General features: G+C 64.5%; 55 protein-coding genes and 1 tRNA gene (2 of these 56 only partly in view). 25 read left to right on the top strand and 31 right to left on the bottom strand.

Annotated features, from left to right (window positions below; all coding sequences use genetic code 11):
* From D3876_RS19085 to D3876_RS19050, 8 genes are all read right to left on the bottom strand, one after another.
* A protein-coding gene (locus D3876_RS19085) for a hypothetical protein (protein WP_238475450.1) crosses the window boundary here: on the bottom strand, positions 1-497 show its beginning. Its footprint begins 670 nt before the window's first position; the window shows 497 of its 1,167 coding nt (coding positions 1-497); its start codon is at positions 495-497; the stop codon falls past the left edge of the window.
* 178 nt (positions 498-675) lie between these two features.
* Positions 676-1,428, bottom strand: coding sequence for a creatininase family protein (locus tag D3876_RS19080; protein ID WP_119765202.1), 753 nt, complete (start codon positions 1,426-1,428; stop codon positions 676-678).
* Positions 1,425-2,984, bottom strand: coding sequence for a benzoate-CoA ligase family protein (locus D3876_RS19075; protein ID WP_119765200.1), 1,560 nt, complete (start codon positions 2,982-2,984; stop codon positions 1,425-1,427). The genes D3876_RS19080 and D3876_RS19075 overlap by 4 nt, the downstream gene beginning before the upstream one ends.
* Positions 2,977-5,358, bottom strand: coding sequence for an oxidoreductase (locus tag D3876_RS19070; RefSeq protein WP_119765198.1), 2,382 nt, complete (start codon positions 5,356-5,358; stop codon positions 2,977-2,979). Before D3876_RS19070 ends, D3876_RS19075 begins: the two co-directional genes overlap by 8 nt.
* The gene (locus tag D3876_RS19065; RefSeq protein WP_119765196.1) at positions 5,355-5,774 is read right to left on the bottom strand and encodes a RidA family protein; all 420 of its coding nucleotides are present in this window, start codon (positions 5,772-5,774) and stop codon (positions 5,355-5,357) included. The genes D3876_RS19070 and D3876_RS19065 overlap by 4 nt, the downstream gene beginning before the upstream one ends.
* A 2-nt stretch (positions 5,775-5,776) precedes the next feature.
* Positions 5,777-6,586, bottom strand: coding sequence for an enoyl-CoA hydratase family protein (locus tag D3876_RS19060; protein WP_119765194.1), 810 nt, complete (start codon positions 6,584-6,586; stop codon positions 5,777-5,779).
* Between the two features lie 13 nt (positions 6,587-6,599).
* Positions 6,600-7,166 (bottom strand): MarR family winged helix-turn-helix transcriptional regulator, encoded by a 567-nt coding sequence (locus D3876_RS19055; protein WP_119765192.1) that lies wholly within the window; start codon positions 7,164-7,166, stop codon positions 6,600-6,602.
* Complete coding sequence (locus tag D3876_RS19050) at positions 7,163-7,897, bottom strand: SDR family NAD(P)-dependent oxidoreductase (RefSeq protein WP_119765190.1); 735 nt, start codon at positions 7,895-7,897, stop codon at positions 7,163-7,165. Before D3876_RS19050 ends, D3876_RS19055 begins: the two co-directional genes overlap by 4 nt.
* A gap of 266 nt (positions 7,898-8,163) precedes the next feature.
* Between D3876_RS19050 and D3876_RS19045 the strand changes: the two genes are divergently transcribed.
* Positions 8,164-8,994 carry an outer membrane beta-barrel protein gene (locus tag D3876_RS19045; protein ID WP_119765188.1) on the top strand — a complete coding sequence of 277 codons (831 nt, stop codon included), beginning with the start codon at positions 8,164-8,166 and terminating at the stop codon, positions 8,992-8,994.
* A gap of 21 nt (positions 8,995-9,015) precedes the next feature.
* On the opposite strand, the gene D3876_RS20550 is transcribed toward D3876_RS19045, so the two are convergent.
* Together D3876_RS20550 and D3876_RS19040 are read right to left on the bottom strand one after the other, a co-directional pair.
* A complete protein-coding gene (locus D3876_RS20550; protein WP_182912072.1) occupies positions 9,016-9,174 on the bottom strand; it encodes a hypothetical protein in 159 nt (52 codons plus the stop codon).
* A gap of 270 nt (positions 9,175-9,444) precedes the next feature.
* Positions 9,445-9,518, bottom strand: a tRNA-Gln gene (locus tag D3876_RS19040).
* A gap of 195 nt (positions 9,519-9,713) precedes the next feature.
* On the opposite strand from D3876_RS19040, the gene D3876_RS19035 reads away from it, so the two are divergent.
* From D3876_RS19035 to D3876_RS20545, 5 genes are all read left to right on the top strand, one after another.
* On the top strand, positions 9,714-10,712 hold the full coding sequence (locus D3876_RS19035) for a Ppx/GppA phosphatase family protein (RefSeq protein ID WP_238475449.1): 999 nt from the start codon (positions 9,714-9,716) through the stop codon (positions 10,710-10,712).
* Positions 10,709-11,380: an RlmE family RNA methyltransferase gene (locus D3876_RS19030; RefSeq protein WP_119765184.1), complete on the top strand. Its 672-nt coding sequence runs from the start codon at positions 10,709-10,711 to the stop codon at positions 11,378-11,380. The genes D3876_RS19035 and D3876_RS19030 overlap by 4 nt, the downstream gene beginning before the upstream one ends.
* A gap of 125 nt (positions 11,381-11,505) precedes the next feature.
* Positions 11,506-12,621: a DUF47 family protein gene (locus D3876_RS19025; RefSeq protein WP_119765182.1), complete on the top strand. Its 1,116-nt coding sequence runs from the start codon at positions 11,506-11,508 to the stop codon at positions 12,619-12,621.
* A gap of 13 nt (positions 12,622-12,634) precedes the next feature.
* A complete protein-coding gene (locus D3876_RS19020) occupies positions 12,635-13,639 on the top strand; it encodes an inorganic phosphate transporter (protein WP_119765180.1) in 1,005 nt (334 codons plus the stop codon).
* Between the two features lie 37 nt (positions 13,640-13,676).
* Positions 13,677-14,321, top strand: coding sequence for a hypothetical protein (locus D3876_RS20545; protein ID WP_182912071.1), 645 nt, complete (start codon positions 13,677-13,679; stop codon positions 14,319-14,321).
* 4 nt (positions 14,322-14,325) lie between these two features.
* On the opposite strand, the gene D3876_RS19010 is transcribed toward D3876_RS20545, so the two are convergent.
* The gene (locus D3876_RS19010) at positions 14,326-15,450 is read right to left on the bottom strand and encodes an acyl-CoA dehydrogenase family protein (RefSeq protein ID WP_119765726.1); all 1,125 of its coding nucleotides are present in this window, start codon (positions 15,448-15,450) and stop codon (positions 14,326-14,328) included.
* A gap of 255 nt (positions 15,451-15,705) precedes the next feature.
* Here D3876_RS19010 and D3876_RS19005 point away from each other — a divergent pair, with 255 nt between their 5' ends.
* Positions 15,706-16,047, top strand: a complete 342-nt coding sequence (locus D3876_RS19005; protein ID WP_119765176.1) for a hypothetical protein — start codon at positions 15,706-15,708, stop codon at positions 16,045-16,047.
* Between the two features lie 171 nt (positions 16,048-16,218).
* Here D3876_RS19005 and D3876_RS19000 read toward each other — a convergent pair whose 3' ends face one another.
* From D3876_RS19000 to D3876_RS18990, 3 genes are all read right to left on the bottom strand, one after another.
* Complete coding sequence (locus D3876_RS19000) at positions 16,219-16,938, bottom strand: hypothetical protein (protein ID WP_119765174.1); 720 nt, start codon at positions 16,936-16,938, stop codon at positions 16,219-16,221.
* A 4-nt stretch (positions 16,939-16,942) separates the two neighbouring features.
* Entirely contained in the window at positions 16,943-18,145 is a 1,203-nt protein-coding gene (locus D3876_RS18995) for a toxic anion resistance protein (RefSeq protein ID WP_119765172.1), read from the bottom strand.
* Positions 18,146-18,310: 165 nt separating this feature from the next.
* Positions 18,311-19,300 carry a bile acid:sodium symporter family protein gene (locus tag D3876_RS18990; protein ID WP_119765170.1) on the bottom strand — a complete coding sequence of 330 codons (990 nt, stop codon included), beginning with the start codon at positions 19,298-19,300 and terminating at the stop codon, positions 18,311-18,313.
* A 123-nt stretch (positions 19,301-19,423) separates the two neighbouring features.
* Between D3876_RS18990 and D3876_RS18985 the strand changes: the two genes are divergently transcribed.
* The 7 genes from D3876_RS18985 (at position 19,424) to D3876_RS18955 (ending at position 25,397) form a co-directional block, all read left to right on the top strand.
* Positions 19,424-20,353 carry a tetratricopeptide repeat protein gene (locus D3876_RS18985; protein ID WP_119765168.1) on the top strand — a complete coding sequence of 310 codons (930 nt, stop codon included), beginning with the start codon at positions 19,424-19,426 and terminating at the stop codon, positions 20,351-20,353.
* Positions 20,320-21,276 carry a hypothetical protein gene (locus D3876_RS18980; protein ID WP_119765166.1) on the top strand — a complete coding sequence of 319 codons (957 nt, stop codon included), beginning with the start codon at positions 20,320-20,322 and terminating at the stop codon, positions 21,274-21,276. The genes D3876_RS18985 and D3876_RS18980 overlap by 34 nt, the downstream gene beginning before the upstream one ends.
* Before the next feature lie 88 nt (positions 21,277-21,364).
* Positions 21,365-23,194: a translational GTPase TypA gene (gene typA / locus D3876_RS18975; RefSeq protein ID WP_119765164.1), complete on the top strand. Its 1,830-nt coding sequence runs from the start codon at positions 21,365-21,367 to the stop codon at positions 23,192-23,194.
* Between the two features lie 149 nt (positions 23,195-23,343).
* A complete protein-coding gene (locus tag D3876_RS18970; protein ID WP_338014351.1) occupies positions 23,344-23,748 on the top strand; it encodes a hypothetical protein in 405 nt (134 codons plus the stop codon).
* A gap of 61 nt (positions 23,749-23,809) precedes the next feature.
* Positions 23,810-24,226: a DUF350 domain-containing protein gene (locus D3876_RS18965; RefSeq protein WP_220475488.1), complete on the top strand. Its 417-nt coding sequence runs from the start codon at positions 23,810-23,812 to the stop codon at positions 24,224-24,226.
* Positions 24,227-24,229: 3 nt separating this feature from the next.
* Positions 24,230-25,063 carry a S1 family peptidase gene (locus tag D3876_RS18960; protein ID WP_119765162.1) on the top strand — a complete coding sequence of 278 codons (834 nt, stop codon included), beginning with the start codon at positions 24,230-24,232 and terminating at the stop codon, positions 25,061-25,063.
* A gap of 67 nt (positions 25,064-25,130) precedes the next feature.
* A complete protein-coding gene (locus D3876_RS18955) occupies positions 25,131-25,397 on the top strand; it encodes a DUF3297 family protein (protein WP_119765160.1) in 267 nt (88 codons plus the stop codon).
* Positions 25,398-25,524: 127 nt separating this feature from the next.
* Here D3876_RS18955 and D3876_RS18950 read toward each other — a convergent pair whose 3' ends face one another.
* The 3 genes from D3876_RS18950 to D3876_RS18940 all read right to left on the bottom strand — a co-directional run bounded on the left by D3876_RS18950 (position 25,525) and on the right by D3876_RS18940 (position 28,905).
* Entirely contained in the window at positions 25,525-26,073 is a 549-nt protein-coding gene (locus tag D3876_RS18950) for a CHAP domain-containing protein (protein WP_119765158.1), read from the bottom strand.
* A gap of 166 nt (positions 26,074-26,239) precedes the next feature.
* On the bottom strand, positions 26,240-28,147 hold the full coding sequence (locus D3876_RS18945; RefSeq protein ID WP_119765156.1) for a M1 family metallopeptidase: 1,908 nt from the start codon (positions 28,145-28,147) through the stop codon (positions 26,240-26,242).
* Between the two features lie 119 nt (positions 28,148-28,266).
* Positions 28,267-28,905, bottom strand: a complete 639-nt coding sequence (locus tag D3876_RS18940) for a TetR/AcrR family transcriptional regulator (protein ID WP_119765154.1) — start codon at positions 28,903-28,905, stop codon at positions 28,267-28,269.
* A 66-nt stretch (positions 28,906-28,971) separates the two neighbouring features.
* Here D3876_RS18940 and D3876_RS18935 point away from each other — a divergent pair, with 66 nt between their 5' ends.
* The 3 genes from D3876_RS18935 (at position 28,972) to D3876_RS18925 (ending at position 30,635) form a co-directional block, all read left to right on the top strand.
* Positions 28,972-29,508 carry a GFA family protein gene (locus tag D3876_RS18935; RefSeq protein WP_119765720.1) on the top strand — a complete coding sequence of 179 codons (537 nt, stop codon included), beginning with the start codon at positions 28,972-28,974 and terminating at the stop codon, positions 29,506-29,508.
* Positions 29,508-29,813, top strand: coding sequence for a DUF6958 family protein (locus D3876_RS18930; protein WP_119765152.1), 306 nt, complete (start codon positions 29,508-29,510; stop codon positions 29,811-29,813). The genes D3876_RS18935 and D3876_RS18930 overlap by 1 nt, the downstream gene beginning before the upstream one ends.
* A gap of 129 nt (positions 29,814-29,942) precedes the next feature.
* Positions 29,943-30,635, top strand: coding sequence for an HAD family hydrolase (locus D3876_RS18925; protein WP_119765150.1), 693 nt, complete (start codon positions 29,943-29,945; stop codon positions 30,633-30,635).
* Here the strand turns inward: D3876_RS18925 and D3876_RS18920 are convergent.
* Together D3876_RS18920 and D3876_RS18915 are read right to left on the bottom strand one after the other, a co-directional pair.
* Entirely contained in the window at positions 30,569-31,801 is a 1,233-nt protein-coding gene (locus tag D3876_RS18920) for a benzoate/H(+) symporter BenE family transporter (RefSeq protein ID WP_119765148.1), read from the bottom strand. The genes D3876_RS18925 and D3876_RS18920 overlap by 67 nt on opposite strands.
* A 61-nt stretch (positions 31,802-31,862) precedes the next feature.
* Positions 31,863-32,579, bottom strand: coding sequence for a glutathione S-transferase N-terminal domain-containing protein (locus D3876_RS18915; RefSeq protein WP_119765146.1), 717 nt, complete (start codon positions 32,577-32,579; stop codon positions 31,863-31,865).
* Positions 32,580-32,698: 119 nt separating this feature from the next.
* On the opposite strand from D3876_RS18915, the gene D3876_RS18910 reads away from it, so the two are divergent.
* The 3 genes from D3876_RS18910 to D3876_RS18905 are packed head-to-tail and all read left to right on the top strand — an operon-like array spanning position 32,699 to position 34,889.
* The gene (locus D3876_RS18910; RefSeq protein ID WP_338014350.1) at positions 32,699-33,919 is read left to right on the top strand and encodes a class I adenylate-forming enzyme family protein; all 1,221 of its coding nucleotides are present in this window, start codon (positions 32,699-32,701) and stop codon (positions 33,917-33,919) included.
* A gap of 23 nt (positions 33,920-33,942) precedes the next feature.
* A complete protein-coding gene (locus D3876_RS21160; RefSeq protein ID WP_338014349.1) occupies positions 33,943-34,245 on the top strand; it encodes an AMP-binding enzyme in 303 nt (100 codons plus the stop codon).
* Complete coding sequence (locus D3876_RS18905; protein WP_119765144.1) at positions 34,242-34,889, top strand: MOSC domain-containing protein; 648 nt, start codon at positions 34,242-34,244, stop codon at positions 34,887-34,889. The genes D3876_RS21160 and D3876_RS18905 overlap by 4 nt, the downstream gene beginning before the upstream one ends.
* On the opposite strand, the gene D3876_RS18900 is transcribed toward D3876_RS18905, so the two are convergent.
* From D3876_RS18900 to D3876_RS18855, 10 genes are all read right to left on the bottom strand, one after another.
* The gene (locus tag D3876_RS18900; protein WP_420801981.1) at positions 34,882-36,906 is read right to left on the bottom strand and encodes a 3-hydroxyacyl-CoA dehydrogenase NAD-binding domain-containing protein; all 2,025 of its coding nucleotides are present in this window, start codon (positions 36,904-36,906) and stop codon (positions 34,882-34,884) included. The two genes, D3876_RS18905 and D3876_RS18900, sit on opposite strands and share 8 nt — an antisense overlap.
* A 135-nt stretch (positions 36,907-37,041) precedes the next feature.
* Positions 37,042-38,253, bottom strand: coding sequence for a serine hydrolase domain-containing protein (locus D3876_RS18895; protein WP_238475471.1), 1,212 nt, complete (start codon positions 38,251-38,253; stop codon positions 37,042-37,044).
* A gap of 158 nt (positions 38,254-38,411) precedes the next feature.
* Positions 38,412-39,215 carry an SDR family NAD(P)-dependent oxidoreductase gene (locus D3876_RS18890; RefSeq protein ID WP_119765140.1) on the bottom strand — a complete coding sequence of 268 codons (804 nt, stop codon included), beginning with the start codon at positions 39,213-39,215 and terminating at the stop codon, positions 38,412-38,414.
* Positions 39,216-39,376: 161 nt separating this feature from the next.
* Positions 39,377-40,141 carry an SDR family NAD(P)-dependent oxidoreductase gene (locus D3876_RS18885; protein ID WP_119765138.1) on the bottom strand — a complete coding sequence of 255 codons (765 nt, stop codon included), beginning with the start codon at positions 40,139-40,141 and terminating at the stop codon, positions 39,377-39,379.
* 17 nt (positions 40,142-40,158) lie between these two features.
* On the bottom strand, positions 40,159-41,235 hold the full coding sequence (locus D3876_RS18880; protein ID WP_119765136.1) for a phosphotransferase family protein: 1,077 nt from the start codon (positions 41,233-41,235) through the stop codon (positions 40,159-40,161).
* Positions 41,236-41,341: 106 nt separating this feature from the next.
* Positions 41,342-42,424: a Zn-dependent alcohol dehydrogenase gene (locus D3876_RS18875; RefSeq protein WP_119765134.1), complete on the bottom strand. Its 1,083-nt coding sequence runs from the start codon at positions 42,422-42,424 to the stop codon at positions 41,342-41,344.
* Between the two features lie 91 nt (positions 42,425-42,515).
* Positions 42,516-43,799, bottom strand: a complete 1,284-nt coding sequence (locus tag D3876_RS18870; RefSeq protein ID WP_119765132.1) for an acyl-CoA dehydrogenase family protein — start codon at positions 43,797-43,799, stop codon at positions 42,516-42,518.
* A 35-nt stretch (positions 43,800-43,834) separates the two neighbouring features.
* Complete coding sequence (locus D3876_RS18865) at positions 43,835-45,322, bottom strand: MFS transporter (protein ID WP_119765130.1); 1,488 nt, start codon at positions 45,320-45,322, stop codon at positions 43,835-43,837.
* Positions 45,319-46,152, bottom strand: coding sequence for an SDR family NAD(P)-dependent oxidoreductase (locus D3876_RS18860; protein ID WP_119765128.1), 834 nt, complete (start codon positions 46,150-46,152; stop codon positions 45,319-45,321). Before D3876_RS18860 ends, D3876_RS18865 begins: the two co-directional genes overlap by 4 nt.
* A 67-nt stretch (positions 46,153-46,219) precedes the next feature.
* Positions 46,220-47,551: a spinster family MFS transporter gene (locus D3876_RS18855; RefSeq protein WP_119765126.1), complete on the bottom strand. Its 1,332-nt coding sequence runs from the start codon at positions 47,549-47,551 to the stop codon at positions 46,220-46,222.
* Between the two features lie 120 nt (positions 47,552-47,671).
* Between D3876_RS18855 and D3876_RS18850 the strand changes: the two genes are divergently transcribed.
* The 5 genes from D3876_RS18850 to D3876_RS18830 all read left to right on the top strand — a co-directional run bounded on the left by D3876_RS18850 (position 47,672) and on the right by D3876_RS18830 (position 55,481).
* Positions 47,672-48,829: an acyl-CoA dehydrogenase family protein gene (locus tag D3876_RS18850; RefSeq protein ID WP_119765124.1), complete on the top strand. Its 1,158-nt coding sequence runs from the start codon at positions 47,672-47,674 to the stop codon at positions 48,827-48,829.
* A 137-nt stretch (positions 48,830-48,966) separates the two neighbouring features.
* Positions 48,967-50,103 carry an acyl-CoA dehydrogenase family protein gene (locus D3876_RS18845; protein WP_119765122.1) on the top strand — a complete coding sequence of 379 codons (1,137 nt, stop codon included), beginning with the start codon at positions 48,967-48,969 and terminating at the stop codon, positions 50,101-50,103.
* Positions 50,104-50,256: 153 nt separating this feature from the next.
* On the top strand, positions 50,257-51,399 hold the full coding sequence (locus D3876_RS18840) for an acyl-CoA dehydrogenase family protein (RefSeq protein WP_119765120.1): 1,143 nt from the start codon (positions 50,257-50,259) through the stop codon (positions 51,397-51,399).
* Between the two features lie 126 nt (positions 51,400-51,525).
* Positions 51,526-52,314, top strand: coding sequence for an SDR family oxidoreductase (locus D3876_RS18835; RefSeq protein ID WP_119765118.1), 789 nt, complete (start codon positions 51,526-51,528; stop codon positions 52,312-52,314).
* 245 nt (positions 52,315-52,559) lie between these two features.
* A complete protein-coding gene (locus D3876_RS18830) occupies positions 52,560-55,481 on the top strand; it encodes a TonB-dependent receptor domain-containing protein (protein ID WP_119765116.1) in 2,922 nt (973 codons plus the stop codon).
* Between the two features lie 43 nt (positions 55,482-55,524).
* On the opposite strand, the gene D3876_RS18825 is transcribed toward D3876_RS18830, so the two are convergent.
* Both D3876_RS18825 and D3876_RS18820 read right to left on the bottom strand, forming a co-directional pair.
* Positions 55,525-55,911 carry a PaaI family thioesterase gene (locus tag D3876_RS18825; RefSeq protein ID WP_119765114.1) on the bottom strand — a complete coding sequence of 129 codons (387 nt, stop codon included), beginning with the start codon at positions 55,909-55,911 and terminating at the stop codon, positions 55,525-55,527.
* A gap of 10 nt (positions 55,912-55,921) precedes the next feature.
* Positions 55,922-56,062, bottom strand: partial view of a PaaI family thioesterase gene (locus D3876_RS18820; protein ID WP_119765112.1) — the final stretch only. It continues 288 nt past the right edge of the window; only the last 141 of its 429 coding nucleotides appear in the window; the start codon falls outside the window, past its right edge; the stop codon is at positions 55,922-55,924.

The following is a 56,062-nucleotide window of genomic DNA, read 5'->3' as shown; positions in this document are numbered from 1 at the left end:
GAGCCATCCGCCAGCCTTTGCCAGGAAAACAACACGCCTGCAGAAGACGCGCCGATGAACAACAGGAATGTTGACGCATAGGCGAGCAGAATGACGGCAGCTTCCGCCCACGCCGAATTGCTCAGCCCGCGAATGCGTTCGACATTGTCCGCGAAGCGATCCTGATCGGCCGGGCTCAGCAATCCCGATGCGAGAAAATGGCGCGCGATGATGTCGAGGCGGCGTGCGCAGACGGTATGCGCCATGACGAGCAAGGGAGCCGCTACCGCAAGACGGGCATGGGTCGCGATATCGTCGACGAAACTCGACGGCGAACCCGGCGACCCGAACAGCACGACGAGCAGCCCCAACGCGACCCATCCCAGCAGCAACACGACAAGCGCCCGTATCTTTGCATTGGGGAAAATTGGCGCGGGCAACCGTGCCAGCGCCGTCAGCCGGAGGGGTGGGCCGGCTTCAAATAGCGGCGTGTCCCAGATCACATGCGGTTGAGGCACAATTGATTTCCCGAGCTGCCTTCACGATTGCAGGCATGAGCCTGACCGTGTCGGAGATGCAGGGCAATCCGGTTTTACCCTGACCCGCGACGGTTAAAATCCGGGCATATCGGCAATGGGCGGCGGCTGGAGCCGGGATATGATCGTGGTAGCCAGCGCCGCAGAGTGAGGCAGCGCGCTACGCGAGAGCGAGTGCCTCGTGAACGGCGTTTGCAAGGGCCTCCGCCATCCGCTCGAAGCTTTGCTCGCCTTCCGCCGCCGTCGCGGACCGCGGGGCGCCGAAATAGGCGTGTGGTCCGCCGGCCTCAGCGAAGCTTGTCGCACCGCGCGCAAATGCCTCGACGAGGCTGGACGGGTTTTCTTCGAGCGCGCTGCGCCGGCTTTCGTCGACGAGCTCGGGCCGATCGGCCATCACCAGGCTCGTCTCGAATTGTCCGGCATGACAGGCGCCTGACACGAATTCCTCGGTCAACCGGCTTGCCAGCGCGCGGCGGGTGAAGTCGGGATAGGCCACCGCGAGCCCAAGCGCGCCGATCTCGGCAGCCGCCTCGCGCAGCATTGCGACATTGGCGGGATCGAAATGGCTGTTGGCGATGGCGAGGCAGGCGAAGCCCTGTTCGCGCAGGGACTTGGCAATGTCGATCAGCACCGCCTTCGCGGCCGCGGTGCTGATCGAAATGGTGCCCGCGAACGCTGCCGCATAATTGGCGGGCGCAAAGGCAAGCGCGGGCAGGACGAAGGCGCGAATGCCTTGCGTCTCGAGCATGGCTGCGGCGCGATCCGCCATGCCGTCGCTGATGATGACGTCGGTCGCCAGCGGAAGATGTGGACCATGCGCCTCGACCGCGCCGCACGGCAGGATGGCGACAACGGGCTCGCCGGTCGCCAGCGCGTCGCGAATGGCTGTCCAGGGCGCGTCGCCGAGCTTCATGCGACGCGCGCCTTCAAGGCCTTGCGGTCGATCTTGTCGCGATCATTGCGTGGCAGCGCGGCGTCTGCGAACAGAATTCGGTGCGGCGCCTTGTATCGGGCGAGATGCTGTCTCGAAAAATCGATCAACTCTGCCTCCAGCGTGCCGGATTTCTCGATCCCGGCCTTGAGCACGACGATGGCAACGGGCTTTTCGAGCCCGGCAGCGTCCTTGCGGCCCACGACGCAGCATTCGCTTACGGCTTCGTGCCGCGTCAGGCAGTTCTCGACCTCGATCGGGCTTACATAGATGCCGCCGCTCTTGATGAGGTCGTCGCCGCGCCCTTCATAATGCCAATAGCCATCGGCGTCTTGCCGGAACTTGTCCCCGCTCACGATCCACCCGCCGCGCAGATGCTCCTTCGATTTGGCGTAGTCGCCGTGATAGTAGAGCGCGGCGGAATCGCCGCCGATCCAGAGCGTGCCGATATCGCCCTGCTCGACGGGCTGGCCTTCGTCGTCGATCAGCCGCGCCTCATAGCCGGGCACGAGCCTGCCGAGACTGCCGGGGCGAATGTCGTCGGGGCGGTTGCTGATATAGATGTGAAAGCTCTCGGCGCTGCCGATCCCGTCGATGATGGGGACGCCGAAGGCGCGGTCCCAACGTTCGTGGAGCTCGCGCGGCAGCGCCTCACCCGCGCTCCACATGAAGCGGAGGCTCGACAGGTCGGGGCGCGTGCCATCGGCTTCGAGCATCTTGTTGATGAGCGTGGGGACGTTGGTGAGGATCGTCGGGCGGTGGCGCTCGATCTGGTCGAAGAGGCACTGGGCGGTGGGGGGATCGCGGAAGAGGATGGTGGTTGCGCCGACCGCGAAGGGGAACATGAGGTTGGTGCCTGTCGCGTAGCCGAAGAAGAGGCGCGGACCCGAGAGCGTCACATCGTCCTCGTGGACGCCGATGAAGCGCCGGGCGTAGACTTCGGTGTTGTAGGCGAAATGGAAATGGCAGTGGACCGCGCCCTTGCTCTGTCCCGTCGTGCCGCTGGTGAAGAGCCAGACGGCGGGGTCGTCCTTGCGCGTGGGCCAAGGCTTGGTGCCCGGCGCGATGTCGCGCGCGAGCCAGTCGTCAAAACCGGCGAAGGTTGCGTCCTCGCCGACGAGGATGACGTTGCTGCCGTGGCGGGATTCGGCTGCCGCGGCGCCGAAGGCCGCGAGGCTCGCCTCGTCGATGAAGGCGAATTGCGGCTTCACATAGCCGAGATAATAGCGGTAGTCGGTTTCGGGCAGCAGCGGGTTGATCTGGGTGACGACCGCGCCCGCCTTCAACGCGCCGAACCATGCATAGACGAATTCGGGGCAGTCGCGCATGCAGAGCAGCACGCGTTGCTCGGGGAGAAGGCCGTCGCTGAGCAGGCGGTGCGCGACGCGCTCGACGTTGCGCGCGACCTCGGCATAGGTGATCGTGCGGCCCTCGAACAGGATTGCGGGCTTGTCGCCGCGACCGGCCTCCAGATTGGCGAACACGAAATAGTCCGCCATGTTGAACGCATCGGGAAAGACCGGCGCGCCTTCATCCATAGAGCTTCTCCTCGGGGTCTGCGGCGCGCTGGTCGTGACGGCGGACGGGACGCGCTTTGGCGTTGAGCTCGGCGTTCTTGTCGTTCGCCTTCTGGGCCTCACGGTAGAGCTGATATTCGGCGGTGCGCATCTGTTCGGGCCAGCCGAGCGGGACGCCGCAGGCGCTCCGGACCCCGTAATGCCCGGCGGCCTGGCGCGCGAAAAAGGGATCGTTGAGCATCGGCCGCGCGAGCGCGCAAAGGTCGGCTCGACCGGCGGCGATGATCGTGTTGATCTGTTCAGGCGACGTGATGTCTCCGACCGCGATCGTGGGGATTCCCGCGGTCAGGCGGATATATTCGGCAAAGGGCGTCTGCCACATGCGGCCATAGACGGGTTTCTGCCACGGCACCGTCTGGCCCGACGAGGCGTGGATGATGTCGACGCCCGCCTGCTTGAAGGCGCGGCAGATCAGGGTCAAGTCTTCGAGCGGCAATCCGCCTTCGGCCCAGTCGGCGCTTGAGAGGCGGACCGACATGGGGCGATCGGCGGGCCATGCCTCGCGCATCGCCATGAAGACCTCGAGCGGGAAGCGGACGCGGTTCTGCACGCTGCCGCCGTAGGAGTCGCTGCGCCGGTTGGTGAGCGGGGAGAGGAAGCTCGCCAGCAGATAACCATGCGCCGTGTGCAGCTCGAGCCAGTCGAAGCTCGCGCGCGCGGCGCGACGGGTCGAGGCCACGAAGCTGTCGCGGATCTCGTCCATCCGGGCGCGGTCGAGCTCGATCGGGATGTCGGAGATATTGTCGAAATATGGGAGCGGCGAGGCCGAGTAGATCGGCCAGTTGCCCGACTCCATCGGCTGATCCATGCCAAACTCGGGCACCTTGGTGGAACCCTTGCGGCCGGCATGGCCAAGCTGCATCGCGACCCTGGCCGGGGTGGTCGCGTGGATGAAATCGACGATGGCCTTCCAGTCCTGCTCCTGCGCGTCGCTCCACAGGCCCGTGCAGGCGGTGGTGATGCGCGCATCGGGGGTGGGGCAGGTCATCTCGGTGAAGACGAGCCCGGCGCCGCCGAGCGCGCGCGACGTGTAGTGCGTGAAGTGCCAGGGCGTGATGTCGCCCTCAACCGCGCTGTACTGCGCCATCGGGGCCATGACGACGCGGTTGGGGAGGGTGAGGCCGCGCACGTCGAAGGGGGTGAACATCGGCGTGGGGCGATCGACCGACGCGTCGCGGCCGGTCGCACGCCGGTAGCGCGCGTAGAACTCGTCCTCGACCTGGGTGAGGAAGGCCTTGTCGCGCAGCGCGATATTGTCCCAGGTGAGCGCCTTGGCGCGCGACATCAGCGAGAAGGCGAATTCGAAGCGCTCCTTGCTCCAGTGCCTGGGCAGGTCCTCGAACCAGCGGAGCGAGACCTGCGCATTGTGTTGCGTGATCTCGACGGGGGTTCGGCGGGTGCGCTCATAGTCGGTGGTGACGGCGTCGAGGTCGGTGCCATTCGCGACCACGCCGTCCGAGAGCGCGGCCGCGCACTCCATGGCGAGCTTGGTGCCCGAGCCGATCGACCAGTGCGCGGTCGCCTTGGCGTCACCCAGCAGCACCATCTTGCCGAGCCGCCATGACGCGCAACTGATCGTGTGGAAATTGCGCCAGATCGAGCGATTGGTGATGAAGGGATGGCCCGCGAGCGGCTCGGCGAAGATGGTCTCGAGCACGCGCGCGCTTTCTTCCTCGCTCATATGGGCAAAGCCATGCGCGTCCCACGTCTCGGGCGTCGTCTCGATCACCCAGGTCGAATGGCCGCGCTCATATTGATAGGTGTGCGCGCAGAAATGGCCCTTGTCGGTGGCCACGAAAAAGAAAGTGAAGGCGTCGAGCGGGCGGCTGGAGCCGAGCCAGCAGAATTTGTTGCGCGCCTCGATCGCGCGCGCGCCGAAGGCCTCGGCATGGTGCGCGCGGACGGGGCTGTTGGCGCCGTCGGCTATGACGACGAGATCATGGTCGGCGAAGCGGGTTTCGATCCCGGCAGGGTCTATCCGCGTCGAATAATGAAGGTTGACGCCGAGCGCGGCGCAGCGGCGCTGGAGCAGCCCCAGCAAGGTCTGGCGCGAGCAGCCTGCAAAGCCGTTGCCGCCGACCGTGGTGCGGTTGCCCTGATGGTCGACGATGATGTCGTCCCAATAGGCGAAGCTGGCGCGGATCATCTCGTAGGATTCGGGGTCGGCGCTCAGGAACTCGTCGAGCGTTTCGTCGGAGAAGACCACGCCGAAGCCGAAGGTGTCGTCGGCGCGGTTCTGCTCATAGACGTGGATCTCGCAGTCGGGCAGCCGCTTCTTGGTCAGCAGCGCGAAATAGAGCCCGCCAGGCCCGCCGCCGATGACCGCGATCTTCACCGGTCTTCCTCCGGCACCACCGCGGTGGTCTCGATCTCGATCCTTGCCGCGTCCTCGACCAGCCCCTTCACTTCGACCACCGCCATGCAGGGGAAGACCTTGCCCAGCACCTCGCGCCATGCCTCGCCGATCGCGGCGCGACTGGCGGCGTATTCGCGCTTGTCGGTGACGTAGCAGGTCATGCGGACGATGTGGGCGGGCTCGGCGCCGCCCTCGGCGAGGATGGCGCGGGTGTTGATGAGCGCCTGCCGGAACTGACCGGCAAGATCGGCGTGTTCGAAGATTTCGTCGGCGCTCCAGCCGATGACGCCCGCGGTGAAGACCAGCCGCCCGCGCGCCGCGATGCCGTTGGCATAGCCTTTGGGGCGCGGCCATCCGGGGGGCTGGAGGATCGTCCGGTCGGGGCTCTCCACCATGATCAGTCGCCCTCGAACACGGGTTGCTCTTTGGCCGCGAAGGCGCGGTAGGCGCGCTCGAAGTCGCGGGTCTGCATGCAGATCGCCTGCGCCTGCGCCTCGGCCTCGATCGCGGTGTCGAGGCTCATGTCCCATTCCATGTTGAGCTGGTTCTTGGTGATGCCGTTGGCGAAGCTGGGGCCTGCGGCCAGTTTCCGCGCCGCGTCCATGGCATGGGATTCGAGCCTGTCGGCGGGCACGACGTCGTTGAAGTAGCCCCACGCTTTGCCCTCTTCCGCGGTGAAGCTGCGGCCGAAGAAGAGCAGCTCGCTTGCGCGGCCCTGGCCGATAATACGGGGAAGGATGGCGCAGGCGCCCATGTCACAGCCCGCGAGCCCGACGCGGTTGAAGAGGAAGGCGGTCTTTGCCTCGGGGGTGGCGTAGCGAATGTCCGAGGCCATGGCGATGATCGCGCCCGCACCGACGCTGACCCCGTCGACTGCGGCGATGATCGGCTGGGGGCAGCCGCGCATGGCCTTTACCAGATCGCCCGTCATCCGGGTGAAATCGAGCAGCTCAGGCATCGACATCTTCGTGAGCGGCGCGATGATGTCGTGGACGTCGCCGCCCGAGCAGAAATTGCCGCCCTGGCTGCCGAACACGACCGCCTTCACGGACCTTGCGTAGACCAGCGCGCGGAAGGTGTCGCGGAGTTCGGCGTAGGACTGGAAGGTGAGCGGGTTCTTTCGCTCGGGGCGGTCGAGCGCGATCCGCGCGACGCCCCGATCGAAGGTCCAGCTAAACTCGCTCGGGCTGAAGGTTTCGGGGTTCATGCGGCTTCCTTGCCTAGATCTGGCGGTACCCCGGCGAAAGCCGGGGTCCAGGAGTCACTGGGTGCTGCGACCTGCCACCCTGGACCCCGGCCTTCGCCGGGGTACTCGAAGGCGGGGTCGGCCCTTGCGGAACTGGCTCAGGACCGATGCTCGGCGGCTCGATCGCCGCGAGCAGCGTGCGGAGCTGGGCGATCTCGGTGGGAGCGAGCCGCGAAAAGGCGTCGTCGATCCAGCGGCGGTTTTCCTCGGCCATCGCCGCGAAGAGCTGCCGGCCCTTGGTCGTAAGGCGGAAGATCGCGACGCGGCCGTCGCGCGGGCTGACCGTGCGCTGGACGAGCCCGGTCTGGATCAGCGGTGCGGTAACCTGCGTGGTGTTGCCTTCGGTGACCTTGAGATATGCGGTGAGGCCGCCCGCGGTGAGCCCTTCGTCATCGGCGCGGTCGAGCGCGGCGAGCACGTCGAAGCGCGAGATCGAGGTGCCGAAACGCTGGCGGAGGCGCGTGTCGACGCCCTTCTTGATTGCGTTGGCGGTGCCGAGAAGGTGGAGCCAGGCGCGCAGTGTATCGCGATCGTCGGTCATGCGGTTTCTCCGCCGTCGATAGCGATCGCCTGGCCGTTGACCGAAGCGGCCGCATCGCTCGCCAGCCAGAGCGCGGCGCCCGCGACCTCCTCTGCGGCGACGAGGCGGCGCATGGGGTTGGCCTTGGTGAAGAAGCTGGCGGCGTCTTCGGCTGACCGACCGGTTCTGTCGACTACCTTGTCGATCGCGTCGCGCAGCATCGGCGTGTCGGTATAGCCCGGGCAGATCGCGTTCGCGGTGACGCCGGTCTGGGCAAGCTCGAGCGCGAGCGAGCGCACCAGTCCGAGAGCGCCGTGCTTGGCGGCGGCGTAGGCTCCGGCATAGGCATAGCCTTTGAGCGCGGCGGTTGATGCGACGGCGATGAAGCGGCCCCATCCGCGTTCGATCATCGGCGGCACCGCTGCGCGCGCGCAGAGCCAGACGCTGGTCAGATTGAGGTGCAGCATGCGCTCCCAGTCTTCCCGGCTGGTCGTGAGGACGGGCGCAGTCACGACCCCGCCGGCATTGGCCACGAAGATGTCGATCGGCCCGGCGGCGCGCAGGGCCTCTGCGACCGCCATTTCGTCGCAGACGTCGAAGGCGAGGTGCGCGAAACCGCTTGCTTCCAGCCGTGCGCTGTCGCGGCCCGCGATCATCACGTCGTGGCCCGCCGCACGGAAGGCGCGGGCGATGGCGAGCCCGATTCCCGTCGCGCCCCCGGTCACCAGCACACGTGCAGGCTGCTGCGTCATAGTCCAAGGTTATTTTATTTTAGGATTAAAGCAATGGCTTGATTCAAAGGGAAGGAAGATGGGTTGCATGCCTGACCCGGTGCCATTCTGAATGAAGAAAACGCATTGGCCCGGCGCAAAAAAAACGGGCGGAAGTCAAGACGTAGGGGTTATTTTTCCGGCTTTTAGAATGGGTCCGTTCTTGATAGCATCCGGTACCCGAAGGGGTCTTGCGTCGGCGGCCAACACCGGACGTAGATAGACGCGGCGTGCAGGGGAGACGACCGATGATCGTATTATCACCCAGAAATCTGACGACAGCTTTCGCGCTCTGCGCCGCGTTTCATGTTGCCCCGGCGAATGCGCAGGCGCTGGAAGATCGTTTCTGGCTCGAGGCGTCGGCCTATTTCCCCAAGGTCGATACCGATGTCAGTGTCTCTTCCAATACCGCCAACAACATCGGCACGCAGATAGATCTCGAGTCCGACCTCGGCCTGGACGATGATTCGACGCTGCCGGCTTTTTTTGCGGGAGTCCGCATAGGGGGCAATTTCTCGATCGGCGCGGAATATTATTCGCTCGGGCGCGACGGGACGGTCGATCTTGCCCGCGACATCACCTTCGACGGCGTCACCTATCCGGCTGCGGCGAGCGTCACCAGCAGTTTCAATACCGATGTGTATCGGCTGACGCTCGGCTATGCCTTTGTCCGGAATGACAATCTCGAAATCGGCGGAGCGCTGGGGCTTCACGCGACCGATTTCGAGATCCAGCTTGAAGGGACGGGAAATGTGGGGAATACGACAGGGCAGTTCCAGTCACGCCGCCGCTCGGTCCTCGCGCCCTTGCCCACGGTCGGGCTGTTCGCGACATTTGAGGTCGCGCCGAGGGTGACGCTGAACGGACGCATCGACTATCTGTCGCTGAAGATCGACGACTATGACGGTCGTCTGATCAACTCGCAGGCGGCGATCATGTATCGCGCGTTCAAGAATGTCGGCATCGGCGCGATGTACCGCTACGTCGACTATCGCGTCGATGTCGAGAAAGCGAACTGGCGAGGCCGCGTGGCTTACGAGTTCAAGGGACCGGCCATCTTCCTCCAAATCGGATTCTAAGCGGCAGTCGCCGGCCTTCGGCTAGTGCGCGGCGATCGACGTTCCGGAATAATGCATGGCCGGTGCTGCCGACGCGTCGGGCGCGAGCAGATTTGTGCCAAGCAGCACCGATGCGGTGCCTACGAAACCGATCGCCGCGCGGCAAATCGACGTACGCGTCCATCTCGACAATTTTTCCATTTCCGCTCTTCCTCCAGCATCATTGGCAACCGGGCATTGCCCGCCGATGTCGATGGCATCCGAACGAGGTAGCAAGCGTGGTACTCACCGTTGGAATTGGGCCGCACTGCATCTCATCAGTGGCAAGTCCAGGCCAGTCCCCCTTCCGCGACGGTGCGGGGAGGCCCGCGAAATTGCGGAAAATGTGAAGGAAGCTGCGCAGCGCGAATGGAACGGCAAAGAACGCCGTGCGCGACATTGTGCGACAAACCGCTGACTTGAAGGAAACGCTGGATGCCCCGCGAGGATTCGAACCTCGATTGACGGAGTCAGAGTCCGTAGTCTTACCTTTAGACGACGGGGCAGTGCGGACGCGCGAAATAGGCGGCTCGTCGCGCGCTGTCAACGCCGCCTTGCAGTAAATCCAACCTGCCGATAGTCTCCGTGCCAAGTACCGGCGGTATCCCTGCCGGAGAACATAAGAGTGACTGACGGCAATGGGTGAGAGTTCCCTGCCATCGCCGCGGCAGCCCGACAGTTTTTCGTTGGGCAATGCGGCCATGAGACGACCCGCAACAGCGCGCTGGCCTCAGCGCCGCGCCTATGCGGCGCTCGATCTCGGCACCAACAATTGCAGGCTGCTGATCGCGAAGCCCGAGGGCGACGGCTTCGTCGTGATCGACGCGTTTTCCCGAATCGTCAGATTGGGCGAGGGACTGGCCGCGTCGGGCCGGCTCAGCGATGCCGCTATCGAGCGCGCGATCTCCGCGCTTTCGGTCTGCGCCGAAAAGCTGAAGCGCCGCCACGTTACGCTGGCGCGATCGGTGGCGACCGAGGCGTGCCGGCGCGCATCCAACGGCCGCGAATTCATCGAGCGCGTCTATCGCGAGACCGGAATCGCGCTCGATATCATCACCGCAGAGGAAGAGGCGCGGCTTGCGGTCATGGGGTGCCATGCGCTGCTCGAGCCGGGCGACGGGCCCGCGCTGGTCTTCGATATCGGCGGCGGCTCGACCGAACTCGTGCTCGTCGAGACCGAGGGGGGCAGTCCGCGCATCGTCGACTGGCTGAGCGCGCCCTGGGGCGTGGTTTCCCTCACCGAGCATGAGCCCGAGGCGAGCAATCCAGATCTTGCGACGCGGATGGAAGCGTATGCGCGGATGAAGCAGCGCGTGCATGAGAGCTTTGCTTCTTTCGCGGCAAGGCTGCCCACGCATCCCGGAGCCGATATCCGCCTGCTCGGCACCAGCGGCACCGTCACGACGCTTGCCAGCCTCTATCTCGAGCTTAGTTCATATGATCGCAGCGTGATCGACGGGCTGATCGTGCCTTCCGCCGCGATGCGCAAGATCAGCGACCGCCTGTCGCGCATGACGCTCGCCGAGCGGCAGACCCAACCCTGTATCGGCGCCGAGCGCGCCGATCTCGTGGTTGCAGGCTGCGGGATTCTCGAAGCAATCATCGACATCTGGCCCGCCGAGCGGCTAGGCGTCGCCGATCGCGGGATTCGAGAGGGCATATTGCGACGGCTGATGGCACGCGACGGTAAACCGAAATGAGCCGTGGAGGAATTGGCGGGCGCCAGCGCGTCCGGACCGCCAAGGGGCGGACTGCGGCCTCGACCCGCTGGCTCGAGCGCCAGCTCAACGACCCCTATGTCCGCAAGGCCAGGGCCGAGGGCTATCGCAGCCGCGCAGCGTACAAGCTCGTCGAGCTCGACCAGAAATTCGGGCTGCTCAAGGGCGCGAAGCGGATCGTCGACCTCGGCATCGCGCCCGGCGGCTGGAGCCAGGTTGCGCGAAAGGTGGTTCCCGGCGCGGCGATCGTGGGGATCGACCTGCTGCCGACCGATCCGATCGACGGCGTGACGATCTTTCAGATGGATTTCATGGACGAACGCGCCCCCGAAATGCTGAGCGACGCGCTCGGCGGGCCCGCCGACCTGGTGATGTCCGACATGGCGGCCAATACCGTCGGCCATGCGCAGACCGATCACTTGCGCACCATGGCGCTGGTCGAGGCGGGGGCGTATTTTGCGGTGGATGTGCTCGAGCCCGGCGGCACCTATGTCGCCAAGGTCTTCGCGGGCGGAACCGACCATGAACTGCTGGCGATGCTCAAGCGCAACTTCGCGACGGTGAAGCACGCCAAACCCCCCGCGAGCCGCAAGGATTCGTCCGAATGGTACGTGATCGCGCAGGGCTTCAAGGGGCGGCGCGAGGACTAGACCGGATTCTGGCGCTTTTCCGGGCGCCTGTAACTAGGCCTTGCGGGCTGGCGCATCCCGTTGCACATGCTGCAACTGCATGACGGATTGATGACAGTTCCGTTACAGTCGCGGGAGCTCATACCATCCGGCAGATCGCCGCCTTGCCCTATACGATGGACGAAAGCGGGAGCATGCGCATCCTGCTGATCACCTCGCGCGAGACGCGCCGCTGGGTGATTCCCAAGGGAAATCCGATCAAGGGGCTCGCCGCGCACCGCGCCGCCGAGCACGAGGCATTCGAGGAAGCCGGTATTGCGGGCATCGCCTGCCCGGCACCCCTCGGCCGCTACAGCTATCGCAAGCGCCGCCGTGACGGCAGCGCGCGCACTGCCACGGTTGACGTATTTCCGCTCGCGGTGACCGGTCAGTCGACTGACTGGCCCGAGCGCGACGAGCGCGACCAGCGCTGGTTCTCGGTGCCCGAGGCAGCCAACGCGGTCGAAGAGCCCGATCTGAAATCCATCATTGCGGCTTTTCGTGAGCCGCCTAAAGAGCCCGGCGCGCTGTTGCGCGCGATTCTGTGGCTGCGTTTCCAGGGGGGAGAAAGAATTCCAATGCTGCGCTGGTTCCAGGCTCTCATGCCCAAGCAGGGCCGATTCTTCGAGCAATTCGAAGATCATGCCACAACGCTGGTTGCGGGCGCCGATGCGCTCGCCAAGCTCCTGAAGGGCGGCCCCGACATGGCCGAACATTGCCGCGAGATCTTCGACCGCGAGCATGAGGCAGACGACATCATCCGCGACGTGTTGCAGGATGTCCGCCGTACCTTCATTACGCCCTTCGATCGCAGCGCAATCACCGGGCTGATCGGCGTAATGGACGATGCGATCGACCAGATGAACCAGACCGCCAAGGCGATCCAGCTCTTCGAGGTTACCGAATTCGCGCCGCAGATGCAGGACATGAGCGCGATCATCGTAGAAGCCGCGCGCATCACCGCCGAGGCGATGCCGCTGCTGCGCTCGCTCAACAACAATTCCGCGCGACTGCATGAATTGACCGAGCGGCTCGTGCGGCTGGAGGGCCATGCCGACGAGATCCACGAGGCGGGGCTGAAGGCGCTTTACAAGAAGGAAGGCGAGACGCATCCGATGGGCTTCATCGTCGGGCGCGAGATCTACAGCCATCTGGAGAAGGTGACCGACCGTTTCGAGGACGTCGCGAACGAGATCCAGGGTCTCGTCATCGACCACGCCTGACGCGCGCCGCTCCATGGACGCAACACTGGCCTTTCCGCTGCTCGTCGCGCTGATCGGCGTCGCCCTGCTCTTCGACTTCCTCAACGGGTTGCACGACGCGGCCAATTCGATCGCGACCATCGTATCGACGCGCGTGCTGCGCCCGCATTACGCGGTGGCGTGGGCGGCGTTCTTCAACTTCATCGCCTTCCTGTTTTTCGGCCTCCACGTCGCTGAAACGGTGGGCAAGGGGATCGTCAGCGCCGATGTGATCGACGCCTCGGTAATCTTCGGCGCGCTGATGGGTGCGATATGCTGGAACCTCATCACCTGGGCGCTGGGCATCCCCTCGAGCAGCAGCCATGCGCTGATCGGCGGTCTTCTGGGTGCGGGCACCGCAAAGGCGGGGCTGGCCGCTGTCGTGTGGAGCGGGGTTTTCAAGACCACCGCCGCGATCGTGCTCTCGCCCGCGATCGGGCTGATGCTCGCGCTGCTGCTCGTCCTGATCGTTTCCTGGACCTTCCTGCGCGCGACGCCGCAGATCGCCGATCGCTGGTTCCGCAAGCTCCAGCTCGTCTCGGCCTCGCTCTATTCACTGGGGCATGGCGGCAATGACGCGCAGAAGACGATGGGGATCATCGCGGTGCTGCTCTATTCGCAGGGTATGCTCGGCGGCAGCTTCCATGTGCCTTTCTGGGTGGTGATCTCGTGCCAGGCGGCGATGGGGCTGGGCACGCTCTTTGGCGGCTGGAAGATCGTCCACACCATGGGCTCCAAGATCACGCGCCTCACGCCCGCACAGGGGTTCTGCGCGGAAACTGGCGGCGCGATCACATTGTTTGCGGCCACCTGGCTCGGCGTTCCCGTCTCCACCACGCACACCATTACCGGCGCGATCGTCGGCGTAGGCGCCTCGCGCCGCCTGTCGGCGGTGCGCTGGAACGTTGCGAGCAGCATCGTCGTCGCGTGGGTCGTGACGCTCCCTGCCGCGGCGCTGATCGGTGCGGCCTTCTATATGCTGGCGGGGCTGTTCGGCTGAGCTTGCACGCGCCCGTTGTCCGTTATAGCGCTGCCACATGGACGCGAGCGGTTATCACGAACATGGCTACGCACATCTCAAGGGCCTGATTCCGCCCGAGGTCGCGCGCGCCTTCCTGCAGGACCTGAAGCACGACATGGGCCCCGGAGCGATCCCGCTCAGCGGCGTGACCGACAAGGTGAACCTGCTCAACCGTCCCGCCTTCGAGATTTATGGCAATCACTACAAGCCGATGCGCTTCTTTCTGTGGGGGCTGACCTCGATCATGCGCGAGATCACGGGACGTGACCTGCTGCCCACCTACGACTATTTCCGTATCTATCGCGAAGGCGACGTCTGCCGCGTCCATTCGGACCGCCAAGCGTGCGAGCACAGCCTGTCGCTGACGCTGGACTATAGCGACGGCGAGGTCTGGGACCTCGAGCTGGAAAAGCGGCGCACCGACCCCTCCGCCAAAATCGATCCCGATTTCGGCGCCGAGGACTATGCCGCCATCCCGATGCAGGTGGGCGATGCGGTGCTGTATCAGGGCGTGCACCACCGGCATGGGCGGATCACGCCCAACCCGAATGCGTGGTCAGCGCACCTCTTCCTGCACTGGGTCGATCGTGACGGTCCCTATCGCGATCAGGTATTCGACGGGCAGGGGGATCCGGCGCCCGTGAATTTCAGCTTTAGCTGAGCGATCACAGCGCGCGCGCGATGACCAGCCGCTGGATGTCCGACGTGCCCTCGTAAATCTGGCAGACGCGGACGTCGCGGTAGATCTTTGCGACGCCGAACTCCTCGAGATAGCCATAGCCCCCAAGCGTCTGGATCGCGCCCGAGCACACGGCCTCGGCGGTTTCCGAGGCGACGAGCTTGGCCATGGAGGCCTGGGTGAGGCAGGGCAGGCCGCCATCCTTCATCGCTGCGGCCGAGAGCACGAGCTGTCGCGCGGCCTCAAGCTTTGCCGCCAGATCGGCCAGGCGGAAGCCAACCGCCTGATGCTGGATGATCGGCTGGCCAAAGCTCTTGCGCTCCTTGGCATAGCCGACCGCGATATCGAGCGCGGCCTGCCCCATGCCGACGCACTGCGCGGCGATGCCGATGCGCCCCGCTTCCAGATTGGAGAGCGCGATGCGATAACCTTCGCCCTCCGCGCCGAGGCGGAGATCATCTTCGATGAACACGTCCTCGAAGCGGATCGCGCAGGTGTCCGACGCGCCCTGGCCCATCTTGTGCTCGACCTTGTCGACCGAATAGCCCGGCCGGTCGGTGGGAACGAGAAAGGCCGAGATGCCGCGCTTGCCGGCATCGGGGTCGGTCACCGCGATCACCATCGCCAGCCCGCCGATCTTGCCCGAGGTGATGAATTGCTTGGCGCCGTTGAGGATATATCCGCCGTCGGTCTTCGTCGCGCGCGTGCGGATCGCCGAAGCATCCGATCCCGCATCGGTTTCGGTGAGCGCGAAGGCGCCGATGCATTTGCCCGCGATCAGATCGGGCAGGAAACGCGCCTGCTGCTCGGGCGTCCCATCCTTGATGATGCCAGAGACGATCAGGCTGTTCTGGATCGAGACGATGGTCGACAATGCGCCGTCGCCCGCCGCGAGTTCCATCAGCACGAGCGCATAGGAGACATAGTCGGCCCCGACGCCTCCCGCCGATTCGGGGGCGATCATGCCCATGAGGCCGAGGTCTGCGAGCTGGGTGAACAATTCGGGCGGATAGCCCCCGGCCCGCTCAAATTCGGCAGAATTCGGTCGCAGCTCGGCCTGCGCGAAATCGCGTACGGCGTCGCGGATGGCGGTCTGGGTCTCGTTCAACAGCACATATGCCTCCTGATCAGCAGAAGGCCCCCTTAGCGCATCGGTCAGGGCGTCGCCCAGATCATTGGTATCGCCGCAGTCGAACATCGAGCCGGTGATATGAGGCAATGACCGGCAGAGAGGCGGCGCAGGAGCGCATCGGAAAAATCTCGCCATCCTATGCTATTGCGCGTAAAATTGCGGTACGGGCAGCGTAGCCGGCATCGTCATGGCCTGCCGCCGCCGAACCGTGCGCCGTCAAGGAGGACCGACCCGATGAACAAGATCGCGCATTATGCCTCAAGCCTGATTCTGCTTGCGCTGGTGGCCGAGCCGGCCGTCGCGGCGAAGCTCAGCCAGAAGGACGAGGCGCGCGTGGCGCGTGCGGCGCCGGGCGACCGCGACGATGTTCGCTATTGCCTGCTCAAGCGCAAGGAAGGCGGCAAGACGGGGGCGATCGCGGGCACCGCCGCGGGCGCTGGAACCGGCCTGATCGCTGGCGGCAATCTTGGTGAGACCGCTTTGGCCGCGGGTGCAGGCGCGCTTGCCGGGCACGTTATCGGCAAGGGCGCGTCCACCAACAAGACCTGCGACGAAGTTCTGGCCAGGAACAAATAGCATCTGAGGCGGGATACGCCCCGGCTTCTTGAGCGTGTCCTGAAAGGATTGAATCGTCATGCTGAACTTGTTTCAGCATCCATTGATGCCGGTGACCTCGCGAAGGCCCGGGCATGGACCCTGAAACACGTTCAGGGTGACGGCACTGCTTCAATCTCAACAGGACATACGCTAGCTCTCGACACCGTCCATGCCGCGATATTTGAGCTCGAGGAACTTGCCCTGCGTCGCGAGCTTGTCGAGATCGCCCGCTGCGATGTTGCGCGTCATCTCTCCGATCTCCTCGTCGATCAACTTGAGGCCGGCCTCGAGCTGCTGGTCGGGAGTCTGGCCGGTAGACTGACGCTCGCGGCGCATGGGTTCGGGGACACGTTTATAGCCATTGACCAGTTCGGGAAGATGATCGGAGAGGATCTTGCGCACCTCAACCGCGGCCGGCTCACGCGGATCGATCGTCTGGAGCTGCGGCGCGAGGGTTTCGAGACGTACGCCGATCCCGTCGAGCAGCCGTTGCGAAGGCGCGGGGAGCGCCTTGCGCTGGCTCGCCAGCCATACTTCGGTCTGCGCGGGGAGATATTTGAGATCGGTCTGGACGAGCGTTTCGGTGCTCGCCTCGGGAAAACTGGGATAGACGAGCAGCACCCACGCCGCGAGAATCCACAAGCCCACCGCGAGCATCACGCCCGTGGAACCGATCGGCGCGAAGAACAGCCCGAATAGCGCCGAGGCAACCATGATCGCGCCGCCCGCGATAACGACGCGGCCCAGCTTCTTCAGGAAATGCGCGCGCCGCTTCTGGCGCACACGTTGCTGGAGCCGCTGCGCCTGTGGCGACAGCCGCCCGATCAGCGCACCGGCGCGTTCGATCGCGCGATCGACATCGGTGACCATCGCATCAGGCCTCTATCGCGCTGAGCAACGGCGACGATCCGCCGCCCGTTGAACTCTGCGCCGCACCCTCGGCCCGGGCAATATAGCCCTTGGACTTCTCGACCTCGTTGGAGAGCGTGTTGACCGTCGTCTTCATCGAATCGAGCGCCTTCAGTTTGAACGCGTCGATATTGTCCATGGTGTCGTAGATATTCTGGAAGGCGCGCTGGAGCGTCTCGAGCGGGATCGTCGATGAGGCTGCCTGCTCGTGAATCGTCGCGGTCTGCGTCTTGAGGAGTTCGCCCGTGCTGTCGATGATCTTCGCGGTCGTCGTGTTGAGCGCGGTGATCTGGTCGAGCACGAGCCTCTGGTTGGTCAGTGCCTGCGCGACGGTAACCGCGGTGCGGAGCGCGCCGACGGTGGTGGTCGAGGCGCGGTCGACGCCCTTTACCAGCTCGACATTGTTCTTCTTGACCAGATCGAGCGCGAGATAGCCCTGCACCGTCACCGCCATCTGCGTCAGCAGGTCGGTGGTGCGTTGGCGGACATAGAAAAGCGCGGTTTCGCGGATCGCCTTGGACTTGGCGGGATCCGTGGACTCCAGCTCCATCGCCTTGTCCTCGAGCTTCGCGTCGAGTGTCTTGGAAACGTGGATCATCTGCTCGAGACGGCCCATCGCAGCCCAGAGATTCTGACGTTCGACCGCGATCGCCGCATTGTCCTTGAGCAATTCGTCCTTGCCCGAGCCAAGCCGTGCAAGGATCGCCGAAATATGCCCCTGCGCCGACTTGTAGCCGTCGAAATAGTTGCGGAGCTTCGATCCGAAGGGAATGATTCCGAAAATCTTGCGCGGCGCCATCAGATTGCCGCGGCGGCCCGGATCGAGGTCCTCCACGGTGCGGCGCAGTTCGGCAAGATCGCTGCCGACGCCAGATTCCTGATCCATGGCGCGCACGGGGCGGTCGAGGAAGCGGTTGGACTGGCCCGCGGCGTCCGCGATTTCCTTGCGGCCCATATTGGTGATCTGGTCGACGCGCGCGCCGAATTCGGGGCTGTTGGCATCCTGCGCGACGAGATCGGCGATGAAGGCTTCCACCTTCTCGTCGAGCTTGGATTTCTGTCCATCCTCGAGCGGGACAAGCCCTGCCGCCTTTTCGGGCGCGATCGGTGCAACGGGCTCGGGCGCGGAAAGCTTCAGTTCTTCCGCAACCAAGGTTTCATCAGCCATTCAAATCCTCCTGCCCTTGCGCGGCCAAGATGGAGGGAAACGCTGTGTTATTCAAGCATGACGGATGTAGCTTCCCTTCTTCGTCATGCTGAACTTGTTTCAGCATCCATGAACACTGCCGGCGCAAGATCGGCACGGTCGGTGTTCATGGACCCTGAAACAAGTTCAGGGTGACGGGGCGGTCGCGTTTCGCGCCAGCCGGCCCGCAAGAACGGCCGAAAGCATCAACTGCAATTGGTGATAGAGGATCAGCGGGAGCAGTATCGCGCCCGCCTCCGGCCCCGCAAAGAGGACGCGGATCATCGGCGCGCCGGTGGCGAGGCTCTTGTGCGATCCCGAGAACAGCAGCGTAATGCGGTCGCTGCGCGGCTTCTCCAGCAGCGCGCCGAGGCCCCAGGAGCACGCAAAGGCCAGCGCGAGCAGCGCGGTCACAGCCGCCGTGACGATGGCAAGTTCCTCTCCCGAGACGCGCTGCCAGATCCCACCCGTGACTGCCTCGGAAAAGGCTACATAGACCGCGAGCACGATCGTCAGCTTGTCGAGAAAGCCGACGAGCGCGCGGTGTCGTTCGATCCAGCCCGCGACGAAGCGCTGTGCAAACTGACCCAAGCAAAAGGGCAGGAGCAGCAGAAGCATGATCTTGCCGATCGCGGACAATCCGGCATCGCCGCCCTGCGTGCTTGCGAGCGCTGCGAACAGCAGTGGCGTCAGCACCACGCCGAGCAGGTTCGATCCCGCTGCTGCGATCACCGAGCCAGCCACATTGCCTCCGGCGATCGAGCTATAGGCGATCGAGGATTGCACCGTGGTCGGCAATACCGTCAGGAAGATGATGCCGAGCACCAGGCCGGGGCTCACCCAGCCGTCGAGAAGCTGCGAAAAGCCGAGTCCGAACAGCGGCATGATCCCATAGCCGAAGCCGAGGATCGCGAGTTGCAGCCGCCAACGCCTGAGCCCATCGCGCACCGACTGATGGCTGAGCCTTGCGCCATGCATGAAGAACAGCGTGAAGATCGCGGCGGTTGAGACCGCGCCAATTGCCTCCAGAGCACTCCCCCGCGCCGGGAGCAGCGAGGCCGCAATCACCGTCGCGATCAAAATCAGCAGGAAACGGTCGGGAATCAGGCGCTTAAACGCTGCCGCGAGCGTCGTCATGCGCGAACTATCGGAGCTGCTGCATCGTCCATCGGCGCGACCCTGTCGGTCCCATTGCGTTGGCGCAAGAGGCGATTTGTGCTAGTTCCGGTCATCGCGATCTTTCATGGAGAGGATCTGGCAATGCGTGGCATGTGGACGGCTGGCCGCATTGTGCTGGCAGCGGCGCTTGCGTGGTCGGGAAGTGCAGTAATCGCAGCGGGAGGCGGCGGCGGCGGTGGCTCGATGCCCAGCGCCAGCGCGCCGAGCTATGATCCCGCCGAGGATTATCGCAAGGGCATCGAGGCGCTGGGCGCGAAGGACTACAAGGCCGCGCGCAAGGCGCTCGACCGTGTTGTCAGGGCTGTACCCAAGGACGCCAATTCCAATTATCTCGCAGGTCTCGCGCACGCCGGTGAGGGCGATGTGAAGCGTGCGCGCGGGCTTTTCGAGAAGGCGGTGAAATACAACGCCGATCTTGTTCCTGCGCAGGGCGAGCTGGGCGTCGCGCACGCCAAACTGGGCGATCAGGCGAAGGCGCAGGCGCAGCTCGACATGCTCAAGCAGAAACAGGCCGCGTGCGGCGGAAGCTGCGCGCAGGCGGCCGATCTGCAAACGGCGGTCGATGCGGTTTCGGCGGCGATCACCGCGGGACCGCAGGCGCGGATGGAAAGCACCCCCGGGGCTGCGTTCATGAGCGCAGCGGCGGGCGATGGTGCCTATCTCGATGCCGTGGCGCTGATTAACGAGCATCGTTACGAAGACGCGATCGCCGCGCTCACGGCGTCGCAGAGCGCCTTTGGCCCGCATCCCGACATCCTCACCTATCTCGGCTTCGCCAACCGCAAGCTGAAGCGGTACGCGATGGCAGAGGATTATTACCGCACCGCGCTCGCGATCGCGCCGAAGCACCGCGGCGCTACCGAATATTATGGCGAGCTCATGGTCGAGCGCGGAGATCTTGCCGGGGCGGAGCGCAAGCTCGCCCAGCTCGATGCAGTGTGCGATTTCGGCTGTCAGGAGGCGGAGGAACTGCGGCGGTGGATCGCCGCGGCACGCGCATCCGGCTCCTGAAACTGGGTGCGGCGCTAGCGCTGTGTCAGGCGGCTGCGGCCGCCACGCCCGCGCCCGAGCTACGCGCGGCGCGCTGGCTGGCGCCCGAGGCGCGCATTCGGGCGCTGAGCGAGCGTCCTGCGGAATGCTTCGTTCCTCCCGGGGATCCGCAACAGCGCGCATCCGCCGAAATCGGCCGCGCCGCCTTCCGCACGCCGCTGCTGCTCGGGGGGCAGGCGGCACGCGCGGGGCTGTCGTGCGAAAGCTGCCACCGCGCGGGGCGCGGCAATCCTGATTTCCTGTTTGCAGGCCTTTCGGGCGCGCCGGGCACTGCCGATGTCACCTCGTCGCTGATGAGTTCGCATCGCGGCAACCAGCGCTTCGATCCGGTGCCGATCCCCGATCTGGCGCTGCCGGGAAAGATCCCGCGCGACGCCGGGGGCACGGCGCTGCGCGATTTCATCCGCGGCCTAATCGTCGAGGAATTCGACGGCGCCGAACCGCCCGAGCGCGTCCTCGATGGCGTCGTAGCCTATGTCCGCGCGATCGATGGACGCTCGTGTGGCGCCGAAACGGCGATCGCGCTCGCCGACCAGCTCGACGACATTGCGCGCGCGCGCGGCGCGGCACTGCAGGCGCTCGCGCTAGAGGATCGCGCAACCGCGCGGCTGATGCTCTCCGCGATGCGCACGGCGCTCGGCCTGATCGACGAGCGTTATCCGGGCCCCGCCTTCGAACGGCATCGCCGCACACTGCGCACCGCCGACCGCGACCTGCTCGCCATCCAGCACGCGCTCGATCGCGGCGATAGCCGGACTTCGGCGCGGCTGGAGCATTGGGAGCAGGGCGCCGAAGACTGGATTCCCGCGCTTCGCCGCGACGAGCCCAGATCGCTGTACGATGCCGAGAGGCTCCGCCTTGCCCTTCAGGACGGCGACGACTGACCAAAGGTCGCGTTCCGCTCTTTCCGCGATGCAACAAATGCGCTATGGGCGCGCCCGACCCTTTTTCTCAAAGCATCAGGACTCCTGAATGAGCCTCCGCAATGTGGCCATCATCGCGCACGTCGATCATGGCAAGACCACGCTCGTTGACCAGCTTTTCCGCCAGTCGGGCACCTTCCGCGACAACCAGCGCATCGAAGAGCGTGCGATGGACTCGAACGATCTCGAAAAGGAACGCGGGATCACGATTCTGGCCAAGTGCACGTCGATCGAGTGGGACGGCGGTGCGGGCGAATCCACGCGGATCAATATCGTCGATACCCCGGGCCACGCCGATTTCGGCGGCGAGGTGGAGCGCATCCTCTCGATGGTCGATGGCGTGATCCTGCTGGTCGATTCGTCCGAAGGCGCGATGCCGCAGACCAAGTTCGTTACGGGCAAGGCGCTGGCGCTGGGCCTGAAGCCCATCGTCGTCGTCAACAAGATCGACCGTGCGGACGAGCGCACCCAGGAAGTGCTCGACGAAGTGTTCGACCTGTTCGTCAGCCTCGACGCCACCGACGAGCAGCTCGATTTCCCGGTTCTCTTCGCCTCGGGCCGCAACGGCTATGCCAGCGACGATCCCACGGCGCGCGAAGGCACGCTGGAGCCGCTGTTCAAGAAGATCGTCGAGCATGTTCCCGCACCTTCGGCCGATCCCGACGGACCGTTCAAGTTCCTGGTGACGTTGCTCGATCGCGACAACTTCCTCGGCCGCATTCTCACCGGCCTGGTCTTTTCCGGCACGGTGAAGACCAACATGCCGATCCATGCGCTCGATCCCGACGGCAATGTGGTCGAGACCGGCCGCGCCTCCAAGCTCATGGCGTTCCGCGGGCTCGAGCGCGTGCCCGTGGACGAAGCGAAGGCGGGCGACATCATCTCGATCGCCGGCCTCACCACCGCCACCGTGGCGAACACCATCGCCGATCCTTCGGTCAGCGAGCCGCTCCACGCCCAGCCGATCGACCCGCCAACGCTCTCGATGCGTTTCGCGGTGAACGATTCGCCGATGGCGGGCCGCGAGGGCACCAAGGTGACCAGCCGCATGATCCGTGATCGCCTGGCGCGTGAAGCCGAATCGAACGTGGCGATCAAGGTGACCGAAAGCGAGGACAAGGACAGCTTTGAAGTTGCCGGCCGCGGCGAGCTCCAGCTTGGCGTGCTCATCGAGACGATGCGCCGCGAAGGTTTCGAGCTCGGCATCTCGCGGCCGCGCGTGCTGTTCCGCGATGGCGAGAATGGCCGCGAGGAACCCTATGAGACCGTCGTGATCGACGTCGATGACGAGCATTCGGGCACGGTCGTCGAGAAGATGTCGGTCCGCAAGGCCGAGATGACCGACATGCGTCCCTCGGGCGGCGGCAAGACCCGCATCACCTTCTCCGCTCCTTCGCGCGGCCTCATCGGCTATCATGGCGAATTCCTGTCCGACACGCGCGGCACGGGCATCATGAACCGGCTGTTCGAGAAATATGGACCGTACAAGGGCAATATCGAGGGCCGCGCCAATGGCGTGCTGATCTCCAACGGTGCTGGCGAAGCCAACGCCTATGCGCTCGGCCCGCTCGAAGAGCGCGGCGTGCTGATGGTCGGCGTGGGCGAGGCGCTCTACGAAGGCATGATCATCGGTCAGAACGCCAAGACCGAGGATCTCGAAGTCAATCCGATGAAGTCCAAGCAGCTCACCAACTTCCGGGCGAGCGGCAAGGATGATGCGATCCGTCTGACCCCGCCGTGGAAGATGACGCTCGAGCAGGCGATCGCCTATATCGATGACGACGAGCTCGTGGAGGTGACCCCCAAGTCGATCCGCCTGCGCAAGCGCCATCTCGACCCGCATGAGCGCAAAAAGGCCAACCGCGCCAAGGCGGCCTGACGCCGATCTCCGGCTGAACCTCCGATGAATTTCGGGTTCCTCGCGGGTTCAGCCGCCTGTCTCTAGCCTGTCCGTGACCTGGACGCCGTGCCGGCCCGCGAGTCGGCCGACGCCCTTCTCGAAAGGGGACGGAAGGACGGGAGACTGGCATGTTGAATCTCGGCCTCAAGGCCGTGACGCTGGGCGTCGGCGCCGCCGTGCTTGCGGCGAGCGCGAGCCCAGCAGAAGCCCGACGCTATTACCGCGACGACGATGACGCGGGCGTGGCGATCGCGGCGGGCGTCGTGGGTCTGGCAATTGGCGCTGCACTCGCGTCGTCGTCGCGCAATCGCTATTATGACCGCTATTATTACGAGCGGCCCTATTATCCGCGCTATCGCTACCGCTATAACTACGACCGGCGATATTATTACGATCGGCCCTATTATAACGAATATGATCGTTATTATTACGATCGGCCTTATCGCTATCGGAATGACTATCGCCGCTGCGCGAAGCGCTGGGTCTATGATCCCTATTACGATCGGCGCGTGCGCGTGCGTTACTGCCGTTAATGCGGATTGACCGGGCGGGTGGCGGTGGCCAAACAGGGCGATCGCCAATCGGGGGGAAAATGTGATCGAACCGGTCCTTGAAAGCCTGGCTACGGGGCTGCCCGTATTGCTGCTCCATCTGGGCGTGTCGCTTGCGGTCTTCCTGCTCGCATTGTCGGTCTATCTCTGGCTCACGCCGCACAAGGAAATGGCGCTGATCCGACAGGGCAACCAGGCGGCAGCCATATCGCTTGGCGGCGCCGCGGTAGGACTCGCCATCCCGATGGCCTTTTGCCTGCGCGCTTCAGTCAATGTCTGGGACGTGGCGCTCTGGGGCACGGTGATCCTGATCATCCAGATCATCGCGTTTCGCGGCGTCGACCTGATCCTCCATCATTTGCCCAAGCGCATCGAGCATGACGAGAAATCCGCTGCGATCTTCCTCGCCATGACCAAGATCTCGGTCGCGCTGCTCACCGCAGCCGCGGTTTCTGGCTAAGCGATGGCCTCGCGGCAGGGCGGATGCTCGCTCGTCCCGCTGATGCTGTTGGTCGTCCTCGCGGCGCTCTTCTTCGGACGCGACGAGCGGTCGATGCGCGCGCCCGAGATCAATCCGCGGCGACCACCTGTGGAGGAGCCGCTGCCTCTTCCAGACGGGCAGCCGGTACCCGAATATGGCATAGACGACAGTGCACGGCCGCAGGATAGCCAGGGAACCGCTTTCGCAATCTCGGACAATGGGCTTTGGATGACCGCCGAGCATGTCGTTCGCGCCTGCGACCGCGTCGGTCTGTCAACCGGGCCCGCGCAGGCCGCGCGCGTCAGCGAAATCTATCAGAGCCGCGTGAGCGACGCCGCGCTGATCGCGGACGGCTTGCCCAGCCAGCGGATCCTGCCGCTGGCGGCACGCGAGCCTGCAGCGGGCGCCGACGGCTATCATATGGGCTTCCCTTCGGGACGGCCCGCTGTGGTGCACAGCCAGTTGATCGGCCCCGGAAGCGCGGTGCGCGGTCCGGGCCGCACCGAGCCGGTGCTCGCATGGGCTGAAGTGGCGCGCTTTCCCGCATTCGACCATGCACTCGGCGGGATCAGCGGGGGACCGACGCTCGATGCGGCGGGTGCGGTCGTGGGCATCAATTCGGCGGCAAGCGAACGGCGCGGGCGTGTGCTGACCACAAGGCCCGGGGCCGCGATCAGTTTGATGCGCGCCACGCGCCACGCACCGGGCAACGCGGTTGTGACGCCAATCGCAGGGATCCGCGATGCACTTGCGCGTTTCCAGCAATATTATGATGTCGGGGCGATCAGGCCCGTCTATTGCGACGTCGCGGGCTGATCGCCGATTGACTGGGGGCGGGCCACTTCGCTAGGGCCGCGGCCATATCCAGCAGAGAGATTTTGTGATGAGCGATACGCCTCCCGACCGCCTTGCGATCGACCCCGACAGCCCCTTCCACAATGCCGATCTGCTCGCGCGCGGCATCGGCATCCGCTTCAAGGGCGTCGAGAAGCACAATGTCGAGGAATATTGCATCTCCGAAGGCTGGATCCGCGTTCAGGCGGGCAAGACGCTCGACCGCAAGGGCAAGCCGCTGACGCTCAAGCTGAACGGGCCTGTCGAGGCCTGGTATGAGGACGTCAAGGCCGGGGACGAGGCCCCAGAGGGCTAAGACCGCCCATCATTTCATTGTCATTCCCGCGAAAGCGGGAATCCATACAACATCCCCGCCCGTGCGGATGGGATCGGCATCGGCTGGATTCCCGCTTTCGCGGGAATGACATCGTAATTGTCGTGAATCAGTCGCCCGATTCGGCACGGAACGCGGTCATTACGACGGGCATGCGGGCGAGCCGGCTGTCGGCCATCTGGATCGCGGGCGCATTTTTCGTCTTTGCGTAGATGAAGCCATAGGCGGGGTACTCGGTCATGCCGAGATCGCCCATCGGGCCGTACCAGACCTTGACCTTGCTCCAGTCGCCAGCTTCCGAGACGTCGATCGCGCGGACATCGCGCTCGACGCGGCCGCCGCGCGACCAGTTGGCGTGGGTCAGCAGCACCTCGCGCTCGGAGACGATCTTCGACACCATCGCGACATGGCCGAGGCGCATTTTGCCCGACGACTTCATCGCGAGCACCGCGCCGACCTCGGGAGCCTCGCCGCGCTCATACTTGCCATCGGCCTGCGCCCACCAGGTGTGCGCATTGCCGTAGATTTCGATGCCCGAAATCGAGCGGGCATAGGGTGCGCACTGCCAGTATTGGGCGGTGGCGGGCGCGATCGAGGCGATCATCATGCCGATCAGCATGGCAATGCCGGCTGCTGCGCGCTTCGCTCCTGCAAACATGAAAACCCCCTGTGCGACCCCTATGGCCTTCTCATGGCGGGGTTTTCGGGCAGGCCCAATAGGGTCCGGTTAACGCAGTGCAACCTTTGCGGCGAGTTGTTACGGTCGCGCGATGAGGTGTCGACGAACTGTGATCCCCGCCCCAATAGGGCAGGGATCGTCGGCTTCACGCCTTCCAGCCGAGCGCCTTGTCGACCGTGGCAATGGTCACCGAATGGTAGCCGGGGCGAGCCTTGGCATAGATGCCGGCCGCGATCGGCTTGCCCCAGTCTCCCTGCTTTTCGAGCGCCTCGAACAGCGGGCTCACGAACTTGCGGCGGCCCATGCCCGTCAGGAACTGATCGGCAGATGCGGTCGCCGGATCGTATCGGTTGGCGACGGCGAGCATCAGCCAGGCGAAGCGGATCTCGCTGTTGCCGGCGCTGCCGAGCTTCCAGGTCGCATCGAGATCGGCAAGCTGCGCGGGCGTAAGCTTGCGGGGCAGGGCGTTCAGGAAGCGCACGCGTTCCTGCGTCGACCATTTGGACGCGTCGATCGAGGCGGCTGCCTGGCCGCCCGCAAACGCCCTGGCGGCGGAGTCGATCGCGGCAAAGCTCGCCGCCTTCAGATGCACGGCATTTCTGGGTACGCCGGGCTGATAGATCCACTGCTCGATGCCGATCTGCTTCTCCACGCTCTCGTCGCCGTCGAACAGGTTCTTGCGCATGTCGGCGATCAGGCCGGCGCTCGTTTGCGGCTGGAAAGCGAAGCGGTCGAAATAGCTTTTCAGATACGCGTCCCATTTTTCTCGGCCGACCGCCTGCTCGATCGTGCGCAGGAACACCGCTCCCTTTTCATAGGCGACATTGGTCATGCCGTCGTCGGGATCGCGGCCGTCGAGGTCGAGATGAAGCTGCGCGTCCTTCGACTGCGGGCCTCCGACGTCGGCGAATGCCTGTTCCATGTCGGACCAGCCAAGGTCGGCGAGCATCGCGGCGCGCTCCTTGCCCTCCATCGCCTCCATGATCCGGTTCTCGAAATAGGTGGTGAAGCCCTCGTTGAGCCAGAAATCGTCCCAGGTGGCGTTGGTGACGAGATTGCCCGACCAGCTATGCGCGAGTTCGTGCGCGATCAGGCTGACGAGCGAGCGATCGCCTGCGATGACGGTGGGGGTGAGGAAGGTCAGGCGCGGATTCTCCATGCCGCCAAAGGGAAAGCTCGGCGGAAGGACGAGCAGATCGTAGCGTCCCCAGCGATAGGGGCCGTACAGGCCCTCCGCCGCCGAGACCATCTTTTCGAGATCGGCAAACTCCCAGGCGCTTTTCTCGAGCATCGCAGGTTCGGTCCACACGCCCGTGCGTGGGCCCAGTTCCTTGAACTCGAGGTCGCCAACCGCGATCGCGATCAGATAGGGCGCGACGGGCTTGTCCATCCTGAAGCGGAAGACGCGACCGCCATCGGTTTCCTCGCCCTCGGGCGTCAGCATCTCGGCGCTCATCACCGCGGTCAGTTCCTCGGGCACGGTAATGGTGGCGTCCCAGGTCTGGCGGATGCCCGGACTGTCCTGCGTCGGAATCCAGGTCCGGTTGAGGATCGCCTGACCCTGGCTGAACAGATAGGGATGCTGCTTGCCCGCGGTCTGCGCGGGCGAAAGCCATTGCAGCGCCGCCGCGCCGGGTGCCGAGGCGTAGTTCACGACGATCTTTTTCGCACCGCCGAGCTGGACGGTCAGCGGCTGGCCGCGAATCGCGTCGCCCTTGCCGAGCGCGAAGGGAAGCGCGCGCCCTTCGGCGTCGGTGATGCGGCTGACGACGAGGTTCTTGCTGTCGAGCACGACCTCCTTTGCGCCGGGCGCGGTCTCGAGATCGAGCGTCGCAGCGCCCTTCATCACCTTGGCGTCGAAGTCGGCGGTGAGTTCGAGCGAGACATGCTTGACGCGCGCCTCTTCCGGCCGGGCGAAGCTGTGCATGTCTTTGGCCTCTTCGGTGAAGAGCACGGGCGAGCTCTGGGGCGCCGCGGTGTTCTCATTCTTGGCGCCGCTGCAGGCGACCAGCGCGGCGAGCAGTGCGGTGGACACGAATTTACGCAAGGTCATGAAGAGATCGGCTCTGTGCTGCGCGCCCGCACCGGGCGCCTCGGAATGGCGGGAAGCTAGAACAGGATGGCGGGGGATGGAAGGGCAGGCTGTGCCAGACTTGCAGGCGCAGATAGCATTCACTCGGGGCCGTAGGCGGCCATGAAGACGCGTACTGCCTCGCGCGCATGACGGCGAAGCGCCGGAGAGGCGGGAACGGCGGCGTCACCGAGTAGCATCGCGCGATTGACCGGATCGCCCATGATCAGCCAGTTGAAGTTCGAAGCTGCCACTTCGGGCTCGGGTGCGCGAATCAGGCCCTGCTCGTTCCACCGCGCGAAGGCCGCGGCAAGCCCCGCGATCGCACGGGCGGGGCCGCCCTCATAAACAGCCTTGCCAAGCTCAGGGAAACGATCGGTTTCGGCGATAACCAGCCGACGAAGTTGCATCAATTGCGGCGTGCGTGCGACCTCGACCTGCCGCGCGGCATAGGCAACGAGGTGATCGGCGAGAGACGTACCGGCCGGCAGCTCGGCCAGGCCGTGCTGAACCTGGTCTCCGGCCGCGTGGGTCATGCCAAGGACCATCGCAACGAACAGCGCTTCCTTGCTCGAAAACTGGGCGTAGACCGTTTGCTTCGAAACCGCCGCCCGTGCGGCAATCTCGTCCATGCTCGTGCCGGGATAGCCTTGCCGCAGGAACAGCTCGGCGGCGGCCTCCAGAATTGCCTGACGCTTGCGCCCGGTGCGGGTGGTGCCAACGGTTTTGGATTTGGTCATCGCATGTCCATTTGACTTTCTGGTACTAGACGGTACAGTCTATTTCAAGGGTGAATGGAGGGTCGCATGGCTTCTGATCAAGTGACACCCACGGCGTCCTGCCGTTGCGGCGAAGTGAAGCTCAGAATACTGGGCGCGCCGATCATAACAGCGATCTGCTATTGCAAGAGCTGTCAGGAGGCGGGGGCCGGATTCCAGAGACTGTCCGGCATGTCCGACGTCCTCGATGCCGATGGCGGCACGGCGTTCGTCCTGCACCGCAAGGACCGCGTCGCGTTTGCCGAGGGCGATGCGCTGCTGCGTGAACATCGACTGACGCCTGAGGCCTCCACGCGACGCGTGCTGGCGCGCTGCTGCGATACGCCCATGTTCCTTGAGTTCGCCGGCGGCCACTGGCTTTCACTCTATCGCGAGCGGCTAGGGCCCGATGCACCACCGGTCGAGATGAGGGTGATGGCCGGCGATCGACGCGCCAGCGCTGTTTTCGAAGACGCGCTGCCGACTTACAAGACCCATTCGGTCAAGTTCATGTGGCGGCTGTTCGTGGCCTGGGCGGCGATGGGGTTTCGGGCACCCAGGCTCCAGCCGATCGAGGCGGCGTAATGGCCGACAATGCTGCCAGGGTTGCGATGGAAAACGTCAATACGCCGGGCCGCTCCGTTCGCGTGGATGGCGACAAATATGCGGCGATGCGTTCGGCGATCCTCGCCGTTTTGCCCGCTGCTACGCCGGGAATGTCTGTTGCAGAACTGAAAGTCGGCGTGCTGCCACTGCTGCCCGATGCCTTATTTCCCGGCGGCGCCAAGGCGGGCTGGTGGCTGAAAGGGGTTCAGCTCGATCTCGAGGCAAAGGGACTGATCGGGCGCCAACCGCACAGCAAGCCGCTTCGTCTGTTCCGGATAGCGTAAATCAACGCCGCCGCTGACCGAACGGCGACAACATATTCCGACCGGACTTGAGCAAGGCATCGAACTGTGCCTTGCCCCACCCCGGATCGAGGGAGTATCGCGGCGCTCCCGCCGTATTGGAGTCGCGTCATGCCCATCTCGATCATCGGTCTCGATGCCGACGACACGCTTTGGCACAACGAAACCATCTTCCGCATGACGCATGCGCGGTTCAACGAACTGCTCGGCGATTTCGCGGAACCCGAGGCGATCGAGGCGCATCAGGCCGCGGTCGAGCGGCGCAATCTTACGATCTATGGCTATGGCGCCAAGGGCTTCACGCTTTCGATGCTCGAAACCGCGCTCGAGGTCAGCGACCGGCGGGTGCCTGCCGAAGTACTCGCCGAAATCCTGTCGGCGGGGCGCGAGATGATGCGGCATCCGATCGAGCCGTTGCCGGGCGTCGAGGATGCGCTCGAGACGCTTGCCGGCCGCGCGAAGCTGGTGCTCATCACCAAGGGTGACCTTTTCCATCAGGAACAGAAGCTCGCAGCCTCGGGACTGGGTTCGTTCTTCTCGGGCGTCGAGATCGTCAGCGAGAAGACCGCCGATGTCTATGCGCGCATCTTCGCGCGGCATGATGCGGCGGAGAACGCGGTGATGGCGGGCAATTCCGTGCGTTCGGACGTGCTGCCTGCATTGGAGGCAGGAAGCTGGGCAGCGCTCATCCCCTATCCGCTGGTCTGGGCGCATGAGGCGGCGGACGCCCCCGCGGATCACCCGCGTTTTGCGGAGCTGTCGGCGCTGGGCGAGCTTGCGGACTGGATCGAAGGCATCGGCTGAAACAGCCGGCGAACGCCCAGCGCGAGGAACCCCGCGACAAGCCCCCAAAAGGCCGAACCGACACCGAGCAGCGTCATGCCCGATGCGGTGGCCGCGAAGGTCAGCACTGCGGGCTCGCGATCGGCGGGCTCGGCGAGCATTCCGCCCAGCGCGTTGACCAGCGGGCCGATCAGCGCAATCCCCGTGATCGCCGCCACCGTCTCGCGCGGCATCGCCATGAACAGTCCGACCAGCGGCACCGCGAACGCCGCCAGCAGCACATAGAAGCCCGCATAGATCATCCCGACGACCCAGCGGCGCGCGGGATCGGGGTGCGCATCGGCATCGGTGCAGATCGCGGCGGTAATCGCGGCGAGGTTGACGCTGTGCGCGCCGAAGGGCGCGAGCAGCAGCGAGGCGAGGCCGGTGACGAACAGGATCGGTTGTGAGGGCGGTTCGTAGCCCGCCGAGCGCAGCACGACGAAGCCCGGCAGGTTCTGCGAGACGAGCGTGACGAGGAACAGCGGCACGCCGAGACTGACGATCGCGCGCCAGTCGAATTGCGGCAGCGTCGCGCTCATCCCGCCGAACAGCGTGCCGCCGTCATGGGGCGCGATGTCGCCGCGCCCGATCACCAGCGCGATCGCGGCGACGAGCACGATCAGCAGCGCATAGGCCGGAAATTTCTGGCGCGCGACGACGAAGATGACGAGCAGCAGCCCCGCAAGCACTGCGTCCGACTGAAAGGTTTGGAACAGCGCAAGGCAGAAGGGGAGCAGGATTCCCGCGAGCATCGCCGATGCGACCGGGGCGGGGATCCGCGCGGCGAGCCGGCCGAGCGCGGGGATGAGGCCGAGCAGCGTCATCATCGCCGCCGCTGCGACAAAGGCTCCGATCGCGACGGGCCAGCTCGCACCCGTGCTGCTTGCCGCGATCAGCGCCGCGCCCGGTGTCGACCAGGCGAGCACCACGGGCATGCGCAACCGATAGCTCAGCCCCGCGCCAGCGATGGCGATGCCGAGGCAGAGCGCTGTGACCATCGACCCGATCTGCGCCGCCGACCCGCCGATCGACTGTCCCGCCTGGACGACGAGCACGACGGTGCCGCCAAAACCGACGAGCGCGGCGATCGCAGCGGCCGAGAAGGAGGAGAGGGGGATGGTGGGGGTGGAGGACGCGGCGCTCATGGGGCGAGGCTGTAGGGGGGTTGCCGCCTGCTGGAAACCCCTTGTGCGCCGCGTCCGCCGATCAGGCGCGCGCCGTCTGGCCAAAGAGCACCTGCCGCGCCTTCTCAGCCTCTTCGCTGTCGGCGTCGAGAGGCTTGCGCAGTTCTTCGCCGACGGCCTTGCCCTTGATGAAGCTCTCGCGCGCGCCACACAGCGCGTGCCAGCGTTTCAGATCAGGGAAATCGTCGAGATCCTGACCCTGACCCTCGGGGAGGATCCACGGCCAGATCGCGAAGTCGGCTATGGAGAGATCGCCGGCGACGAACTCGCGGTCGGCGAGGCGGCTGTCGAGCACGCCATAGAGCCGGTTGACCTCGTTGGTGTAGCGTTGAGCACCATATTCCAGCTTGGCGGGATCAGGCTCGATCTTCGGCGCATAGTTGCGGAAATGGTGCGCCTGGCCCGACATGGGGCCGAGCCCGCCCATCTGCCACATCAGCCAGCTCTCGATCTCGGCGCGCTCACGCAGGTTGGCGCCGCCGAACAGCCCGGTCTTGCGCGAGAGATAAAGCAGGATCGCGCCGCTCTCGAAGACCGAGATCGGGTGCTCGTCGGGACCGTGCGGATCGACGATCGCGGGCATGCGGTTATTGGGGCTGATCTTCAGGAAATCGGGCTCGAACTGCTCGCCTGTGCCGATGTTGACGGTGTGGATCTTGTAGGGAAGGCCCATCTCCTCGAGCGCGATGGTGATCTTCCAGCCATTGGGGGTCGGCCAGTAATAAAGGTCGATTGCCATGTTGTTCTCCCGTACCGGGGTTACGCTCCACACCCGGCTGAGGATATAGGAAGGCCCAGTACCGCCGCTAGTCCCCCACATGGGTTGATCGTACGGCGCATTGCGATAAGCCCTGATCCATGACGACCGCACAGGCCATGCTCGACAGCGACTTCGCGCTCCTTTCGGACCTCTTTGCGGCGCAGGCGGCCGAACGCCCCGACGCGATCGCGCTGGTCGATGATGACCGGCGGTTGAGCTATGCCGAGGCCGATCAATGGGTCGACCGGATCGCTGCCTCGCTACAGCGCGATGGCCTGAAACCGGGACAGGCAGTCGCGATCGGCGCGACGCCCTCGGTCCACTATGCGCTCGTCTTTCTGGGTGCGCTGCGCGCGGGCGGGGCGGCAACGCCGCTGACCGCCTCCGCCGCGCCTGCCGCGCTCGGCGGCATGATCGCGGATTGCGGGAGCCGGCATCTGTTCCTCGATGCGGGCATGGCCGGGACGCTTGCTGGCATCGAATTGCCGAAGGAAATCGACCTGATCCCGCTCGACCTCAGCAGCGCGGGGACGCCGCTTGAAGGGTGGGTGGAGGACGAGGGCGTCGAACCAGCGCCCGTAGCCGTGGGGCCCGATGATCCCTTCAATATCATCTATTCGAGCGGCACCACGGGCAGCCCCAAGGGCATCGTCCAGTCGCACCGCATGCGCTGGGGACACATCCGCCGCGCGGGCGCGTCGGGCTATGGCCGTGACGCGGTGACGCTGATCTCGACGCCGCTCTATTCCAACACCACGCTCGTCGCGTTCGTGCCCACGCTCGCGCACGGCGGCACCGCTGTGATCATGGGCAAGTTTGATGCGCGCCGCTTTCTCGAACTGTCGCACGCCGAGCGCGTGACGCACGCGATGCTCGTCCCCGTCCAGTACAAGCGGCTGATGGAGCGCGCGGATTTCGGCGATTTCGATCTCTCGTCCTATCGCGTGAAATTATGCACCAGCGCGCCCTTCTCTGCGGCGCTCAAGGCAGATATTCTTGCGCGCTGGCCCGGCGGGCTCGTCGAATATTATGGCATGACCGAGGGCGGCGGGACCTGCATCCTGCTTGCGCACGAACACCCCGACAAGCTCGACACCGTCGGCCGGCCCGCGCCGGGGCACGATATCCGCGTGATCGACGCTGCCGGAAATGAGCTCCCGCCGGGCGAGAAGGGCGAGGTCGTCGGTCGCTCCGAAGCGATGATGACGGGCTATCACAACAAGCCCGACCAGACGCGCGAGGCCGAATGGTTCGATGACCAAGGCAATCGCTTCATCCGCACGGGCGACATCGGGCGTTCGACGAGGACGGCTTTCTGACACTCCTCGGCCGCGCCAAAGACATGATCATCTCGGGTGGCTTCAACGTCTATCCGGGGGATCTGGAGGAGGCGCTGATGGCGCATGACGATGTCGCCGAGGCCGCGGTGGTCGGTGCGCCGTCGGAGGACTGGGGCGAGACGCCGGTGGGCTTCGTCGTCGCGGAGCGGGGGCGCTCGCCCGATCCCGATGCGCTGCGACAGTTCGCCAATGCGCAACTGGGCAAGACGCAGCGGCTCTCCGCCGTCCATGTCATCGACGCGATGCCGCGCAGCGAGATCGGCAAGATCCTGAAGCGCGAGCTGCGCGAAAGGCTGGAGCGATGAGCTTCGCGATTGACGCAGTGCTGACCGGCAAGGCGCGCGTCTTTGGCGACAAGGGCGAGCCGAGCGCAATCGCCAAGGCGCGCGTCGATGGCGTCCGCCGCGTCGGTTTCCTCGGCATAGAGGGCGACGAGCAGGCCGATCTTTCGGTTCACGGCGGCCCCGACAAGGCGATCCATCATTATCCGCGCGACCATTACGGCTTCTGGCGTGAAACGCTCGACGGGCACGCGCTGCTCGATGGTGCGGGGGCATTTGGCGAGAATATTTCGACCGAAGGGCTCATTGAAGGCGAAGCCTGCATCGGCGACCGCTACCGGCTCGGCACCGCGCTCGTCGAAATCAGCCAGGGCCGCCAGCCGTGCTGGAAGCTCGGCCACCGCTTCGGCATCGCGACCGTACCCGCCACCGTCGTCAAGACGCGGCGCAGCGGCTGGTATTATCGCGTGATCGAGGAAGGCGAGGTTGCTGCGGGCGACATGCTGGCGCTGGTCGAGCGCCGGTTTCCGCAATGGAGCGTCGAACGTGTGTTCGGGCTGCTCGTTGCCGGAAAAGGCAAGGGCGAGCCCGCGGCCTTGCGCGAACTCGCCCTGATGGATCAGCTTGCGACGAGCTGGCGTGCTCGTGCGGAGAAGCTGCTTAGTTGAATCGCCCCTTCGCTGCGGCCTTTTCCTTGAGCAGCGGTGCGACCTCAAAGCCGTGTTTTTCCAGTCCCTTCACGATCTTGTCCGCGCCTTCGAGATCGGCCCAGAACATCGGGCCGCCGCGGTATATCGGCCAGCCATAGCCGTAGATCCAGACGACATCGATGTCCGACGCGCGTTGCGCCATCTCTTCCTCAAGGATCAGCGCGCCTTCGTTGACCATCGTGTAGAGCGTGCGCTCGATGATCTCCTCGTCCGAAATCTCGCGCTTGGTAGCGCCCGACTTGGCGGCGAAATCGTCGATGATCTTCTGCACCTCGGCCGATGGCGAAGGATTGCGTTTCTCGTCATAGTCATAGAAGCCCTTGCCGGTCTTCTGCCCCCAGCGTCCGATTGCGGCGAGCGCGTCACGGATATTTTCGATCCGGGTTGGATCGCGGTGCCAGCCGATATCGACGCCCGCGAGGTCGCTCATCTGGAAGGGGCCCATCGGCATGCCGAAATCGACATGAACCTTGTCGATTTGGCTGGGCGTCGCGCCTTCCATCAGCAGCTTCATCGCCTCGAACTGACGGGGCTTGAGCATACGGTTGCCGATGAAGCCATCGCATACGCCGGCCACGACCGCGACCTTCCTGATCTTCTTGGCCACGTCCATCGCGGTCGCGAGCACGTCGTCGGCGGTCTTCGCGCCGCGCACGACCTCGAGCAGCTTCATGACGTTGGCGGGCGAGAAGAAGTGGAGGCCGAGCACGTCCTGCGGACGGCTGGTCGACGCGGCGATCTCGTCGATGTTGAGATAGCTGGTGTTGGACGCGAGGATCGCGCCGGGCTTGGCGATCTTGTCGAGCTTGCCAAAGACCTCCTTCTTCACGTCCATATTCTCGAACACCGCCTCGATGATGAGGTCGCAGTCCGCGAGGTCTTCGAGGTTGAGCGTGGGGGTGAGCAGGCCCATCGCCTTTTCGACCTGTTCGGGCTTCATCCGGCCCTTGGCGGCGGTCGCCTCGTAATTCTTGCGAATGATGCCCGTGCCGCGATCGAGCGCGTCCTGCTTCATCTCGACGATCGTCACGGGGATTCCGGCGCTCAGGAAGTTCATCGAGATGCCGCCGCCCATCGTGCCCGCGCCGATCATGCCGACCTTCCTGATCGGACGCAGCGCGATATCGGGCGCGATACCGTCGATCTTGGCGGCCTTGCGTTCGGCGAAGAAGATATGGCGCATCGCGGCGGACTGCGTGCCGAACATCAGCTTGGTGAATTCCTGACGTTCGAAATCGAGGCCTTCGGCGAAGGGCAGTTTCGTTGCCGCCTCGACGCACTTGATATTGGCTTCGGGCGCATCGAAGCCACGGAAGCGCTTGGCATTGGCCTTGCGGAAAGTCTCGAACAGCTCGGGTGATGCCGTCGCTGTCTTGTCGCGGATCCGCGGAATCGGGCGCACGTCCTTCACCTCACCCGCAAAGGCGATCGCGTCTGCGACCAGACTGTCCTCGCCCGCCAGCCGGTCGACCAGCCCGGCCTCCTTGGCCTTGGTCGCAGGAATGGGATCGCCCTTGCCCGTCAATTCCAGCGCGAGTTCGACGCCTGCGACGCGCGGCAGGCGCTGCGTGCCGCCCGCGCCGGGGAGCAGGCCGAGCTTGACCTCGGGCGTTCCGAACTGCGCCGAGGGGACCGCGATGCGGTAATGACAGCCGAGCGCGACCTCGCAGCCGCCGCCGAGCGCGGTGCCGTGCACCGCCGCGATCACGGGCTTTTCGGACAGTTCGATGGATTCGACGAGTGCGGGCAGCCATGGCTCCACCGGCGGCTTGCCGAATTCGGTGATATCGGCACCCGCGAAGAAGGTGCGGCCGTCGCAGCGGATCACGACCGCCTTGATCGAGTCATCGGCGGCGGCTTCCTTGATCCCCTTGTCGATTCCGATGCGAACTTCGGCGCCGAGCGCGTTTACCGGCGGATTGTTGGAGATGATGACGAGAATGTCGCCGTGGCGTTCGGTGGTGATGACGGACATTGGTTTCTCCATTTATTCTCTGGTCTCAAAAAACTCTGTGTCATTCCCGCGAAAGCGGGAATCCATGCGGTGCATGAGCGAGGTACCGGCATCGTCTGGATCCCCGCTTTCGCGGGGATGACAGGAAGGGGCGTCTCATTCCGCAAGCGCCGAATAAAGCATGGTCTTGATTTCGCGTCGCACGGGGTAAGTGTTCGACGGCATCAACTGGGTCATGAAGATCATGATGATCGCCTCGACCGGATCGACGAAGAAGGCGGTCGAGAACATCCCACCCCAGTAGAAATCACCGCGTGACCCGGGGACCATCGTGGCCGCGGGATCCATCGTCGTGGCGAAGCCGAGCCCGAAGCCGACGCCCGCATTCTCCGCCTCGCTGAACAGCGCGGTTGAATGCTGGGTGAGGTCGCCGCCGCCCGGCAGGTGGTTGGCGGTCATCAGTTCAAGCGTCTTGCGGCTGATGATGCGCTCGCCGTCGAGTTCGCCCTCGTTGAGCAGCATCCGGCAGAAGCGGTGATAGTCGGCCAGCGTCGAGGCCAGTCCGCCACCGCCCGAAAGCTGGTTGGGCTTGCGACCCCAAGCCGATTTCTCGCCGGGATCGTATAGCTTCTTCGTTTCCTTTGGATCGAACGCGTAGCAATCGGGCATCCGGTCGAGCTTGTCCGTGGGCACCTGAAAATGCGTGTCGTCCATGCCCAGCGGCCGCGTGATCCGCGCGGCGATCGCCTCGTCGAGCGGCTTGCCGTCGACGCGCTGGATGATCGCGCCCAATATGTCGGTTGCGATCGAATAGTTCCACGACGTGCCGGGATCGAACTGGAGCGGGATGTCGGCGAGGATCTTGATGAGTTCTTCCAGATCGGGGCCACTGAACGCTTCGAGCTTTGCCTTGCGGTAGGCAGCGTCGATCGGCGTGCGCTCCTGAAAGCTGTAAGTGAAGCCAGCGGTATGGCGCAGCAGGTCGATCATCCGCATCTGCGTCGCCGCAGGCCGGCTGACAAAGGGCATGTTGCCGCCCCCCGCAACGAATACGCCGAGGTTCTTCCATTCGGGGATCACCTTCGTCACCGGATCGGCGAGCGCGAGCTTGCCCTCCTCGACGAGCTGCATGAACGCGACCGAGGTGATCGGCTTGGACATCGAGGCGATGCGGAAGATCGCGTCGTCCTTGAGCGGCTGCCCGGCGCGCGCCTCACCCTGGAGCGACAGATGCGCGATCTCGTCGCCGCGGCCGATGAGCAGCGCTGTATGGGGCAGGCGGCCCGTGTCGAGATATTTGGCCTTCAGGTGCGCATCGATGCGCTGGAGCCGTTCGGGAATGAAGCCGAGTTCCGCCGGATCGGACACGGTAAGCCCCTCCCTTCCAAGGGAGGGGTTGGGGTGGGTGGCGAGCGGAGCGAGCCCTTTGGCATCCGAAGCAGCCCAGCCGGCATCGAGCCGGCCATGCTGCTCACCCACCCCTTGCCCCTCCCGTGGAAGGGAGGGGTTGTTTTCGGTCATTTCGTTCATGCGGCGGTCTTCCCGGTCTCCTGACGCGTCACCGGATGCGAGCTCGAAAGTCCGCCATCGACGACGATCGCCTGCCCGTTGACGTAGCTCGATTCATCGGAGGCGAGGAATAGCGCCGCGAACGCGATCTCCTCGGGCTGGCCCGCGCGGCGCAGCGGATTGAGGCGCCCGATCTTTTCCTCGACGCCCTTTTCGCGCGCATATTCGAAGGCGCGTTCGGTCATCCCCGTCTCGATCAGCCCGGGGCAGATCGCGTTGACGCGCACGCCCGTCCCTGAAAGCTGTTGCGCCGAGGTCTGGACGAGATTGATGACGCCCGCCTTGGACGCCGAATAGGCAGGCCCGCCCGCGCCCGAACGCAGGCCTGCGACGCTCGCGGTGCAGATGATCGAGCCCGAGCCCTTTTTCATGATCACCGGCGCAGCGTGCTTGATGAGGATGAACGGACCGACAAGGTTGACCTGGAGGATCTGCTGCCAGTCATCGACGCTCTGCTCGAAAATGCCAGGGAGGCCGCCCGAGATGCCTGCATTGGCATAGGCGATGTCGAGCCCGCCATAAGAGAGCCGCGCGGTCTCGACGAGCTTCTGGACATCCTCTTCCTTGCCCGCGTTCATCTGCATCGCGTTCGCTTCGCCGCCCTCGTCGCGGATCATCTTCGCGGTTTCGTGAACGCCTTCGGCCTTGTCTCCAAGCACGAGCCGCGCGCCGTTGCGCGCGAACAGCAGTGCCGTGGCACGCCCAATCCCCGAGCCCGCGCCCGTGACGATCGCGCTTTTTCCTTCGAGCCTTCCTGGCATGCTCAACTCCCCAAGCAAATCCGCTCGTCCTGAGTAGCGGCTGAGCCTGGCGAAGTCGCGTATCGAAGGACTGGCACGGTGCGTCCTTCGATACGAGCCCTCGGCTTCGCTCGGTCTCTACTCAGGATGAGCGGCGAATGGATCAAGATGTTCATCCTAATTTAGATCGTCTGCCCGCCGTCGACGACGATGGTCTGGCCGGTAAGGAATGTCGAGGCGGGGGAGCCGAGGAACACTGCCGCCCCGGCGATCTCGTGCGCCTCGCCGATGCGCTTGAGCGCGGCGTTCGCGGTCGAGGCCTTGAGTGTTTCGGGATCTTCCCACAGGGCTCGCGCAAAATCGGTGCGGATCAGCCCCGGCGCGATGCAGTTCACGCGGACATTATGTCGCCCATATTCTCGCGCGAGGTTGCGCGCGAGCTGCATGTCGGCTGCCTTGGAGATCGCATAGGCGCCGATCACCTCCGACCCCCGAATGCCGCCGATCGACGAGATGATGATGATCGAGCCATCCTTGCGTTCGATCATCTCGGGCGCGACCATCGAGATCAGCCAGTGATTGGCGACGATGTTGTTGTCGAGGATCTTGCGGAACTGGTCGTCCGCGATCCCAGCCATCGGCCCGTAATAGGGATTGGACGCGGCGTTGCAGACGAGCACGTCGATCCGGCCGAACACCTTGCGGCTTTCGTCGACCAGATTCTGCAGCGCTTCCTTGGTGGAGATATTGGCCGCAACCGCGATCGCGGTGCCTTCGCCGAACCGCGCGTTAAGCTCCGCCGCCACTTCGTCGCACGCATCCTGCTTGCGACTGGAAATTACGACGCGGGCGCCATTTTCCGCCATCTCCTCGGCGATCGCCTTGCCGATCCCGCGCGTCGAGCCCGTGATAACCGCGACCTTGCCCGTCATGTCGAACTGGGACATCCGATCTTCTCCTGCCGTCAGCGTGCGCCTGCGAGCTCGGCGAAATGCCATGCCGCCTTTGCCAGTCCCGGCATGCGCGCCACGGTTTTCTCCGCCTGTGCGCTCGACGCGGTGCCGTCAATGATCCGGCGCCTGATGCCCTGAACGATCCCGGCGAGGCGAAACAGGTTGTAGCTGAAATACCAGTTGAGATCGGGGACACCGTCGCGCCCCGTTGCCGCGCAATAGCGCGCGACCGCCTGCTCGATCGTCGGAATGCCGAGCGCGTCGAGATCGAGCCCCGAGATCCCCGAGCGCCCCTCGGGCTCGGTCACCCAGTTCATCAGCAGATAGGAGAAGTCGGCAAGGGGGTCGCCGAGCGTGGACAATTCCCAGTCGAGGACGGCGTGCACCTTTGGCTCGCGCGCGTCGAAGATCATGTTGTCGATGCGGAAGTCGCCATGGACAATCGACACACGGTCCTGCACGGGCAAGGTGCGCGGCAGCCATTCGATGAGCCGGTCGATCTCGGGGATCGTCTCGGTTTCGGCGGCGCGGTACTGCTTGGTCCAGCGACCCACCTGCCGTTCGAAATAATTGCCGGGCTTGCCATAGTCGCCAAGGCCAACGGCCTCGTGGTCGATAGTGTGGAGCTGGGCCAGTGTATCGATCATCGCATTGTAGATGCCGGTCCGCTCGGCGGGCGCCATGCCGGGCAGCGATCCGTCCCAGAGATTGCGGCCCTCGACCAGCCCCATGATGTAGAACATCGAACCGATCACGCCGTCGTCGGTACACAGGCCATAGGGCCTTGCGACCGGAAAGCCCGCGGGGTGCAGTGCCGCGATCAGCCGATATTCGCGGTCGACCGCGTGCGCCGAAGGCAGCAGCGGTCCGAAGGGCTTGCGGCGCAGCACATAGGCGCCGCTCCCGGCGTCGATCCGATAGGTCGGGTTGGATTGGCCGCCCTTGAACTTCGACAGCCGGATCGGTCCCTCGAAGCCCTCGACATTGGCCTGCATCCACGCGGTGAGCGCAGCTTCGTCGAGCCGGTCCTTTTCCGGCACGTCGGTGGTTCCGACCATTGTGGTCTGAGCGTCGGAGGGCTGGGTCATGACACACCGAGTACCCCGGCGAAGGCCGGGGTCCAGCGTGGCAGGCTCTGTCGCGTGTGACTCCTGGACCCCGGCCTTCGCCGGGGTGCTCCCGGGCCTTGCCCCATCATCCGAACACCACCACCGAGCGCACCGAGTCGCCCTTGCGAAGTTCGTCAAAGGCATGGTTGATCTGTTCGAGCGGAATGCGCTCGGCGATGATGGTGTCGAGATCGAGCAGCCCGCGCATGTAGAAGTCGACGAGGCGCGGAATATCGACGGGGAAGCGGTTGGCGCCCATGAACGCGCCCTGGAGCTTTTTGCCGGACAGCAGGTCCAAGGCGCTTAGCCCCACCTTGTGGTCAAGGGGCATCATGCCGAGAACCGTGGCGGTTCCGCCGCGGCGCAGCAGCTTTACCGCCATCTCGCCCGATGTGGGTCGGCCGACCGCCTCAATCGCGTGATCAACGCCTCCCCTGGTGAGTTCGATCACCTGCGCTGCTGCGCCGTCGGCGCTGGAATCGAAACTGTCGGTCGCGCCGAGCTTTTCGGCGAGCGCGCGCTTTTCGGGTACGGGGTCGATCGCGATGATTCGTCCAGCGCCCGCGATCTTGGCGGCATTAACCACTGCCAGCCCCACCCCACCACAGCCGACCACCGCTACGGTATCGCCGGGCGTGATGTCGGCGGCATGGAACACCGCGCCCGCGCCCGTGGTTACCGCGCAGCCGATTACGCAGGCGCGGTCGAGCGGCATTTCGGGATTGATCGCCACACATGCATGCTCGTGGACGAGCATCTGCTCGGCATAGGCCGAGAGGTTGAGCATCTGGTTGACCGCAGTGTCGCCCATGCGCAGTCGCGGCGGTGCGCCCGGCTGACGACGCGTGTCGCCGCCAAGGCAGAGCGACATCCGGCCGGTGACGCAGAATTCGCACTGGCCGCAAAAGGCGCTGAGGCAAGTGACGACCGCGTCGCCCGGCTTCACCATCGTCACGCCTTCGCCTACCGCCTCGACGATACCGGCAGCTTCATGCCCCGGGATACAGGGCATGGCGTGTGGGTAGGCACCGTCGACGAAATGCAGGTCCGAACGGCACACGCCCACCGCGGCGGTGCGGATCAGCACCTCGCGCGGGCCGGGCTTGTCGACCGTGACGTCTTCGATGACGAGGGGCGTTTTCGCCTCGTAGAGGACGGCTGCCTTCATTCTATATACTCCTCACCGCGCTCAGGCTGAGCTTGTCGAAGCCCGTTCAAGACACCCTTCGACAAGCTCAGGGTGAGCGCTTTCTTTCCCATCACCGCGACACCCCGACATTGCCGCTAGATACTGCAACGGTTTCCCGGTTGCCGTATTTTCCAAACTCAAGCCGCGCGATCGAGCGATTGTGCACCTCGTCGGGGCCGTCGGCGAGGCGCAGCGTGCGGATGCCGGCATAGGCCTTTGCCAGCCCGAAATCCTCGGAGACGCCGCCGCCGCCATGCGCCTGGATCGCGTCGTCGATGACCCTCAGCGCCATGCGCGGGGCGGCGACCTTGATCATCGCGATCTCGGCCTGCGCGGCCTTGTTGCCGATCTTGTCCATCATGTCGGCGGCCTTGAGGCAGAGCAGGCGGTTCATCTCGATATCGATCCGCGCCTCGGCGATGCGCTGTTCCCAGATGCTGTGATCGGCGATGCGCTTGCCGAAGGCGACGCGGGTGAGCAAGCGCTTCGCCATCTTCTCGAGCGCTTCTTCGGCGACGCCGATGGTGCGCATGCAGTGATGGATGCGGCCCGGCCCGAGGCGCCCTTGCGCGATCTCGAAGCCGCGCCCTTCGCCGAGCAGCATATTCTCGACAGGGACGCGCACGTCCTTGAGTTCGATTTCCATATGGCCGTGCGGCGCATCGTCATAACCGAAGACGGGGAGGTGGCGGGTGATGTTCACGCCCGGCGCGTCGAGCGGCATGAGGATCATCGATTGCTGCTGGTGACGCTTGGCCTCGAAATCGGTCTTGCCCATCACGATTGCGATCTTGCAGCGCGGATCGCCCGCGCCCGACGACCACCATTTGGTGCCGTTGATGACATAGTGGTCGCCGTCGCGCTCGATCCGCGTCTCGATATTGGTCGCGTCGGACGAGGCGACCGCGGGCTCGGTCATCAGGAAGGCCGAACGGATCTCGCCATCCATCAGCGGCTTCAGCCACTGGTCCTTCTGGTGGCGCGTGCCATAGCGGTGAAGCACCTCCATATTGCCCGTGTCGGGCGCGGAGCAGTTGAACACTTCGGACGCCCAGCCGATGCGTCCCATTTCCTCGGCGCAGAGCGCATATTCGAGATTGGTGAGGCCGGGGCCGTCGAACTCGAGCGTGTCGTCCACGGGCACGCGACCCGAGGAGGGCGGCATGAACAGGTTCCAGATGCCCGCGGCCTTTGCCTTCTTCTTCTCGTCCTCGATCACCGGAAGCACCTTCCAGCGATCGCCCTGCTTCTGCTGCTCTTGATAGTCGTGGTCGCGGGGACGGACATTCTTCTCGATGAACTCGCGGACGCGGTCGCGCCAATAGGTCTCGCGTTCGTTGAGGGTGAAATCCATGGCGCTTCCTCTCCGTTCTCTTGGGTCTTGTTGTGTCAGGCGAAATCGGATTTTGCCAGCCCGGCAGGCCGCGAAATCTCAGCTTTTTCGAGGCTGTCCGGCGGTGCCGCTACGGCAAGCCTGGCAAGCCGCGCCTCATGCTCGGCGCGCCCGAAGGGGAATTTGGTATAGGCCCAGGCGGCGCACAGGCCGAGCGAAATGGTCAGGGCCGCATAGGCGAGCGCGAGCCGATCGACTACCGCGACATCTATCGCGCCGGGGCGTGCCTCGGCAGGAAAGCCGATTGCGCTCAGCATCACGCCCGAAAGGAAGATGCCAATGCCGGTCACGCACTTCTGTGTGAAGAAGAAGCCGGCGAAGAAAAGCCCCTCGGTCCGCTTGCCGGTCTCGAATTCGGAAGCTTCAGTGATGTCGGCCATCATCGAGGTAGTGAGGATCATCACCGACACCGCCGCCGCGGTCGACAGCCCCGCGAATGTGAGGAAGGCCGGCATCAGCCAAGGCGATTCGTTGCCGGGAAACAGGTCGAGCAGCCGCAGCCAATAGGGGAGGGTGCCGATGATGATGCTGGTGATCGCGAGCGTCGCGGCCGCCATCGGCTTGCCGAGCCGCTTCGAGATCGCGGCGACTGACAGAAAGGCTATCACGACGCCCGCGAACAGCGCCAACGCGTAGAAAATGAAAGCGATTTGCGGAAATTCCCAGATGAACAGCAGCAGATAGTTGCTGAGCGCGAAGGTCAGCCCCTGATTGGCGAAGGCGAAAACCGCGGCGCCCATCAGGATGAGGAAAGGGCGATTGCGCAAAGTCGTGATGATGGCCTTGAAGGTCGGCACCAGCGGCAACCTTTCCGGGGCGATCGCCTGCCGCCGCGCATAGGCACGGTGCGTGCCAATGGCCGAGACGAGCACTGCGACGAGCATGATCGCCGCGCCGACCGCTGCAAAGCGGTGATAGCCATTGGGGTTGAGCTGACCGACAGGATAGCCGGGCTCGGGCACGAGCAGCGCGGCGAAGGCGAGCACGAGCATGAGCAGGCCGCCGGCCCAGCCGAACAGGAAACGATAGCGCAGAACGACGGTGCGTTCGTGATAGTCGCGCGTGATCTCTGGCGCGAGCGCGAGCGAGGGCACTTCGTAGCAGGAGACCACCGCGCGAACGAGGATCGCGATGCCGACAAGATATATGAACTGCATGTCGGGAGAGGTTGCGGGCGGATTCCACAGCAACAGCCAGACCAGTCCGATCGGGATCGCCGAGAGGTAGAGCCAGGGATGGCGCCGGCCCCAGCGCGTGTGCGTCTGGTCCGAAAGATGTCCGACAACAGGATCGATGAAAGCATCGACCAGCAGCGCGATCATGATCGCGAGGCCCACGCGATCGGCGGGGAGCCCGACGACCTGATTGTAGAAGAGCAGCAGAAAGACCGAAAAGCCGTTGTCCTTGATGCCATAGGCCACCGCGCCAAAGCCGTAGGCGAGCTTGGTGCCGATCGGCACGCGCGCGGCGACCGCATCGCTCATGATTGCGGCCCCGCGATCATGTCGAGCAGACCGGGCGTCGCAGGATCCCAGCTATGCCGCGGCCCGATCAGCATGCCGCCATCGACCAGCAAGTCGGTGCCCGTGACGAAGGCGGCCGCATCGGAAGCGAGATAGGCGACGGCCTCGGCGATGTCGCGCGGAACGCCCGAGCGCGCAACGGGTTGCGCTTGCGCCGAGACCGCGCCGATCATCGCGTCGGCTTTGGCCTTGTCTTCGTCCGCGAGGCCAAGCGAGCCCGTAAAGATATTGGTCATGATAAAGCCGGGAACGACCGCGTTCACGCGAATCCCGTACTGCGCGAGGTCAGCGGCGGCGATCTTCGTCAGGTGCAGCACGCCCGCCTTGGCAACCGAATAGGTCGTGGGGGCATAGCCCGAATGCAGCGCCGAAACCGAGCTCGTATTGACGATCGCACCGCCGCCGCGCGCCTTCAGATGCGATGTTGCGTGACGGATGCCGAGCGCGACCGAGCGCAACAGCAGCGCCATCGTGTCGTCCCACTCGTCGGCGGTGATCTCGTCGATCCGCGCGCGCGCGCCGCCCGCGCCGGCATTGTTGAAGACGATATCGAGTCCGCCCGTCCGCTCGGCAGCGAAATCCATCAGCCCCTTGATGTCGGACTCTTGGCGGACGTCGCAACGGCGGAACAGCACACGGCCCTCCGATGCTGTTTCGATGGCCTGGCCTGCGCCGGAGTCGATGTCGCCGAGGATCACGGTTGCGCCCTCGGCAGTGAAGAGGTCGACGGTGGCGCGACCGATCCCCGAGGCACCGCCCGTCACGACCGCCGTCTTGCCCGCGAATCTCATCGCAACACCTCTCCTGTTTTGTCGTCGAGCATATTCGAGCTTTCGGTATGGTCAATGGCAGGCGGCATTACGCTACGGCTTTCTGCGCGGGCGCAGGCATGTTCGCGGCGTTCCGAAGATGCACGCCGGCGCGCCAATAATGCCAGATCGCCCAAGGCGTGACACCTGCCATTGTGAGCAGCGCGAAACGCAGCGATTCCGCACCCATCGCCGGGCGATAAAGATCGCTGAGCACGCCGATCATTGTCGGCCCGAGGCCGAGCCCGATCAGGTTGATGACGAGCAGTGTGATCGCCGCCCAGAGCGCGCGCAACTTCAAGGGCGCAAGCCCCTGAATGAGCGCGAAGGTCGGCCCGAGATAGCTGTTCTGAAAGAGCAGCGCGATGCCGTAGCAGATCAGCGCGACATGGACGTTGGGCACGATGTAGAGCGCCAGCGCGAAGGGAAAGGCGATCGTCTTCAGGATCGCGACCAGCCAGCTCTGCGCGTGGATGCCGTGGCGCTTGCCGTAGCGGTCGGCGAGCTTGCCACCGACCACGCCAGAGATCGATCCCACGATCGCCAGGATCGGCGCCAGAATCAGCGCAATCTGCGGCAGGGTGAGGCCGAAGCTGCGCTGGTAATAGCTCGGCGCCCAGGCGGTGAGCGCATAGCCGATGAGCGAGGTGAGCGTGACCGCGATGACGAGATGACGCGCGGCGTGATTGGACCAGAGGCTTGCAAATCCCTGCGTCAGCGACGGACGAGCCTCATCGCTGACGGGTTTCGTCTCGCTCAGCCCGCGGCGCGGCTCGACGACGAAGAGGCGCACGACGACCGCGAGCAAAAGCCCCGGAATGCCGACCGCGATGATCGCGATCCGCCAGCCGTAGAGATGCGCAAGCCAGCCGCCGATCATCGTGCCGAAGCCGCTGCCGAGGACGACGCCGAGCGCATAGATGCCCATGGCCCCGGCGCGCTTTTCTGCGGGATAGAGGTCGGCGATGATCGAATGGCTGGGCGGGCTCGACCCCGCCTCGCCAATGCCGACGCCGATGCGTGCGATGAGGAGTTGTGCGAAGTTCTGCGCCAGTCCGCACATGGCGGTCATCGCGCTCCATATCGCGAGCGACCAGGTGATGATGTTGCGGCGATTGCTGCGATCGGCGAGTCGCGCGACGGGAATGCCTAGTCCTGCGTAGAATATCGCGAAGGCCAGCCCGGTGAGCAGCCCGAGCTGGGTGTCGGATACCTTCAGGTCGGCCTTGATGAGTTCGAGCAGGATCGCGAGAATCTGGCGGTCCATGTAGGAGAAGAAATAGGTCAGGGTGAGCAGGAAGAGCGTGATTCCCCTACGTCGGATCGCTCTTTCATCCGCGATCTGCTGCCCCGTGGGCGCAGCATCTGCTATACCCGCCATTACGCTCCTCTCGACCGTTTTTGTCGTTGGCCGGCGATGCCAGCATTCGATGAGGCTGGACTTTGTTGACGTTTTCGTCAAGCATACTGGAAATTCGAAAAAGGGAATCGGGAGAGACTGATGTCCGATCTGGAAAATTTCCGCGCCGAAACGCGCGCCTGGCTGGAGGCAAACTGCCCGCCCGAAATGCGCGAGCCACTCAAGGACGAGTCCGACGCATGCTGGGGCGGCCGCAATCCGACCTTCAAAAGCGAGGCACAGAAGGTCTGGATGGACCGGATGGCCGAAAAGGGCTGGACGGTGCCCGACTGGCCCAAAGCCTATGGTGGTGCGGGCCTGAGCCCCGCCGAGTCCAAGATCCTGCGCGAGGAGATGGCGAAGCTCGGCTGCCGCAGCCCGCTGTCCTCCTTCGGCATCTGGATGCTCGGCCCTGCGTTGCTCAAGTTCGGCACCGAGGAGCAGAAGGTTCATTATCTGAACCAGATCGCGAAAGGCGAGATCCGCTGGTGCCAGGGCTATTCGGAGCCCGGCTCGGGATCGGACCTTGTGTCGCTCCAGACCTTCGGTGAAGACAAGGGCGACCATTGGGTCGTCAATGGCCAGAAGATCTGGACCAGCTACGCCGACAAGGCCGACTGGATCTTCTGCCTCGTCCGCACCGACAAGAACGACAAATATAAGGGCATCAGCTTCCTGCTGTTCGACATGGCCTCCGAGGGCGTCTCGACCAAACCGATCCTGCTGATCTCTGGCAATTCGCCCTTCTGCGAGACCTTTTTCGACAATGTGACGGTACCGAAGGACCAGATCGTCGGCGAGCTCAACCGCGGCTGGGACGTCGCCAAGTACCTGCTCGGCCATGAGCGCGAGATGATCTCGGGCGCGGGCAATGCGCCTGTGGGATCGGTCGGCGCTATGTACAAGGATTTGATGGCTGAGGACCCGCTGCTTCGCGCCGATATGGCGAAGCTCGATGTCGACACGCTGGCATTCAGGGCGATGGGCGAGAAATTCATCGACGAGATGAAGGCGGGCAAGGGGCATCCGGCGCAGCCCAACATGATGAAATATTTCGGCACCGAGCTGAACAAGCGTCGTCATGAGCTGGTGATGGCGGCGGGCGGATCGGACGCGCTCGAATGGGAAAGCGAAGCCTCCAAGGGCGGTGCGCGGCCACGCGCATGGCTCCGCACCAAGGCCAATTCGATCGAGGGCGGGACGAGCGAGGTGATGCTCAACGTCGTCGCCAAGCGCATCCTCGATCTGCCGGGGGCGTAGCCATTAGCCCTCTCCCCTCGGGGGAGAGGGTTGGGAGAGGGGCAGTTCGGGCCTCTCACGAAATCATGACAATCAGGGCTGGGTGACGGACTTCCCCTCTCCCCAGCCCTCTCCCCCAAGGGGAGAGGGAGCAAGAAATGCCACTCTACCACACCGAAGATCAGGCGATGCTCAAGGACACCGCCGTTCAGTTCATGAAGGCCGAGGCGCCGACCGCGCATTTCCGCAAGTTCCGCGACATGGACTGCAAGGACGGCTTCAGCCACGACCTGTGGAAGCAGTTTGCCGAGATGGGCTTCACCGGAATTCTCATTCCCGAGGAGGAAGGCGGGCTGGGCCTTGGCAATGTCGAGGCGGGAATCGTGCTCGAGGAGATCGGGCGCAACCTTTCGCCGTCGCCCTTCCTCAGCACCTCGGTCGCCGGAGTCTCCGCGCTCAAGGCTGCCGACAAAGGCTTACGCGATCGCTGGTTCCCCGGCATTGTTTCGGGCGATACCGTGCTCGGCCTGGCGATCGATGAGGGCGCCAAGCACCGGACGCAGGCGATCGCTATGAAGGCGGAGCGTTCGGGCAACGGCTTCAAGCTCACCGGCAAGAAGCAGTTTGTCGTCCAGGGCGCTTCGGCCGACATGCTCATCGTCGCCGCGCGCACGGGTGGTTCGGCGGGCGAGACGCAGGGGCTGACGCTTTTCGCGGTCGACAAGGACTCCGCAAAAATGTCGATGGAGGCAGCGCGGCTGGTCGACAGCTCCATGGCTGCGCATGTCGGTTTCGACGGTGTTGAGGTCGATGGCGGCGCGGTGATCGGCGAGGTCGACAATGGCTGGGCGGTGCTGACCAGACTGCTCGATGCGGGCCGTGCGGGCGCTGCGGCCGAGCTGGTCGGCGTTGGTGCGGGGGCGATGGACATGACCGTCGAGTATCTGAAGCAGCGCAAGCAGTTCGGCCGCCTGATCGGCGAGTTCCAGGCGCTCCAGCACCGTGCCGCGCATCTCTATTCGGAAATGGAGGTCGCGCGCGCGGCGGTGCTCAAGGCGCAGCATATGATGGATGAAGGCAGCGAGAAGGCCGAACTCATGGTCGCGGTCGCCAAGGCCAAGGCCGGGCAGGCGACGAGCCTCGCGGTCAAGGAAGGCGTGCAGATGCACGGCGGCATCGGCATGACCGACGAATATGACATCGGCCTCTACATGAAGCGCGACCGCGCGCTCGCCGAGTTCTTCGGCGACGCCAACTTCCACGCGGATCGTGTGGCAAGGATGCACGGGTACTGACTCCCTCTCCCGCAAGCGGGAGAGGGGTGGGGTGAGGGGCCGAGCGAAGCGAGGCTGAGATCGGGCTCTCCCTCCAATCTCGAGTTTGCAAGAAGAAGACCCTCACCCAACCCTCTCCCGCGAAGGCGGGAGAGGGCTTGAAGGGAGAAACGAATGTCACTCGACCCCGAAATCTTCGAAGCCCTGATCGACACCATCCGCCGCTTCGTCGCCGAACGACTTCGCCCGCGCGAGGCTGAGGTGGCGGAGAACGACGAGATCCCCGACGACCTCATCGCCGAGATGAAGCAACTCGGCCTGTTCGGCATGTCGATCCCCGAGGAATATGGCGGTCTCGGCCTCAGTATGACCGAGGAGTTGAAGGTCGCCTTCGAGTTCGGGCGGACAAGCCCTGCAATGCGATCGACCTTTGGCACCAATGTCGGCATCGGCAGCCAGGGGCTCGTCATGTCGGGCAGCGAGGCGCAAAAGGCTGAGTGGCTGCCCCGTATCGCGTCGGGCGAGATCATCACCAGCTTCGCGCTCACCGAGCCCGATGTCGGGTCGGACAGCGCCGCGGTGAAGACGCGCGCGGTGAAAGACGGCGACGTCTACAAGCTGAGCGGTACGAAGCGCTTCATCACCAATGCCGACAAGGCTTCGTTGTTCACGGTGATGGCGCGTACGGGCGGTGAGGGCGCGCATGGCGTCTCGGCTTTTCTGGTCCCTGCCGATCTGCCCGGGCTGCGCATCGGCACGCCTGAGAAGAAGATGGGACAGCAGGGCGCGCATGTGTGCGACGTCCATTTCGACGAAACGCCCGTGCCCGCCGCGAACCTGCTCGGCGCCGAAGGCGATGGCTTCAAGGTGGCTATGCGTGTGCTCGATCGGGGGCGGCTGCATATCGCGGGTGTCTGCGTCGGCGTCGCCGAACGGCTGATCGCCGACAGCGTCGCCTATGCCAGCGAGCGCAAGCAATTCGGCAAGCCCATCGCCGAGCACCAGCTTATTCAGGCGATGATCGCCGACAGCAAGACAGAGGCACTGGCGGCAAGGGCGCTGGTGCTCGACGTGGCGGTGAAGAAAGACGCAGGCGAGAACACGACGATGGAAGCGGCCGCGGCTAAATATTTCGCTTCCGAAATGGTTGGTCGCGTCGCTGACCGCGCGGTGCAGATCTTCGGCGGCGCGGGCTATATCGCGGATTACGGCATCGAGCGGCTCTACCGCGACGTGCGCCTGTTCCGCATTTATGAGGGCACGAGCCAGATCCAGCAGATCGTCATCGCGCGCGAGACGATCAAAAGGGGCGGGTGACTAAAAACACAACCGTCACCCTGAACTTGCTTCAGGGTCCATGAACACCGCAGCGTCAGAATGAACCGGGATCGTGTTCATGGATGCTGAAACAAGTTCAGCATGACGAAATTGGGAGATACGAACATGGACACCAGCAAACTCTTCAGCCTCGAAGGCCGCGTCGCGCTCGTCACGGGTGGCTCGCGCAATATCGGCAAGTGGATCGCGGAAGGCTTCATCGCGCAGGGCGCCAAAGTCTACATCTCCTCGCGCAAGGCCGATGCCTGTTTCGAGGCGGCGAAGGAACTTGGGCCCAATTGCACGGCGCTGCCGCAGGACGTCTCGACGGTCGCGGGCTGCAAGGCGCTCGCCGCGCAATTCGCCGAGCAGGAGGACAAGCTCGACATCCTTGTCAACAATGCGGGCGCGGCGTGGGGCGAGCCCTTCGAGCAATTTCCCGAGCAGGGCTGGGACAAGGTCATGGACCTCAACCTCAAATCGCCCTTCTTCCTGACCCAGGCGCTTCACGGCGCGCTCAAGGCGGCGGCAAGCGCTCAACGTCCGGCCAAGGTGATCAACATCACCTCGATCGACGGCCAGCGGCTCAATCCGTGGGAAACCTACAGCTATCACGCGTCCAAATCAGGGCTGATCTATTTGACCAAGCGGCTCGCCGCGCGGCTGGTCTCCGATCATATCAACGTCACCTCGATCGCGCCGGGAGCCTTTGCATCCGAGATGAACCGCGCCGCGCGTGATCATGGCGATGCCGTGGCGAAGCGCATCCCGTCGGGCCGGATCGGCGCCGAGGAGGACATGGCCGCCGCGGCGATTTATCTGGCGAGCCGCGCGGGCGATTATGTCGTCGGCGAAACGATCGCGGTCGATGGCGGCATGGTCAACGCGCATCTGGGCGGCAGCATCGACGCCTGATCTCGCGGCTGCGAACGAATCGTCGCCGCCGCGCTCCGCGGGCGCATCGGCAAGATTGGATATCGACGTTCGACGGCCTGCGCGTGGCGTTGGACGGACGGCGCGCGCGCTCGTCGCATAGAATCGGCGTTGGTCGGCGCCACCCTTGAACACCATTCCCCCCGGCGATTGACCTGCCGCCCGGCGCCCGCGCGAACGCGGTCGACCGGCAGAAGCGATCAATCGCCATTTTTCAGGGGGGTTTTGTGGCCAGGTTCACCAAATATGCTCGATTCTATGCAGGCGTTGCGCCGCTCGCGCTCGGCCTTATGTCCGCCGTTCCGGCGGCCGCTCAAGACGCAGCGGCAGTTCCTGCCGGGGAGGCGGCGGATGCATCGGCCGATGAGGCGATCATTGTCACCGGCTCTCGCATCGCGCGCTCGAACCTGGACAATAGCGTGCCCACGCTCGTCGTGGGCGCGGATCGGCTGGAACAGCAGGGTTTCGAGAATATCGCGGACATCGCCAACTCGTTGCCGCAGTTCGCGCCCTCGTTCGGCAACGGGCGCGCCAGCTCGTCCTTTTCGGGCTCCGCAGCTTCGGGGCTTAACTTGACCAACCTCCGCAACCTGAGCGCGCTTCGCAGTGTGGTGCTGATAAACGGACGCCGCGTTCCCGGCGGAACGCCGCTTAGCACATCGGTCGATTTCAACACGCTCCCGACCGCGAATATCGAACGGCTTGAGGTCATCACGGGCGGTGCATCCGCGATCTATGGCGCTGACGCCGTGGCGGGCGTCGTCAACATCATCACCAAGAGCAATTTTCGCGGGCTCGAGGTCGGCGTCAGCTACGGCATCGCGGAAGAAACGTACAACAAGAATCCCTCCGCTTATGTCATGTTTGGCGGCGACATGGGCGATGGCGGGCATTTCCTGTTCACCACCCAATATACCTATGAAGGTCTGGTGAGCTGCGCCGACGCCTATGTCTGCAACACCGACATCCGCTACAACAATCCGGCCGAAGGGCCGGTGCGCGCGCCCGGTACCGGCATCACCGGCGCGCCGCCGCTTTCAGGCGTTGGCCTGGGGGGCAATTTCTTCCTTGGAACCACCAATTTCACGCGCGATCTGCAGACCGGCGCGCTGCGCCGCTTCGACATCGCGAGAGACGGTTTCAACCGCAATCCCGAGCGCACGCTCGCCATTCCGACCAAGCGCCTGACCTTCGCGGCCGAGGTCGAATATCCGATCAGCGACTCGATCGATGCCTTCGCCGAATTCAACTATGGGCGCTCGTCGACCAACGCGCCGATCGAGGCGATAGCTTTCCAGACGACTTCCAATGTCGTCGGTGGCGGGCCGGGTGTGCCCGGGCTGCCGATCACGATTCCCGTAAACAATCCATTCTTTCTGGCTGCGACGACGCCGGCACAGCGTGCGCTGCTCACTCCCACGCAGATCGCGAACGGGATCAACTGGAGCCAACGCTTCTCCGAATTCGGCAGGCGCGGCGCGACCAATGAACGCAACACGGTCCGCGCTCTGGTCGGGCTCAAGGGCGATTTCGAGCTTGGCTCGCGCAACTGGAACTGGGAAGCGTCCTATGTTTACGGCCGCACCGAGCTGGAAAGCATCACCGACGGGCTTGTCGGCACCGACCGGCTCTATCACGGCTTGCGCGTCGAGGCGGATCCCGCCCGTCCGGGCCAATTCCGCTGCATCGATGCAGGCGCGCGCGCCCAGGGCTGCGTTCCCGTCAATCCCTTCGCGCCCTATACCCAGGCGCAGATCGACTATCTCACTCTCAAGGCCGGGCAGAACGGCATCAGCACGCTGCATGATTTCAGCGCCTATGTGTCGGGCACGCTTTTCGATCTGCCGGCGGGCGCCGTCAGCCTTGCAGCGGGCGTCGAATATCGGACCTTCTCGGGCTTCCAGGATGTGGACGAGGTTATCTCGCTCGGCCTGACCACGAGCAACCAGATCGGCGACACCGAGTTCGTCAAGAGCAAGACCAGGGAGGCCTATGCCGAACTGATCGTGCCGGTGCTGCGCGATGCGCCCTTTGCCCATGATCTCTCGCTTGAGGGCGCGTTCCGTCTTTCCGATCCGGGTCGGGGGAGCAGTTACGAAACCTGGAAGCTCGGCGGTACCTGGGAACCGGTCGAGGGGCTGCGCTTCCGCGCGATCCGGGCGAAGGCGGTCCGTGCGCCGACGCCGGGTGAGCTTGGCGGCATCGGTCAGACCTTCGGCAACGTCCAGGATCCCTGCACCATCATCAACCGCAACGCGAACGCAACGCGTGCGGCGAACTGCCTGACCGATGGCGTGCCCGCCGACTATAACCCGCCGCTCCTTGTCCTTCAGGGTGTTGGCGGCACGATCGGCGGCAACCCGGATCTGGAGCCCGAAGAAGCGAAGACCTGGACCTATGGCCTGGTCTTCACGCCCACCTTCCTGCCCGGCTTCTCGCTCACGGTCGACCGCTTCGAGATCGAAATCGACGGCTTTATCAACACCGTCGGCCGTCAGAACAAGGTCAACCTATGCTACGACACAACCGACCGCCAGTTCTGCAACGACATCGTTCGCGGCTTCAGGCCCGAGGTGAACGGCAATTTCGCGCTCACCGCGATCAACGACCAGTTGCTCAACGTGAACACCTTCGTGGTGAAGGGGATCGACGTCGAGGCGAGCTACAGCTTCGATCCGGGCATATCGCTCGGGCCCGATCCCAGCCAGCTCACGGTCCAACTGCTCTCAACGATTTACGACAAGGCCGAGCAGACCGAGCCGACGGGCGAGGTGACAAAGCTCGACGGTTATGCGGGCGGTGACACCACGACCCAAGGGTTCCTGCGCTGGCAGGCGACGGGCAACGTCATGTTCCGGTCAAACGGCTTCGGGATGAATTATACGCTGCGGTACATCCCCAAGACCAAGGCGAGCCCGTTCATCAGCGATCAGTTTCCCAAGATCAGCGATGCGGCGTACCACAATATCCGCCTGAGCTACGACGTGACTGACCAGGCGCAGCTCTATTTCGGCGTAAACAACCTGTTTGACCGCAAACCGCCGATCTTTCCCGACAACTCGACGGGATCGCAGGCGCAGACAACGATTGCGGGTTTCTACGACGTGTTCGGGAGGTCCTATTTCGTCGGAACCAAGCTCAACTTCTGATCCAGCGACCGCGTTCGTGGGTGGCGCGTGGCCTCTGCTCGCGTCACCCGCGCTCGATCAGGATGTTCATCCGGGCAGCGGCGATCGGCTTTTCGCGATCGTCCTGCCAGGCGATCGCCTCGACATTGGCGATCCGTGTACCGACGCGCGTGACGGCTCCGATCGCGCGCGTCTCCTTGTCGCGGCCACCGCGCATAAAGTCGACCGTGATGTTGATCGGCTTGAAGCGCGGTTTTTCATCTTCGGCGAACTCGCAGTGCAGCGCCATGATCGCCGCCATTTCGAGCATACCGCCAAGCGCCCCGCCGTGAATGAAGCCGGGCCGGCCCAGCACATCGTCGGAGAAGGCCATGGCGAGCACGGGCACACCGCCTTCGGTATCGGCGATCGAAAGCCCGAGGGTCTGCGCATAGGGCGGAAGCGTCTTCATTTCCGGAATCTCACAGGAACATATAGGTGCCGGCCGCATGCGCGATCGGATGATCGGGATCGCCGTCATGCGCCTGGCCACGAACGAACGCGACATTGCGCGTGATCCGATAGCATTCGCCGCGACCGACCACCGCCTTTCCAGGCGTCGC

The sequence above is a fragment of the Sphingomonas cavernae genome (genome assembly GCF_003590775.1).
In the GTDB taxonomy this organism is placed as follows: Bacteria; Pseudomonadota; Alphaproteobacteria; order Sphingomonadales; family Sphingomonadaceae; genus Sphingobium_A; species Sphingobium_A cavernae.
Note: the sequence above shows the minus strand (reverse complement) of the source record. Positions and strands in the feature narration are given on the sequence as shown.

Coding starts and splice junctions, on each gene's coding strand:
- D3876_RS19080 (WP_119765202.1), bottom strand. CDS start 1,428: ATGAAGCTCGGCGACGCGCCCTGGACAGCCATTCGCGACGCGCTGGCG.
- D3876_RS19075 (WP_119765200.1), bottom strand. CDS start 2,984: ATGGATGAAGGCGCGCCGGTCTTTCCCGATGCGTTCAACATGGCGGAC.
- D3876_RS19065 (WP_119765196.1), bottom strand. CDS start 5,774: ATGGTGGAGAGCCCCGACCGGACGATCCTCCAGCCCCCCGGATGGCCG.
- D3876_RS19060 (WP_119765194.1), bottom strand. CDS start 6,586: ATGAACCCCGAAACCTTCAGCCCGAGCGAGTTTAGCTGGACCTTCGAT.
- D3876_RS19055 (WP_119765192.1), bottom strand. CDS start 7,166: ATGACCGACGATCGCGATACACTGCGCGCCTGGCTCCACCTTCTCGGC.
- D3876_RS19050 (WP_119765190.1), bottom strand. CDS start 7,897: ATGACGCAGCAGCCTGCACGTGTGCTGGTGACCGGGGGCGCGACGGGA.
- D3876_RS19045 (WP_119765188.1), top strand. CDS start 8,164: ATGATCGTATTATCACCCAGAAATCTGACGACAGCTTTCGCGCTCTGC.
- D3876_RS20550 (WP_182912072.1), bottom strand. CDS start 9,174: ATGGAAAAATTGTCGAGATGGACGCGTACGTCGATTTGCCGCGCGGCG.
- D3876_RS19035 (WP_238475449.1), top strand. CDS start 9,714: ATGAGACGACCCGCAACAGCGCGCTGGCCTCAGCGCCGCGCCTATGCG.
- D3876_RS19030 (WP_119765184.1), top strand. CDS start 10,709: ATGAGCCGTGGAGGAATTGGCGGGCGCCAGCGCGTCCGGACCGCCAAG.
- D3876_RS19020 (WP_119765180.1), top strand. CDS start 12,635: ATGGACGCAACACTGGCCTTTCCGCTGCTCGTCGCGCTGATCGGCGTC.
- D3876_RS20545 (WP_182912071.1), top strand. CDS start 13,677: ATGGACGCGAGCGGTTATCACGAACATGGCTACGCACATCTCAAGGGC.
- D3876_RS19005 (WP_119765176.1), top strand. CDS start 15,706: ATGAACAAGATCGCGCATTATGCCTCAAGCCTGATTCTGCTTGCGCTG.
- D3876_RS19000 (WP_119765174.1), bottom strand. CDS start 16,938: ATGGTCACCGATGTCGATCGCGCGATCGAACGCGCCGGTGCGCTGATC.
- D3876_RS18995 (WP_119765172.1), bottom strand. CDS start 18,145: ATGGCTGATGAAACCTTGGTTGCGGAAGAACTGAAGCTTTCCGCGCCC.
- D3876_RS18990 (WP_119765170.1), bottom strand. CDS start 19,300: ATGACGACGCTCGCGGCAGCGTTTAAGCGCCTGATTCCCGACCGTTTC.
- D3876_RS18985 (WP_119765168.1), top strand. CDS start 19,424: ATGCGTGGCATGTGGACGGCTGGCCGCATTGTGCTGGCAGCGGCGCTT.
- typA (WP_119765164.1), top strand. CDS start 21,365: ATGAGCCTCCGCAATGTGGCCATCATCGCGCACGTCGATCATGGCAAG.
- D3876_RS18970 (WP_338014351.1), top strand. CDS start 23,344: ATGTTGAATCTCGGCCTCAAGGCCGTGACGCTGGGCGTCGGCGCCGCC.
- D3876_RS18960 (WP_119765162.1), top strand. CDS start 24,230: ATGGCCTCGCGGCAGGGCGGATGCTCGCTCGTCCCGCTGATGCTGTTG.
- D3876_RS18955 (WP_119765160.1), top strand. CDS start 25,131: ATGAGCGATACGCCTCCCGACCGCCTTGCGATCGACCCCGACAGCCCC.
- D3876_RS18950 (WP_119765158.1), bottom strand. CDS start 26,073: ATGTTTGCAGGAGCGAAGCGCGCAGCAGCCGGCATTGCCATGCTGATC.
- D3876_RS18945 (WP_119765156.1), bottom strand. CDS start 28,147: ATGACCTTGCGTAAATTCGTGTCCACCGCACTGCTCGCCGCGCTGGTC.
- D3876_RS18940 (WP_119765154.1), bottom strand. CDS start 28,905: ATGACCAAATCCAAAACCGTTGGCACCACCCGCACCGGGCGCAAGCGT.
- D3876_RS18935 (WP_119765720.1), top strand. CDS start 28,972: ATGGCTTCTGATCAAGTGACACCCACGGCGTCCTGCCGTTGCGGCGAA.
- D3876_RS18930 (WP_119765152.1), top strand. CDS start 29,508: ATGGCCGACAATGCTGCCAGGGTTGCGATGGAAAACGTCAATACGCCG.
- D3876_RS18925 (WP_119765150.1), top strand. CDS start 29,943: ATGCCCATCTCGATCATCGGTCTCGATGCCGACGACACGCTTTGGCAC.
- D3876_RS18920 (WP_119765148.1), bottom strand. CDS start 31,801: ATGAGCGCCGCGTCCTCCACCCCCACCATCCCCCTCTCCTCCTTCTCG.
- D3876_RS18915 (WP_119765146.1), bottom strand. CDS start 32,579: ATGGCAATCGACCTTTATTACTGGCCGACCCCCAATGGCTGGAAGATC.
- D3876_RS18910 (WP_338014350.1), top strand. CDS start 32,699: ATGACGACCGCACAGGCCATGCTCGACAGCGACTTCGCGCTCCTTTCG.
- D3876_RS21160 (WP_338014349.1), top strand. CDS start 33,943: ATGATCATCTCGGGTGGCTTCAACGTCTATCCGGGGGATCTGGAGGAG.
- D3876_RS18905 (WP_119765144.1), top strand. CDS start 34,242: ATGAGCTTCGCGATTGACGCAGTGCTGACCGGCAAGGCGCGCGTCTTT.
- D3876_RS18900 (WP_420801981.1), bottom strand. CDS start 36,906: ATGTCCGTCATCACCACCGAACGCCACGGCGACATTCTCGTCATCATC.
- D3876_RS18890 (WP_119765140.1), bottom strand. CDS start 39,215: ATGCCAGGAAGGCTCGAAGGAAAAAGCGCGATCGTCACGGGCGCGGGC.
- D3876_RS18885 (WP_119765138.1), bottom strand. CDS start 40,141: ATGTCCCAGTTCGACATGACGGGCAAGGTCGCGGTTATCACGGGCTCG.
- D3876_RS18880 (WP_119765136.1), bottom strand. CDS start 41,235: ATGACCCAGCCCTCCGACGCTCAGACCACAATGGTCGGAACCACCGAC.
- D3876_RS18875 (WP_119765134.1), bottom strand. CDS start 42,424: ATGAAGGCAGCCGTCCTCTACGAGGCGAAAACGCCCCTCGTCATCGAA.
- D3876_RS18870 (WP_119765132.1), bottom strand. CDS start 43,799: ATGGATTTCACCCTCAACGAACGCGAGACCTATTGGCGCGACCGCGTC.
- D3876_RS18865 (WP_119765130.1), bottom strand. CDS start 45,322: ATGAGCGATGCGGTCGCCGCGCGCGTGCCGATCGGCACCAAGCTCGCC.
- D3876_RS18860 (WP_119765128.1), bottom strand. CDS start 46,152: ATGAGATTCGCGGGCAAGACGGCGGTCGTGACGGGCGGTGCCTCGGGG.
- D3876_RS18855 (WP_119765126.1), bottom strand. CDS start 47,551: ATGGCGGGTATAGCAGATGCTGCGCCCACGGGGCAGCAGATCGCGGAT.
- D3876_RS18850 (WP_119765124.1), top strand. CDS start 47,672: ATGTCCGATCTGGAAAATTTCCGCGCCGAAACGCGCGCCTGGCTGGAG.
- D3876_RS18845 (WP_119765122.1), top strand. CDS start 48,967: ATGCCACTCTACCACACCGAAGATCAGGCGATGCTCAAGGACACCGCC.
- D3876_RS18840 (WP_119765120.1), top strand. CDS start 50,257: ATGTCACTCGACCCCGAAATCTTCGAAGCCCTGATCGACACCATCCGC.
- D3876_RS18835 (WP_119765118.1), top strand. CDS start 51,526: ATGGACACCAGCAAACTCTTCAGCCTCGAAGGCCGCGTCGCGCTCGTC.
- D3876_RS18825 (WP_119765114.1), bottom strand. CDS start 55,911: ATGAAGACGCTTCCGCCCTATGCGCAGACCCTCGGGCTTTCGATCGCC.